This is a genomic window from Bradyrhizobium sp. LeoB3 (assembly GCF_055456055.1).
Window position 1 is genome coordinate 1 of record NZ_JBVBEF010000023.1, and the last position, 57,671, is coordinate 57,671.

Genomic DNA, 57,671 nt, shown 5'->3' on the forward strand with positions numbered 1-57,671 from the left:
CCAGCATTCACCTCTGAAGAATGCGCGAACTATCTCGAAAATTCAGGTTATCGAACCTAATGCCATCACGCTTTAGCCCACGACTTGTTGCTGCCCATGCATCGTTGTTCCAGGGCGCGCCAACGGGTCCGCATAAGGCACGGCCCGGTGACAGGTTCCGCGCGACACCCGAATCCATCAATCCGCGTGCGCAAGCGGCGCAATGGATTCCGGGCTCGATGCTAACGCATCGCCCCGGAATGACTGAGGGACGCAATGCGCAGTCCTCTCCTCCGCCGTCATGCCCGCGAAGGCGGGCATCCAGTAACCGGCGGCCCCTCTACTTAAACGCAGCCGGCTCTGGAATACTGGATCGTCCGCCGGAGCCTGTCATCGGGCGGCGCTTTGCGCCGACCCGGTGGCGGACGATGACAGCGGAGAGGCTGTTTGGCATCTGAATCAGAACTCTCCTCCCGTCGTCCCGGGCTTCGCGCCGTCGAATTCGTAGAACACCCGCTGGGTCGCGATCGCCGCGTTCGGTGCACGAGCGTGGCGCGCCACGTCGTCGGAGAACGGGTTGAGCTCCCGGCGCCGCGACCGAACAGTTGAAGTTCTCGCCAGTCGGTGCCGATGCGTCGATATTCAAGCAAGGGCAAGCCGGTCTTTGAGACGCGGCGTCATCCAATCGAGAAAAGTGCGCAGCTTGAGCGGCATCGGCTTGCGTGGGGGGTAGAGGATGTGCACCGGCAGCGGTTTCGGCTCGAATTCATCGAGGACGATCGCAAGCCTTCCCTCGCGCATCGCGGCATCCATCTTGTAGGACATGACCCGCGCCAAGCCGGCGCCGTTGATGGCGGCGAGCACCGCGGCTTCCGACGTGTTCACGCAGAGCCGCGACCTTATCGGCGCCACCCTGGGACGATTGCCGCACACAAATCTCCAGGCTGCAGGCGCGGCATGATCATCGATGGTGATGCAATCATGCTTGGCCAGCTCGCTGAGCTTTCTCGGCCGCCCGCGCGTCTTCAGGTAGGAGGGGCTGCCGCAAACGACGACCCGGATCGAGCCAATCCGCGTCGCAATCATGCTGCTCTCTGGCAGAGGACCAAGCCGGATCGCGACATCGATATTCTCATCGGTCACGTTGATGACGTTGTCGGTCAACATCAGCCGCAGGGAGATGTCCGGATAGGCGTTGAGAAATTCGATCACGTGCGGCAGCAAATGCGCGTGGCCGAGGCCCCATGGTGCCGTCACCGCCATCTCGCCCTTTGGCATGCGGTACTCGCCCGACACCTCTCGCTCGGCATCCTCCACCTGCTCGATGATGCGCTTGCAGGCGTCTATGTATGAGCGTCCGGCATCGGTCAGCGTCATCCGCCGCGACGTGCGTTGAAACAATTGAGCCTTGAGGTGGGCTTCGAGCTCCGCGACCTTCCGGCTGATGCTCGCGACCGGAGACTTGAGTCGGCGTGATGCGGCCGAGATGCTGCCGGTCTCTGCCACAGCGACAATGACCGACATCGCCTCCAGGCGATCCATTTGCCTTCCTTTCCAAACTTCCGAAAGCTCCTTCTCAATCATATGGGCTGCCCGGCGGTCGCACAATGCGGTACGCCGCAATCCATCGATGATCTGTGGCCCGGTTGCCGATGACTCCTTGACTGCCGAGCAGCACACGTCGCCGCATCACAAGTCACTCTGTAATCGGAGTCTGGTATGAAGGACCCTCGTTTGATCGACACGCTCGTTGCCGTGAGCCGCCGGCGTTTCTCGTTGGGCCTGCCATTGTTGACTGCCGGCGCAGCCCTTTCGCAGAACGCGTTCGCGGCGAACGCCGTGCCGGCCGGCAAGGCGCCGATCATCACGCACCACCGCACCAAGACGGTCGACGGCATCAATATCTTCTATCGCGAGGCAGGGCCGAAGGGGGCGCCGGTCGTGCTGCTGCTGCATGGTTTCCCGACCTCCTCGCACATGTTCCGCAACCTCATTCCGGAGCTTGCCGACCGCTATCACGTCATCGCCCCCGACTATCCGGGCTACGGGCAGAGCGATATGCCAGATCGGGCCAAGTTCGCCTACACCTTCGATCGTTTCGGCGAGCTGGTCGACGGCCTGCTTGATCAGTTGGGTGTCCGCAGCTTCGCCATGTACGTCATGGATTACGGTGCGCCCGTCGGCTGGCGGCTTGCGCTCAAGCATCCCGAACGCGTCACGGCGCTCATCGTGCAAAATGGCAATGCCTATGACGAGGGCTTGAAAGAGTTCTGGGACCCGATCAAGGCCTACTGGGCCGATCACTCGGAGGAACATCGCAAGGCGCTCTACAAGCTGGTCACGCCGGAAATCACCAAGTTCCAGTACACCGACGGCGTCAGTGACGTGACCCGCGTTTCGCCCGACAATTGGGTGCATGACCAGGCCCTGCTCGACCGACCCGGCAACGCCGAGATCCAGATGGACCTGTTCTACGACTACCGCACCAACCTGCCGCTCTATCCGCAGGTGCAAGCCTATTTCCGCAAGCATCAGCCGCCGACGCTGATCGTCTGGGGCAAGAACGACAAGATCTTTCCGGCCGATGGCGCCTATCCTTACAAACGCGACCTGCCGAAGGTCGAGTTTCATCTGATCGATACCGGGCACTTCGCGCTGGAGGATAAGGCCGACGAAATGGTGCCCCTTATCCGCGATTTCCTCAACCGCAAGATCGCTTCGTGAGTTGACTGCAAAGGGCGGATTGGTTTTGCGCCGGAGCTCGAAGAGCGAAGGCGGAATGCGTAATCTGCCATTCACCGGCGTCACACCGAAACGGTAGGTTACGCCTTGCAGCTTCGCGTGCTCAAGTAGCCGAGCGCGAGCTCGGCTAGCCCACCCTACGACTTGCGCGGCCAGTCCGCCGCTACTTCGTCACCATCCCGCCGGTCTCCGGATGCTGCAGCCATCCCAGCACAGCGTCGTGGAAGCGCGCCGGCGCCTGGATCTGCGGGGCGTGGCCGAGGTCGGGGAATTCGATCAGTTGCGCGTGCGGGAAACGCTTGGCCGCCTCCTTGCCGAGCACGGGATAATTGCCGAGCTTGGGGCGAATGTCCGGCGGTGCGAGGTCCTTGCCTATTGCGGTGGTGTCCTTGTCGCCGATCAGGAGCAGCACCGGCGCGGTGATGCGCTCGAACTCGTAGAACACCGGCTGGGTCGCGATCATGTCGTAAAGCCGCGCCGAACTCGATGCCACCACCTCGCGTCCGGGACCGCGATATAGGCCGGCCAGCATCTGCACCCAGGGTTCGTACGAGGCGTCCCAGGTGTTGGCATAATAGGTCGCGCGCTCATAGGCGCGAATGGTGTCGGCGGTGACGCGCTTCTCGCGCTCGTTCCAGCCGTCGAGGCTGAGCCACGGCACGCCCTTGGCCGCCCAGTCCTCCAGCCCGATCGGATCGACCAGCACGAGCTGATCGACGGCCGCCGGATACATCAGCGCATAGCGCATCGCGAGCATGCCGCCTGTCGAATGGCCCATGATCACCGAACGCTCGATGCCGAGTGACGCCAAGAGCGCGCGGGTGTTGCCCGCGAGCTGCTGGAAGGTGAATTGATAGCGCTCGGGCTTGCTGGATTTGCAGAACCCGATCTGGTCGGGCGCGATTACCCGATAGCCGGCCGCCGTCAGCGCCTTGATCGAGCCTTCCCAGGTGGCGGCACAGAAATTCTTTCCATGCAGCATCACGACGGTGCGGCCGTTCGGGTTCGACGGTTTGACGTCGAGATAGGCCATCTCCAGGTCCTGGCCCTGCGATGAGAAGCGATAGCGCTCAACCGGGAAGGGGTATTCGAAGCCCTGCAGCTCAGGCCCATAGGCCGGTCCCTCGTCGGCGGCGGAAGCCGGTGAACTCAGGCTCACAGCGGTGGTCAATGCGAGACCGAACAGAGCGGCGAAACGGATCATCGGGCAATCCTGCAGATTGGAGTATCACGCGGTCTCGGACTAACGCAGCACTGTGACGCTATCCAGAAGGCTTGCGATGATTTGTTTGTGATTGCGTCGAGATCAGCTATGTCACCTGATGCCACCCGCCGTCATTCCGGGGCGCGCCACCGGGTCCGCGCAAAGCGCGGCCCGATGGCAGGCTCCGCGCGAGCCCGGAATCCATCGGGCCACAGGCGCAGGCGGTGAAATGGATTCCGGGCTCATCGCTGCGCGATGCCCGGAATGACAGCGTGTGTTGAGGCGCGAGCTGCGACAAATCAACCCGACGGGCAAATCAGTCGAAAGTCTGTCCATCCCTCGCGCGAAAAACATTCCGCTTCCGTCGTCGGGCAAATCAGTGATTTAACTCCGCGCGTCTCACCCAAATGAGGGGCGGCTCGCGATCGTCACGAACGTTGCGGTGAGATGCGGTGGACGTGAAGCGTGTGACTGACGAGCACGCGCATCACGGACGGCGAAGTCGTGTGGTTCTGGCGCCCCGACGCTGGCGCTAAGTTTTGCAGGATGATCTCTTGCGAAGTGACGGTGGCAAGAAAGCCCGGTCACCGGGAAGAGCACGAAGTAAGCCGTAAACCATCGCGCAGGGAAAGCCGGAATGCTTCGGTTGAACCTGTGGTCCTACCCCCGTGCTTTTTGTTGCACGGGACCCCATGGGTGCAACCGGCACCCGGCTTTCCCTGCGCCCTCTGTTCAATGAGAGGGCGGAAAGTGACGCAAAGCTCGGGCAGTTCGTGCCGCGAGAATGCAGACTCACATCCTCTCCGCTGTTTGACAATTGAATCGTGATTCTCCCCACGTCGTCCCGGCCTCGAGCCGGGACCCATAGCTACAGGCCTTTGTTATGTGCTCCGCAGCAACTGCTTGCTTCCGCCCAACGACTCCCTGTGGTTATGGGTACCCCCGCCTTCACTGGGACGACGGCGGGCTGTCACTTGTCCGGTGGCGGTTGATCGTTCGCCGCGCCGCGGCTGGCCATCAGCCCCAGCGCGAGCCCGCCGATCGCCACGATCGGGACCAGCCGCTTCACGCCGATGGTGCGGACGAGTTGCAGGCCGGTTGCGATCATCGCAGGGTTGGTGAGGAGGGATTGGCGTGCCGCGCGGGCCATCTCCTCGGCGCGCAGCCGCATCTGCCGCTTGCGTGCGACGTAGAGTGCGGCGGCGATCAGCGCGACCACCACGAAGAGCGCGGCGCAGGCAAGGCAGGCCCAGATCGGGCCATAGGTCTGCTGCACCCAGACGAAGAATGCTGCACAGATGAAGCCGAGCGCAATGAGCGCAGTTGCGGCGATCACGACCGCAAGCGACGTCAGCCGCATGGCGTTGCCGGCCTGCTCCCTGACATCACTGACCAGTCGCTGCAGCATGGGAACGCGTCCGCCGCTACCTTCGCCAGGCCATGCCGATCAGGAAGCCGAGGCCGAGCGCCAGCCCGACGGTCGCCAGCGGCCGCTGGGTGATGACCTCCTCCAGCGTCTCCTCGACCGACGAATACGCGTCCTGTGCGGCGTCCATCATCGCGCTGCCGCGCTCCGAGACGTCGCCGACCGCGGATTCGGCGCGGTCGCGTGCCTGGTCGTAGCCGCGGCGTGCCTGCTTTCGGGCGCTGCCGGCGAACGAGTTGAGCGCCTCGGTGATCTGGTCGGTCAGCGCGGCGATGTCGTCCTTCACGTTGGCGACATCCTTCTGCAGGCGTTCATAGGTTGCTTTGTCTGTCATGTTCTTCAATCCGAAATCGCTTGTCGCCGACATCGAACAGCTCCCGAACCAATGTTGCTTCTTGGCAAAACGCCGCGCCGGGAACTAAGTTCCCGACTCGAATTCAGGCTCATTCCTCCGGCAGATGCGGCGAATTGACCGGCATCAGATGCTCCTTGAGGATCAGCGCGACGATCAGGAGCGGCGAGGCCAGGAACGCGCCCATCGGGCCCCACAGCCAGGTCCAGAACGCCAGTGCGATGAAAATCGCGAGCGCATTCAAGGCGAGTCTTCGGCCGACGATGGTCGGGGTGATGAAATGTCCCTCGAGAAAGGTCAGCACCGCAAAGCAGGCCGGCGCGATCAATCCGGCGCTGATGGTCGGGAAGCTGACGAGGCCGACCAGCACCAATACCACGAACATCGCGACCGGCCCGATGATCGGGATGAAGTTCAGCGTGGCGGCGAGTGCGCCAAGTCCGGCCGGGTTCGGCATGCCGGTGACGGTACAGATCAGCCCGGTCGCGATCCCGACGCCGACATTGATCATGGTCACCATGAGCAGGTAGTTGCCGAGATGCTGCTCGATCTCGTTGAGGATCCGCAGGGTGCGGAGCCGCCAATCGCGGTCGCCGAAGGCCATGACGAGCGCCCGCCGCAGATCCTTCCAGCTTGCGATGAACAGGATCAGGGTGGCGATGAACAGCAGGAATTCGGCAAAGGTCGGCGACAGGAATTCCAGCGTCGGCTGCACCCATTCGAACTTCGGCAATTGCAACGGGGCGAGCGTCTCGGAGCCGCCGATCATGCTCTGCAATTCCTGCCACAGCCCGAGCGGCCGGTCGAAGATGTGCATCTTCTCCTTCAGCGCCGTTGCGAGCTCCGGCAGCCGCGCGCTCCACTCGATCGCCGGAGCGGAAATCAATCCGATAATGAAGGTGCCGGCAGCACTGACACCGGCCACGATCAGCACCGCGGCGACCGCGCGGGGCACGCGGTAGCGCTCGAGGAAGCTTGCCGCCGGCGACAGCATGGTGCCGACAATAAAGGCCATCGTGATCGGCAGAAAGAATGCCTTGGCCAGGTAGAGCACCGCGACGATGGCGATGATCAGGAGCCCGACCAGCGACAGGGCGACGAGTTCGGTGCGGCGAATGACCGGCGGCAGCTCGGCGTGGCCATCGGGGGCGGGCGTGCCTTCGGCGCCATTGGACAGGAGACGCTCACTGGGAAGGACATGCACGCTGGTTCTCTCCCGCGACGGGCGCATATCAATTGTGACGCAAACTCCGGGCCGGCCGCCAGGTTCCATCGCGCGATCGTGAGCGCTTGTGTCCTTGACTGGTGCGCCTCTGCCACGGCCGCGCCGGAACCGCGAAGCGATGGCGCGCGTTTGGTTGGGGCAGAGCATCAGCGTGATGCGTATCCAATGGGGCAGCACATGACACCGTCATCCGCTCTATTCCGCCGATCGTCGCGCGCGGCTAACGCGCTTGTCTTCGCCGCCAGCCTGCTGGTGACGCCAATCGCGCTCTCAGCCTCGGCAGGTGCCCAGTCGCTGGGCTATGCCCCCATCCGGCAGAGCGCGTTTCCGTCCGATGCGGCGTTGACGCCCGAGGCAAGGGATGCGGAAGCCGGCGTGCTGCCGGAGCGGCTGCGCCGCGCGGTGGTGCCGTTCGCGACCAGCGAAGCGGCAGGCACCGTCATCATCGATACCGGCAACACCGCGCTCTACTATGTGCTCGGGCAGGGCCGCGCGATCCGCTACGGCGTCGGCGTCGGCCGCGAAGGCTTCACCTGGTCGGGCGTGCAGAGCATCAGCCGCAAGGCGGAATGGCCGGACTGGTATCCGCCGGCCGAGATGATCAAGCGCCAGCCCTATCTGCCGCGGTTCATCGCCGGCGGTCCCGGCAATCCGCTCGGCGCGCGTGCGATGTATCTCGGCTCGAGCGAATACCGCATCCACGGCACCAACGATCCCTCGACCATCGGTAAGTTCGTCTCTTCCGGCTGCATCCGGATGACCAATGAGGACGTCACCGATCTCTTTGGCCGCGTCAATGTCGGCACCAAGGTCGTGGTGCTGCCCAAGAACGCGCCGGTGCTCGCCCGCGGTTCGGATACCAGGACCACGATCAGCGTGCGCCCGGTGCCGCCGCGTCCGCAAGCCGCGGCGACCACGCTGCCATCGGGCCAACAGGCGATACGACTGAACGTGTCGTCGGTGAATTGAGGTGAGGATGCCCCCAATCCCGCGTTGGCGATGGATGTTCGGCGCGACGGCGCTCTCGCTTGCCGTCGCCGCGCCGGCGGCGCAGGCCCAGGATTTCTTCTCGCTCCTGTTCGGCGGCTTCGGCCGGCCTCCGATGATCCGGCCGCCCTTCGACGACGGCCCGCCCGTCGCGCAGCAACGGGTTTGGCGGCCGCGCTCGTATGACCGTAGCTACGACCACGCCGATAGCATCGGGGGACGAGCGTTTTGCGTGCGTACCTGTGACGGACGTTACTTCCCGCTGCCGGACTCCGACAATGCCAGCCGCGCGCAGAGCTGCAATAGTTTCTGCCCGGCGAGCGAGACCAAGCTGGTCTATGGCAGCAGCATCGACAGCGCCGAGACGGAGGACGGAAAGGCCTATTCGGAACTGCCGAACGCGTTCCGTTACCGAAACGAGCTCGTGGCGGGGTGCACCTGCAATGGCAAGGATCCCGGCGGGCTGGCGCAGATCAAGATCGAGGATGATCCCACGCTGCGCAAGGGTGACATCGTCGCCGGCGAGAACGGCCTGATGGTCGCGGGCCGTCCCGACAAGCGCGGCGCCTCGCTGCAGTTCTCGCCCGCGCCCGACCGCATCCGCGCCAAATATGGGCGCGTGCCGGTCATGGCGCGGGAGTAAGCAGAACTAAGCGGCGCGGATCTTGCCGAGGAAATCGGTGACCTGGTCGCCGAGCCCGCGGCTTTGCGTCTCCAGCGTCTCCGAGGCGAGGCGAACGTCCTCCGCGGCGCCGGCCGCGGAGTCCGCATCGGCCTTCACGCCGGTGATGTTCTCGGACACGTTCTTGGTGCCCTGGGCGGCGAATTGCGTGCTGCGCGTGATCTCCTGGGTCGCGGCGCCCTGTTCCTGGACGGCGGCGGCAATCGCGGTCGCGACCTCGTTGACCTCGCCGATGATGCTGCCGATGCCCTTGATGGCGTCGATGGCCTCGCCCGCGACCTTCTGGATGTCGGCGATCTGCTCGGAAATCTCCTCCGTCGCCTTCGCGGTCTGGCTCGCCAGCGACTTGACCTCGGAGGCGACCACGGCGAAGCCGCGTCCGGCCTCGCCGGCGCGGGCGGCCTCGATGGTGGCGTTCAGCGCCAGCAGGTTGGTCTGCGCCGCGATGGTGTTGATGAGGCCGATCACCTCGCCGATGCGGCCGGCGGATTTCGCCAGTCCCTGTACGGTCCCGTCGGTGTTGCGGGCCTGGCTGACCGCGCGGCTGGCGATACCGGCTGCATGCGCCGCCTGCTGGCTGATGTCGTTGATCGAGGCGCTCAATTCCTCGGAAGCCGCCGCGACCGTCTCCACGCTCATCGACGCCTCGCCGGACGCCTTTTCGGCGACCTCGACCCGTGCGTTGGTCTGGCGCGACACGGCGGAAAGGTTGGCCGACGTCGCCCGCATCTTGCCGGAGGCGTCGCCGAGCTGCTCGAGCGTCTGGCGCACCAGGTGCTCGAACTCGCCGACATGGTTCTCGATCGCCTGCTGGCGGGCGGCCGCGCCGGCGTTGCGCTCGCGCTCCTGCGCTTCGATGCGAAGCTTGTCCCTGGCCTGCTGCTTGAAGGTTTCGAGCGCACCGGCAAGCGCGCCGATCTCGTCCTTGCGCCCGTCATAGCCGCTATCGACGTCGAGGTCGCCGGAGGCGACTTTCAGCATGGCATCGCGGATGCTGTGCAACGGCGTGATGACGCGGCGGCCGATCGCGATCATGGCGCCGACGGTGAGCGCGATCGCGCCGGCGAGCAGCGCAAGCTGCGTAATCAGCGAGCGCTGCGCCAGGGCGTGTTGGGCTGCGGCGTGATCCTTTGCCGCATCGAGCGCTGCTTCAGCGACCGCCACCGCCGTCCCCATCCGGCCGACGGTGACCGGGCTCCACTGGTTCGCGGTCATCTCGGGCTTCTCGCCATTGGCCAGCGCCGCCACCAGCCGGTCGCGCAGACTTTGATACTCCGGCTCGAAATAGGCGGTCTTGGAGGCGGGGATCGCGGCCGCAAGCTTCGGTGGCAATTGCATGCCTGAGGTCGACACCTCGAGCGCCTTCCAGGCGGCATCGATGCCGCCGACGAATTTGGTGTAACGGAGGCGGGTTTCCGGCGCGATACGGCCTGCACCAAGTGCGTCCGATACCAGCGCGGAGGCTTCGCCGGCGGTGTTGCGCAACAGCCAGGCGGTCTGCTTGATGTTGAGCAATTGGTCGATCACGGCGTCCTGATGATTGACATCGGCGGCAAGCGTTCCCGACAATTTGTCGAGCACATCGAGCAGCGCCAGCGTCGTCGCCTGATACTCCTTCGCCAGTTCGGCGCGGCGCGCTTCCTTCGGCTTGGCCATCTCCTGCCAGAATTCCTTCTGCTCGGCCGTCAGCAGTGAGAACAGCCGTTCGAACTCCGCCACCAGGGTGGTCTGCTCGGGGAAGTTCATGGTCTTGAGCCGGGCGAGCCCGTTCGCCATCGCCAGCATTTCGGCATCGCGGAGATCGCGGAGGTACTTCTCGATTCCGCTGTCCAGCGGAGATGCGCCGATCAGAAGGCGGTTGGTGGAGGAACGATCGGTCCGCAGGCTGTGCATCGCCTTGAAAAGATTGGCTGAGACATCGGCAATCGTCGAAATCCGGCCCGCCACCTGCAGCCGGCCCCAGCTATCCCACGCATTCAGCGAGAAACCGACGATGATGCAAAATGCAGTGCTCAGGATAACGATTTTCAGCAACGCGGATACAGAAAGGCGATTCAGCATGTGGCTCCCCCAAAGCTGTCGCCATCTGGAACAAGAAGGGTAAAAATTTCCGGAAGCGCTATTGCCGTATATCTACGGAGCTTGCTGAAATAACTGAACTTTTCTGAAGGGAAGTCAGGTTCCCCACCCGGAACCTCGCGGGCATCTGGCAGTTAAGAGAAGACTAACACGCCATTCACGACGTCCCCGGGGGGCCGCATGCTCGTCAGCATACTCGTCACGTTTCTGGTCGTTATCCTCGTCCTTTACCTGATCAACCTGCTGCCGCTTGATGCGCGCGCCAAGCAGATCGCGCGTGTCGTCGTCATCATCCTGGGTGTGATCTCGCTGTTGAGATACATCTGAAAGGACATTGCGGTGTTCTGACAACACGACCAAGCAAAAGCCCCGGCGTTGGCCGGGGCTTTGCTGCGAGGAGAGCTATCGCAGGCTCCGGAACCAGTCGTCCACATCCTTGTGGATCTGGTCCTTGGCGAAGCCGTAGCGCTGCTGCAGCTTGCCTTCGAGCTGCTCGCGGCGGCCTTCGATCACGTTGAGATCGTCATCGGTGAGCTTGCCCCATTTCTCCTTGGCGGCGCCCTTGAACTGCTTCCAGTTGCCCTCGATCCGGTTCCAATCCATTGCCATCTCTCCGATGCTTCAGTTGAGATGGCGTTGAAACGGATTTGATGCCGCACGGGTTCCCTGAAATCGTGCGGCATCGTGACGTGCAACCTTGTGAGTCAGATCAGCTGGCGGCCTTCGCTTCGCGGCGGCGGGCAGTGAGGATGAATTCGGTGTAGCCGTTCGGCTGCTCGCGGCCCTTGAAGATCAGGTCGCAGGCGGCCTTGAAGGCGACGCCATCGAAGGAGGGCGCCATCGGCCTGTAGAGCGGATCGCCCTTGTTCTGGCCGTCGACGACCACAGCCATGCGCTTCAGCGACTCCATCACCTGATCCCTGGTGATGACGCCCTGGTGCAGCCAGTTCGCCAGATGCTGGCTCGAGATGCGCAAGGTGGCGCGGTCTTCCATCAGGCCGACGTCGTGAATGTCGGGTACCTTGGAGCAGCCGACGCCCTGGTCGATCCAGCGCACGACATAGCCCAGGATGCCCTGGCAGTTGTTGTCGATCTCCTGCTTCACGTCATCCGGCGCCCAGTTCGACTGCGACACCGGAATGGTGAGGATGTCGGAGAGCTTTGCGCGCGGGCCGCCCTTGGCCAGCTCCTGCTGGCGCGCGATCACGTTGACCTGGTGATAGTGCAGCGCGTGCAGCGTCGCGGCGGTCGGTGACGGCACCCAGGCGGTGGTGGCGCCGGCCTGCGGATGGCCGATCTTCTGCGCCAGCATGTCGGCCATCTTGTCGGGCGCGGCCCACATGCCCTTGCCGATCTGCGCATGGCCGGGCAGGCCGTCGACCAGGCCGATGTCGACATTCCAGTCCTCATAGGCCTTGATCCAGGGCTGCGCCTTCATGTCGTTCTTGCGGATCATCGGACCGGCTTCCATCGAGGTGTGGATCTCGTCGCCGGTGCGGTCGAGGAAGCCGGTGTTGATGAACATCACGCGCTTGGCCGCATTCTGGATGCAGGCCTTGAGGTTGACGGTGGTGCGGCGCTCCTCGTCCATGATGCCGACCTTGAGCGTGTTCTCCGGCAGCGAAAGCAGTTTCTCGACCTCGCCGAACAATTCGCAGGTCAGCGCGATCTCGTCGGGGCCGTGCATCTTCGGCTTGACGATATAGACCGACCCGGTGCGGCTGTTCTTGATCTTCGACTTGCCCTTGAGATCATGGATAGCGAGCAGGCCGGAGACAGCGGCATCGAGGATCCCTTCCGGGATTTCCTCGCCCTTTGCATCGAGCACGGCGTCGGTGAACATGTGATGGCCGACATTGCGCATCAGAAGCAGGCTGCGGCCGTGCAGCGTGAGATCCTTGCCGTCGGGCGTCTTGTAGACGCGGTCGGCATTGAGCGAGCGCGTCAACGTCTTGCCGCCCTTCTCGAAATCGGCCGATAGCGTGCCGGTCATCAGACCAAGCGTGTTGCGATAGACCAGCACCTTGTCCTCGGCATCGACAGCCGCGACGCTGTCTTCCATGTCGAGGATGGTGGAGACCGCCGCCTCCAGGATCATGTCGGCGACCCCGGCCGGATCGTCCTTGCCGATCGGATGATTGCGGTCGATCGTGACGTCGATGTGCAGGCCGTTGTTGACGAGCAGCACCGAGCTCGGCGCGGCGGCATCGCCCTGATAGCCCGCGAACTGCGCGGCTGACTTCAGTGCGGTGGTGCTGCCGTTCTTCAGCTTCACCGCGAGCTTGCCGCCGCTGACGCTGTAGGAGGTGACGTCAGTGTGGCTTCCGGTCGCGAGCGGCGCGGCCGAATCCAGGAACGCTTTGGCCTTCGCGATCACCTTGTCGCCGCGCGCCTTGTTGTAGCCCCGGCCAGCTTCGCTCGGGTCGTGCGGGATCGCGTCGGTGCCGTAGAAGGCGTCATAGAGGCTGCCCCAGCGCGCATTCGCCGCATTCAGCGCATAGCGCGCATTGGTCAGGGGCACCACGAGCTGCGGACCGCAGATCTTGCCGATCTCTTCGTCGACATTGGCGGTCTCGACCTGCCTGGTCGGCGGCTCCGGGAGCAGATAGCCGATTTCCTTCAGGAAAGCGGTATAGGCGTCGATGTCGAACGCCTTGCCCTTGTGCGCGCGGTGCCAATCGTCGATCTTGGCCTGCAGCGTGTCGCGGAAGGCAAGCAATTCGCGGTTTTTCGGGCCCAGTTTTGCGATGATGGCGGCAAGCCCGGCCCAGAAGGCGTCGGGCGCGATCCCGGTATTGGGGGTCGCCTCCTTGGCGATGAAATCGAACAGGACAGGGGCGATCTTCAATCCGTGGGCTTCGACACGCGTCATGTTGGGCTTTCCAAGAGAAATGGCGGCTACGTACTGTTTTCGGAACGAAAACAGCAAAAAACACGCCAAAAGGCGGGCGGTTCAACGCCCTTTTAACGCTAAAGCCGCGGCCATGAGAAGGCCCCCTGCGGGGGCTTGGTGTCCTACCAAAGGAGCGGGCCAGGCCGCCTAAAACATGATGCGATGGGATGGGTAGGCGTCGCGTCGCAGGTGCCGACCTCTCCCCGACGGGGAGAGGTCGATTTGCGCAGCAAATCGGGTGAGGGGCCGCAGCTCTAACGAGGGACCGTAACCCCTCACCCGGCGGCGCTTCGCGCCGACCTCTCCCGTTGGGAGAGGTGGGAGTTTGTGGTCACCACCGAATACAAGCAATAAAGCATCCCGCTCTAAATATTCGCCGCGAGGTCGGCGACTTCCTCGAACAGGATGCCGGTCTGGGCCAGCATCCGTTCGATCTCGTCGACGGCGTCGGCGACTGTCCGGCGCGAGGTATCGATCGTCAGTTCGTTGCCCGCCGGCGGCTCGTAGTCATTGGTGATGCCGGTGAAGGAGGGCAGGCCGCCGGCGCGGGCCTTGGCGTAATGGCCCTTGGGATCGCGGCTTTCGCAGATTTCCGCGGGCGTCGCGACATAGATCTCGCGGAACGCGCTGTCGGCGATGCGGCGCGCCGCAGCTCGGTCGGAGGCTGCGGGCGAGACCGCGGTGACGATCGCGATATGGCCGTTGCGCGCAAGATGCGTGGCGATCTCCGCGAGACGGCGGATATTTTCGCTGCGATCGGCGTGCGAGAAGCCGAGATCGCTGTTGAGGCCGGCCCGCAAGGTGTCGCCGTCGAGCAGGATCGGCGAGCCGCCGTTGGTGAACAGCCGCCGCTCCAGCGCGAGCGCCAATGTCGATTTGCCGGAGCCGGGCAACCCCGTGAACCAGAGCACGGCGCCGCCGTGACGATAGCGGGCCGAACGCTCGTCGGCGCGCAACGCCGACTCCACCGGCACGATGTCGACCGGCACGGCGCGCTGGCCGGCATCGACCGACAGCACGAGGCCGCCGCCGGCGATGCGCCCGTTCACCTCGATCACCAGCCGCCCGGTCCGCGGGCTTTCATGATAGGGATCGGCGGCAATCGGCTGCGCCAGCGAGATGTCGATCTCGCCGACATGGTTGCGTGCGATCGAGTTGGTTTCCTCGTTGGAGAGCGCGCCGGGATCGACCGCCTTGTCGATCGCGACCACGCTGGCGCGGGTCTCGCGGGTGCCGAGCCGGATCAGGATCTGGTCGCCCTTCGACAATGGCTTGTCGTGCAGCCAGAAGATCCGGGCATGGATGCGGCGGGTGTCGCGCGGGCTCGCGCCGACATGGCCGATGACGTCGCCGCGCTCGATGAACAACTCGCGGTCGAGCGTGATGCCGACCGAGCGGCCGGCCGTTTGCGGCCCTTGAAGCGGCGTGACCGGCCAGCTCTCGACCGTCTTGATCCTGGCGATCTTGCCGGCCGGCATGATCACGATCTCGTCGCCGGCCTTCAGGCTGCCGGATTCGATGCGGCCCGCGACGATGCGGCGGTCGTCGAATTTGTAGATCGCCTGCACCGGCAGTCGCAGCGGCAAGGTTTCCGCCGGCCGTGCCGGCTCCAGTTCGTCCAGCGCCTCGACGACACTCGGCCCCTTGTACCAGGCGATCCGCGCCGTGTGCTCGGCGACGCCATCGCCGTCGCGCGCGGAGATCGGGATCACCGCCGATGGCTTCACGCCAAGACCGGTCAGGTGCGCCGATATCTCGTCGCTGATTTCGCCGAAGCGCTCGGCACTGAAATCGACCCGATCCATCTTGTTGACGACGACCGCGACCTGCTTGATGCCGAGCAGATGCAGCAGATAGCCGTGCCGCCGGGTCTGGTCGCGCACGCCTTCGAGCGCGTCGATGATCAGCACGGCGCCGTCCGCCTGCGAGGCGCCGGTGATCATGTTGCGGAGGAATTCGGCGTGGCCGGGCGCGTCGATCAGCACCACGTCGCGCGAGCGGGTGCGGAAGCGGATCTGCGTGGTGTCGATGGTGATGCCCTGGTCGCGCTCGGTCTGCAGCGCATCCAACAGGAACGACCATTCGAACGGCATGCCGCGCCGCGCGCTGACGGCTTTCAGCATTTCGAGCTTGCCGTCGGGCAAGCTGCCGGTCTCGTGCAAGAGGCGGCCGACCAGGGTGGATTTGCCATGATCGACATGGCCGACGATAACGATACGGACTTGCGGACGCGTGGTGCCGTTCGGTGTCGCGGAGATCGCGCTGGGAAGAACCATGTTCATCGAAAACGCCTTAAGCTCACTTCTCAGAGATAACCGGCGACACGCAGCCGTTCGAACGCATCCTCGGTCTCGTGATCGAGGGCGCGGCCCGCGCGTTCCGGCACCTTGGTGTCTTCGAGCTCGGCCAGGATCTCATCGATGTTTGACGCGGTCGACGCGACGGGGAAGGTGATGTCGGCATCGCCAAGCGAACGATAGCGCTTGCCATCCTTCGCCAGATAAAGCGGGATAATCGGGATGTTCTCGCGTCTTGTGTAAGCCCAGATGTCGGCTTCGGTCCAATGCAGGATCGGGTGGATGCGCAAATGCGCGCCCTGCGGCGGGGAGGCGTTGAAATGATCCCAGAACTCCGGCGGCTGGTCGCGCACGTCCCATTCGCCCTCCAGGCCACGCGGCGAGAACACGCGCTCCTTGGCACGCGTCGCCTCTTCGTCGCGGCGGATGCCGGCGATCAATCCGTCAAAGCCGTGCTTGACCAGCGCGAGCTTCAGGCCCTCGGTCTTGCGTGCAGCGGAGCGCGCCGCGGGCGGCAGCGTGGGATCGACACTATCGATCGGCGGGCAGGGTTCGACGCGGAGGTCGAGATCCCATTCCTTCGCGTAGCGATCGCGGAAGGCATACATCTCCGGAAATTTCTTGCCGGTATCGACATGCATGGCAGGAAAGGGCACGCGGCCGAAGAAGGCCTTGCGCGCGAGCCAGATCATCACGTTGGAGTCCTTGCCGAGCGACCACAGCAGCGCGAGCTTCTTCAGCCGCGCGAACGCCTCGCGCAGAATGTAGATGCTTTGCGCCTCGAGTTCGTCGAGATGATCCATGGAAGGCGCTGTCGCGGGTTCTTCGACGAGGATTTTCCGCGGCACCTTTATTCCCTCTTTGGGCTCAGAAGCGCGCAAGCGTGCTTTGCCGGATTCATTGTCGAGAAGATGCATCTCTGTGCCTTGGCCTTTGGAGGCGAAAATTCTATAGTTGCGATGCAATAGAGAAGAAATAAATTTCTCTTTGCGGGCGCTTGCCGACACATATATAGAATAAAATTCCAGTCAACCCATAAGTTGGGGAAGCGAGTGGCGCATGCGGTTCTTGCCGGTGTTCCTGGATCTGCAAACGGGCGTGGTGCTGCTGGTCGGCGCGGGCGATCTCGTGCGCGCGAAGCTACGTCTGCTCGCGGCCGCCGGCGCGCGCGTCCGCTGGTTTGCGACCGACGGCAATCATGATGTGAGCGGCATCGATGCGACGCGCGTCGAACTCGCAACGGGCGATCCACTCGCCGCTGATCTCAGCGGCGTCATCGCGGTGCTCTGCGCGGGCGCCGGCGATGTCGGTGTTGCGCTGGCGGCGCGCGCGAGGGCTGTCGGCCTGCCCGTCAATGTGATGGACGATCTCGAGCATTCCACCTTCATTTTCCCGGCGATCGTCGATCGCGGCGATGTCGTGGTCGCCGTCGGCACCGGCGGCGCCTCGCCGGTGGTGGCGCGCCGCGTGCGCGAGCGGATCGAGGCGGTGCTGCCGGCCCGCATCGGCGATCTCGCATCCTTCATCGGCCAATTCCGCAAATCCATACATGCGCGCATCGGCGAATTCGCGCTGCGTCGCCGCTTCTGGGAGCGCATTGTCGAGGGTCCGATCGGCGCGCTGGTGCTCGCCGGCAAGAGGGAGGAAGCGGAGAAGGCGCTTCAGCAGATTTCCGATCCTTCCGCCTTTGCCGGCGCGACCGGGCTCGGCAAGGCAAAGGGCCATGTGACGCTGGTCGGTGCCGGACCTGGCGATCCGGATCTCCTCACCATCAAGGCGCTGCGCGCACTGCAGGACGCCGACGTCGTGTTCTACGACGAATTGGTGTCATCAGAGATTCTTGACCGCGTGCGCCGCGACGCCTCGCGCATTCCGGTCGGCCGCCGCGTCGGCAAGCCCGGCATCGGCCAGGATGCCATCAACAGACTGATGATCGAGGCCGCGAAATCGGGACAGCGCGCGGTGCGGCTGAAGGGCGGCGACCCCTTCATCTTTGGCCGGGGCGGCGAAGAGATCGAAGCGCTGCGCCAGGCAGGCGTCGCCTATTCGGTGATCCCCGGCATCACGGCGGGCTTAGGTGCCGCCGCGCAATTCGAGGCGCCGCTGACCTTCCGCCACGAGGCGCTGCGCATCACCTTCCTCACCGCGCACAAGGCGCGTGACGCCGAGACTATCGACTGGTCGGCGCTAACAGACAAGAAGATGACCGTCGTGGTCTATATGGGCATGACCGCCGCGCCGACGATCCGCGCCGGCCTGTTGGCCGCTGGCCGCTCGCCACAAACGCCGGTCGGCGTGTTCGCGCGGGTGACGCGGCCCGATGCCAAGGCTGCGGTCGGGACGCTCGAACATCTGCCGTCGCTGGTCGAGAAGATCGATGGCGGCCCCGCCATCCTCGTCATCGGCGACGTCGTCTCCCACTCTGCGCCCTGGCGCCATGCCAACCTCAACCAAGTGATCTCGGAACTTTTGGAAGCTGCCGAATGACCTCTCCGCTTGAACAGAAGAAAATCAGAATTACCGGGCCTTCGGTAGTGACCGCCAACCGTACTCATGACGGCGTGGTGATCTATCGCACCTCCCAGCATGGCTGGTCATCGCGCCTTGCGGATGCCGCCATCGTCCGCACATCCGACGATGCGCGGGCGCTGCTCGCCGAAGCGGTTGCCGATGACGTCGGCGCGATCGGTGCCTACATCGCGCCTGTCGCAATCAAGGACAATGGAGAGATTGCGCCCGGCAATCTCCGCGAACATATCCGGTCGGAAGGCCTCACCATCGAGCTTCCGGTTCCGGCTTAAGGTTCTCCCTCATGTACGCATATGACGAACTCGATCGCACGCTCCTTCACGAACGTGTCGAAGAATTCCGCGACCAGGTGAAGCGCCGGCTTTCCGGCGAACTCACCGAGGACGAATTCAAGATTCTGCGATTGCAGAACGGCGTGTACCTGCAGCTTCACGCCTATATGTTCCGCGTCGCGATCCCCTATGGCACGCTGTCAACAAAGCAATTGCGCGCGCTTGCCCATGTCGCGCGCCGCTACGACCGCGGCTACGGACATTTCACGACGCGGCAGAACATCCAGTTCAACTGGATCAAGCTCGCCGAGCTGCCGGACGCGCTCGCCGATCTTGCCGAGGTCGGCATCCACGCCATGCAGACCTCCGGCAACAACATGCGCAACGTCACCTCCGACCAGTGGGCGGGCGTTGCGCCCGGCGAGGTCGAGGATCCCCGCATCTGGTCGGAGCTGCTTCGGCAGCATACGACGTTGCATCCGGAATTCTCGTTCCTGCCGCGCAAGTTCAAGATCGCGATCACCGCGTCCGAGCACGATCGCGCCGCGATCAAGATCCACGACATCGGCCTGCGGCTGCACAAGAACGCCGATGGCGAGACCGGCTTCGAGGTGCTGGTCGGCGGCGGGCTGGGCCGCACGCCGTTCATCGCCAAGACCATCAAGCCGTTCGTGCACGGCCGCGACATCCTGAGCTATGTCGAGGCGATCCTGCGCGTCTACAACCAGTACGGCCGCCGCGACAACATCTACAAGGCGCGCATCAAGATCCTCGTGCACGAGCTCGGCATCGAGAAGTTCGGCAAGGAAGTCGAGGAAGAGTGGCAGCAATTGCGCGACAGCGCGCTGACGCTCGATGACGGCGCGATCGAGGAAGTGCGCTCGCGCTTTTCCTATCCGGCCTACGAGAAGCTGCCGCACATGCCCGATGAGCTGAAGCAGGCGGCGCATGATCCGCTGTTCGAGCGCTGGCGCAAGAACTCGGTGTTTCCGCACAAGGTGCAGGGCTATTCGATCGTGACGCTGTCGCTGAAGCCGGTCGGCGGTCCGCCCGGCGATGCCACCGCCGAGCAGATGGATGTGATCGCCGATCTCGCCGACCGCTATTCCTTCGGCGAGATCCGCGTCGGCCATGAGCAGAACCTGGCGCTGCCGCATGTCGCCAAGCGCGATCTGCCGGCGCTGTGGAAGGCGCTCGACAAGGCCGGGCTCGCGACGCCGAACGTGAACCTGGTCTCCGACATCATCGCCTGCCCAGGGCTCGACTACTGCTCTCTGGCGAATGCGCGCTCGATCCCGATCGCGCAGGAATTGACGCGGCGTTTTGCCAATCACGACACCGCAGGCCTGATCGGCCGGCTGCACATCAATATCTCCGGCTGCATCAACGCCTGCGGCCATCACCATGTCGGCCATATCGGCATCCTCGGTGTCGAGAAGAACGGCGAGGAATTTTATCAGATCACGATCGGCGGCCGCGCCGACGAGGGCGCCGCGCTCGGTACGCTGATCGGCCCTTCGGTGCCCTATGGCGAGGTCGCCGACGTGGTCGAGGACATCGTCGAGGCCTATCTGGCGCTGCGCTATTCCCCCGATGAACTCTTCATCGACACGGTCAAGCGGCTCGGCGTCGAACCTTTCAAGGAGCGGGTCTATGCCACTCGTTAAGAACGGAAAAATCGCAACCGACATCTACGCCCATGTCGCCGACGGCGCCGAGATCCCGGCTGATGGCGCAATCCTGGTGCAGGCGGCGCGCTTCCTTGACGATCCCGAGGCGCTGCTGCGCCGGCCCGGCAAGGTCGGCGTGGTCTGGCCGAACAACCGCGATCTCGACGAGCTCGTGCCCTATCTCGACCGGCTCGCCGCGGTCGCGCTGGTGTTTCCGTCGTTCCGCGACGGCCGCGCCTATAGCCAGGCGCGGCTGCTTCGTGAGCGCTATCGCTTCCAGGGCGAATTGCGCGCCACCGGCCAGGTGCTGCGCGACCAGTTCGTGTTCATGCTGCGCGCCGGCTTCGATGCGCTCGACGTGAAGAAGGAAAAGGATGCGGACGCCTTCGCGGAGACGGTGAAACGCTACACCGTATTCTACCAGCCGACCGGCGACGGCCGCACCACCGCGCTGAGCCGCCGCACGCAATTGCGTCATTCCGAAAGCGCCAGCCCATGAACGCGCTGGCGCCAGAGATGTCGATCGAGGCGCTGTCGGCGCTGCCGTCGGTACAGGAGCTCAATCGCGTCCTGCGCGCGGCGACGCCGTTCGAGGTCATCGAGTCCGCGCTGAAGACGGTCGGCCGCGAGCGCCTTGCGCTGGTCTCGTCCTTCGGCACGGAATCGGCGGCGCTGCTCAAGGTGATGGCCGATGTCGATCCGGCCATCCCCGTGATCTTCCTCGATACCGGGTGGCTGTTCGCGGAAACGCTTGCCTATCGCGACACGCTGATCGACACGCTTGGTCTGACCGATGTTCGCTCGATCAAGCCGCTCGAGGAGACGCTTCACCGCGACGATCCCGAGCGCGATCTCTGGTTCTCCGATCCCGACGCCTGCTGCCGCATCCGCAAGGTCGAGCCGCTGACGCGCGCGCTGGCGCCGTTCGCCGCCTGGCTCAACGGACGCAAGCGCTTTCAGGGCGGCGCCCGCGCCGACATCCCCGTGGTCGAGGAAGACGGCGTGCGCCTGAAATTCAATCCCTTCGCCAACGCGACACGCGAAGAGATCGAGGCGATCTACCGCGACGGCAAGCTGCCGCCGCATCCGCTGATTGCCTCCGGATATATGTCGGTCGGCTGCATGCCCTGCACCAGCCGCACCGCGCCCGATGAGGATGCGCGCGCCGGCCGCTGGCGTGGTCGTGCCAAGACAGAATGCGGCATTCATACGATGAAGACTTCTTAGGACAATGACGCTGCCACGCCGCAAACAATGAAATGCGGTTCCGTTGACTAAAGCGCTCTTCGCCGTGAGTTATGTTCCACGTGCTCCGGTGTTGCTTCATCCGATTTGAATGGAGATAGAGATGGTCCGTCGTATCCTGCCGTTCGTCGCGGGTTTGCTGTGGGCGGGTTCGGCTTTCGCCGCCGATTACTCGCTGCTCAACGTGTCCTACGATCCGACGCGTGAGCTCTATGCCGATTTCAACAAGGCGTTTGCCGCCGCCTATCAGAAGGAGACCGGCAAGAGCGTCGAGATCAAGCAGTCGCATGGCGGCTCCGGCTCGCAGGCGCGCGCCGTGATCGACGGCCTGCAGGCCGACGTGGTCACCCTCGCGCTCGCCTACGACGTCGACGCGGTCGCGGCCAAAGGCCTGATCGCGCCGGACTGGCAGAAGCGTCTGCCGCAGAATGCCGCACCCTACACCTCGACCATCGTGTTCCTGGTGCGCAAGGGCAATCCCAAAGGCATCAAGGATTGGGACGATCTGATCAAGCCAGGCGTTGCCGTCATCACGCCGAACCCGAAGACCTCGGGCGGCGCTCGCTGGAATTATCTCGCCGCCTGGGGCTATGCACAGAAGAAGTTCGGCTCGGCCGACAAGGCCAAGAAGTTCGTCGCCGATCTCTACCAGAACGTACCGGTGCTCGACACCGGCGCGCGTGGCTCGACCGTTACCTTTGTCGAGCGCGGCGTCGGCGACGTGCTGCTTGCCTGGGAAAACGAGGCGTTTCTGGCGCAGCGCGAGTTCGGCAAGGACAAGTTCGAGATCGTCTCGCCGCCGCTGTCGATCCTCGCCGAGCCGCCGCTCGCGGTCGTCGATGCGATCGCAGACAAGAAGGGCACCAAGGCGGTCGCCGAGGCCTATCTGAAATATTGGTATACCAGGGAAGGCCAGGAAATCGCCGCGCGTAATTCTTACCGTCCGCGCGATCCGGAGATTGCCAAGGAATACGAGAAATCCTTCGCCAAGGTTGAACTTTTCACCATTGACGACGTTTTCGGTGGTTGGACCAAGGCGCAGAAGGAGCACTTCGCCGAGGGCGGCATGTTCGACCAGATCTACAAGAATTGATCTGGCCGGGGCCCGTGGGGGCAGAAGCAGGGGGATAGGTGAGCACAGCGGTTGCACGGCGCAGTACTTTGCCGGGGTTCGGTCTCACCATGGGACTGACCCTGACATGGCTCTCCGTTATCGTCCTGATTCCGCTCGCCGGTCTCTTTCTCAAGACGTTTGAGCTGAGCTTCGATCAGTTCTGGGGCATCGTCACCAGCCGCCGCACCCTGAGCGCGCTGAAGATTTCGTTTGGGCTTTCGTTTGCCGCGGCTTGCGTCAATCTGGTGATGGGCACGGTCATCGTCTGGGCGCTGGTGCGCTACCGCTTTCCGGGACGGCGGCTGTTCGATGCGATCGTCGATATCCCCTTCGCGCTGCCGACCGCGGTTGCCGGCGTCGCGCTGACCCAGCTCTTTGCGCAGAAGGGCTGGTTAGGTGCGCCGCTTGCCGAGCTGGGCATCAAGGTCGCGTTCACGCCGATCGGCATTTTCCTTGCCATGGTCTTCATTGGCATTCCCTTCGTGGTGCGGACGGTACAGCCTGTGCTGATCGATCTCGATCCGGAGATCGAGGAGGCCGCGGCAAGCCTCGGCGCCAACCGCTGGCACACGGTCTTTCGCGTGATCCTGCCGAGCTTGATCCCGGCGCTCTTGACCGGCTTTGCGCTCGCCTTCGCCCGCGCCGTCGGCGAATATGGCTCGGTCATCTTCATCGCCGGCAATCTGCCGAATGTCTCCGAGATCGCGCCGTTGTTGATCGTGATCCGGCTCTCCGAATTTCGTTATGCGGATGCCACCGCGATCGCGGTGGTCATGCTGCTGGCTTCATTCATCATCATCTTCGCGGTCAATCGCCTGCAGCGCTGGGCGCAGACCCGCATTCCCACTCACTAGAGGGCCGGATCGATGTCGCTGCAATCGAACCTGGCTTCCTCCACCACGCAGTTGCGAGCCTATGCCCCGAAGACCGACCTCAATGTCGCCTCGCCGCCCTCGCAGCGGGAGAGGGTGCGCCCGCACACGGCGGCCTCGAAGCGGGATCTGCGCACCGAGCCCCGGCCGATCCGCTTCCTGATCGTCGGGCTGGCGCTGCTCTTCCTCACCGTATTCGTGGTGCTGCCGCTGGTCGTGGTGTTCGCGTCAGCGTTTTCGCGCGGTATCTCGGCCTATTTCGCGGCGCTCAGCGAGCCGGAGGCGCTCTCGGCGATCCAGTTGACGCTTCTGATCGCGGCGATCTCCGTCAGCCTCAACCTGATCTTCGGCGTGATCGCGGCCTGGGCGATCTCGAAATTCGATTTCGCCGGCAAGACTTTTCTGATCACGCTGATCGACCTGCCGTTCTCGGTCAGTCCCGTGATCTCGGGCCTGGTCTTCGTGCTCTTGTTCGGTGCACAGGGTTTCTTCGGGACCTGGCTGCAGGCGCACAACATCCACATCCTGTTCGCGGTGCCCGGCATTGCGCTCGCCACCATCTTCGTGACCTTCCCCTTCGTCGCGCGCGCGCTGATTCCATTGATGCAGGAGCAGGGCACGCAGGAGGAGGAAGCCGCGATCTCGCTGGGCGCGTCAGGGTTGCAGACCTTCTTCCGCGTCACCTTGCCCAATATCAAATGGGGCCTGCTCTACGGCGTCCTGCTGTGTAACGCGCGCGCGATGGGCGAGTTCGGCGCGGTGTCGGTGGTCTCGGGCCATATCCGGGGCCAGACCAATACCATGCCGCTGCTGGTCGAAATCCTTTATAATGAATATCAGTTCGTGGCGTCGTTCGCGATCGCGTCGCTGCTTGCGATGCTGGCGTTGATCACGCTGGTCGTGAAGACGATCCTCGAACGGCGTCTGGACGAAGGGCAGATTGTCAGTGACGATTGAAGTCAAGAATATCGTAAAGAAGTTCGGCGATTTCGCAGCGCTGGACACTGTCAGCCTGAAGGTCGGCGACGGCGAGCTGTTGGCGCTGCTGGGGCCGTCCGGCTCCGGCAAGACCACGCTGCTGCGGATCATTGCCGGCCTCGACTGGCCCGAGGCGGGCGAAGTCACGATCGACGGCGAGGATGCGCTGGCCCGCGGCGCCAGCGAGCGCCATGTCGGCTTCGTGTTCCAGCACTATGCGCTGTTCCGTCACATGACTGTGTTCGAGAACGTCGCCTTTGGCCTCCGCGTGCAGCCGCGCGCGATCCGCAAGGACGAGAAGGCGATCCGCGCCCGCGTCAAGGAACTGCTCGATCTGGTGCAGCTCGACTGGCTGTCCGACCGCTATCCGAGCCAGCTATCCGGTGGCCAGCGCCAGCGCATCGCGCTCGCCCGTGCGCTCGCGATCGAGCCGCGCATCCTGTTGCTCGACGAGCCCTTCGGCGCGCTCGATGCCAAGGTGCGCAAGGAGCTCAGGCAATGGCTGCGCTCGCTGCATCAGGAGATCCACGTCACCTCGATCTTCGTCACCCATGACCAGGAAGAGGCGCTCGAGGTCGCCAACCGCGTGGTCGTCATGGACAAAGGCCGCATCGAGCAGATCGGCACCCCTGGCGAGGTTTATGACAATCCGGCGACGGCCTTCGTCCACGGCTTCATCGGCGAATCCATCGTGCTGCCGGTCGATGTCAGCGACGGCGCGGTCCGGCTCGGCGGCAGGCCGCTCAACATCGCCGCCAATGGTGCGGCGCCCGGCGCCTCCAAATTGTTCGTGCGCCGCCATGACATGCAGATCGGCCCGGCGGGAGGCGGATCGCTGGAAGGGGCGGTGCGCCACGTCCGCTCCTTCGGCCCGATCCAGCGTGCCGAGGTCGCGCTTGCCGACAGCGAAGGCAAGACCGTGATCGAGATCGATGCGCCGCGCGACCGGGAACTGCAGGCCGGCGAAATCATCTCGCTGGAACCCCGCCGCTACCGTATTTTCGCGGCTCACGAATAGCTGCCGTAGCCCGGGTGAAGCGGAGCGCAACCCGGGATTCGCATCCACGCGCGAAGAGGCCCCGGATTACGCTTCGCTCCATCCGGGCTACAGGATCTCGCGGACCGCCATCGCCGCGGCAAAAAAACGCCCCCCGTTCACCATTCAGCCACGGTTGGTATGCAACAACGGCGGACCAACCTTGGGGGAATCCTTTCAGTGAAACGGACGACCGTCGCCCTCTTTGGGCTTCTGGTGCTGGGCGGCTGCGCGACAGACACTCCACTTCCGGAACAGCCGGCCATGTATGTCAACATGGCTGCACCCGGCGCCGTCCTGGACACCCAGGCCGCCGCGACCATGATCTCGCAATATCGCCAGAACAACGGCCTCGGCGCCGTGGTGGTGGATCCTGCGCTCGTCAAGCTCGCCGAGCAGCAGTCGCAGGCCATGGCGGCGCGCAACAAGATGGACCATGACGTGAAGGCCCCGCTCGGCAAACGGCTGGAAGGCTCCGGCTATCCGGCGACGGTCGCGGTCGAAAACGTGTCCGCCGGCTATCACACGCTGGCGGAAGCGTTTTCCGGCTGGCGCGATTCGCCGCCACACAAGGCCAATATGCTCAAGGGCGGTGTCACAAAATTGGGCATTGCCGCGAGCTATGCGCCGAACACCAAGTACAAGGTGTTCTGGACGCTCATTCTCGCGTCAACCTAACTCTGCGTGATCGTCACGCCGGATCAGGCCGATTGACGCGGTCGCGAACTGCGGCCACGCTGGGCGCCATTATACACCACTGATTGACGGTCACGATGGATACTTCAGATCCTCCGCCCGCCACGACGCCCGCGCAGGCGCAGCGCGTATTGGTCCTGCAGGGCGGCGGCGCCCTTGGCTCATATCAGGCCGGAGCATTTCAGGCGCTCTGTCGCGCCGGCTTCGAGCCTGACTGGGTTGCCGGAATCTCGATCGGCGCCGTCAATGCCGCGATCATCGCCGGCAACGAGCCGGACAAGCAGGTGCCGCGCTTAAAGGAATTCTGGGAGATGGTGTCGCGTCCGGTATCCTGGAATCCGATAGCGCCCGGCGACCGCGCCCGCACTTTGTTCAACGAGACCAGCGCCGCCATCATCGCGACATTCGGCGTGCCTGGCTTCTTTGCGCCGCGGATTCCGCCAGCGCCGTTCTGGCCCATGGGCAGCTCGCAGTCGCAAAGCTATTACGACACCGCGCCCCTGAAGAAGACGCTGGAGCGGCTGGTCGATTTCGACCGCATCAACGACCTCAAGACCCGGCTTTCGGTCGGTGCCGTCGGCGTGACCACCGGCAATTTCAGGTATTTCGACAATTACGAGTTCAAGAAGCTCGGCAAGAAGATCGGCCCCGAGCACATCATGGCCTCCGGCGCGCTGCCGCCGGGCTTTCCGGCGGTCCTGATCGAAGGCGAGCATTACTGGGATGGCGGTATCGCCTCCAACACCCCGCTCGACTTCGTGCTTGATGAGGAGACCCGCCGCGATCTCCTGATCTTCCAGGTCGATCTGTTTAGCGCCCGCGGGCCGTTGCCGAATTCGCTATTGGAGGCGGCCGAGCGTGAAAAGGATATCCGCTTTTCCAGCCGCACGCGGATGAACACCGACAAGAACAGGCAGATCCACAATGCGCGCATGGCGGTGCGTGATCTCATCGGCAAGCTGCCGGATTATCTGAAGAACGATCCCTCCGTTGAATTGCTGCGGCAGGCCTCCAAGGAGAACACCGTCACGGTGGTGCACCTGATCTACCGCAGCAAGAACTACGAGACGTCGTCGAAGGATTACGACTTCTCCCATGTCGCCATGGTCGAGCATTGGGAGGCGGGCGTCCGCGACGTTCATTTGTCGATGCGTCACAAAGAATGGCTAGAACGGCCGCAGTCCGGGGAAACCATGGTGACCTACGATCTCACGGGGGACGTCGATCCGTTCCCCGCAAAGAAGGAGTGAAGCAGATATGGCTACGTTGACAGGCAAGACCGCTGTCGTGACCGGCTCGACCAGCGGCATCGGATTGGCGATTGCGCGTAAATTCGCCAGCGCGGGGGCCAATGTCGTCATCAACGGCATGGGCGTGCCGGCCGATATCGAGCGCGAGCGCTCCGGCATCGAGACCGATTTCAAGGTCAAGGCCGCCTATTCGCCGGCCGACATGACCAAGCCCGCCGAGATCGCGGAAATGATCGCGCTCGGCGAAAAGACCTTCGGCTCGGTCGACATCCTCGTCAACAATGCCGGCATCCAGTTCGTCTCTCCGATCGAGGAATTTCCGATCGAGAAGTGGGATGCGATCATCGCGATCAACCTGTCGTCGGCGTTTCATGGCATCCGCGCCGCGGTGCCGGGGATGAAGAAGCGCGGCTGGGGCCGCATCATCAACACCGCCTCCGCGCATTCGCTGGTCGCCTCGCCCTTCAAGTCGGCCTATGTCTCGGCCAAGCACGGCATCGCGGGCCTCACCAAGACAGTGGCGCTCGAGCTTGCGACCTTCAAGATCACCTGCAACTGCATCAGCCCCGGCTATGTCTGGACGCCGCTGGTCGAGCACCAGATTCCGGAGACCATGAAGGCGCGCAATATGACCAAGGAGCAGGTCATCAAGGATGTGCTGCTCGAGGCCCAACCGACCAAGGAATTCGTCACCGCCGACCAGGTCGGCTCGCTCGCCTTGTTCCTGTGCAGCGACGACGCCGCGCAGATCACCGGCTCCAACTACTCCATCGATGGCGGCTGGACCGCGGAGTAGGGCGCTTTGGTTCGGCGCGTACCTGTATGCCCCGCGATGACGGGGCATACAGTATCCGGCGGCCTCTCGGCTCAAGCACAACCGCCTCTGGAATACTGGATCGTCAGGTCAAGCCGGACGATGACAGCGGACAGCTGTTTGAAATTTGAATCAGAACCCATCCCCGCGTCATTGCGAGCAGCTGGCCGGCTAGAGCATTTTCGGTCCTGATGGAATCAGAACCGGAGCTCTAGATTCTAGTTTTGACGCGTCTTCTTCACGCGAACCGGTGTCCACTTCGCTCGAAAACGCGCTAACCCGCGCCGACGGCTTTCTTGCGCCAGGCGAGATGGACGGCGCAGGTGCAACCGGGTGGGTGTGAGGTGACGTCGTTGGCGGGAGTGGCGACGGGTGCGGGTGCGGGCGCGGGCGTTGGCTGCTTCGCTTCCTGCGAGGGGATGTAGTTCAGCACGGGCGCGAGCCAGCGCTCGATCTCGGTGACGGTCATGTCCTTGCGCGCGGCATAGTCCTCGACTTGGTCGCGCTCGATCTTGCCGACGCCGAAATAGAAGCTTTCGGGATGGCTGAAATAGAGGCCGGAGACCGAGGAGCCCGGCCACATCGCAAAGCTCTCCGTCAGCTTCACGCCGGCCGTGTTCTCGGCGTCAAGCAGCGCGAACAGCGTCGCCTTTTCGGTGTGGTCGGGCTGCGCGGGATAGCCGGGCGCCGGGCGGATACCCTGGTATTTCTCCAGGATCAACTCGTCCGACGAGAACGTCTCGTCGGGCGCATAGCCCCAGAATTCCTTGCGCACGCGCTGGTGCATGCGCTCGGCGAAAGCTTCGGCGAGGCGATCGGCCAGCGCCTTGCACAGGATCGAGGAGTAATCGTCATTGGCGTTCTTGAAGCGGTCGGCGACCGCGTCCTCGCCGATGCCCGCGGTGACGACGAACCCGCCGATATAGTCAGGTACGCCCGACGATACTGGCGCGATGAAGTCCGACAGCGCGGCGTTGAAGCGGCCTTCGCGCTTCTCGAGCTGCTGGCGCAGCGTGTGGAAGGTCGCGATCTTCTTCTTGCGCGTCTCGTCGGCATAGACGGCGATGTCGTCGCCTTCGGCATTGGCGGGCCAGAAGCCGATGGTGGCGCGCGCCGTGAACCATTTCTCCGCGATGATGCGCTCAAGCATCTTCTGCGCATCATCATAGAGCGAGCGCGCGACCTCGCCGACCTTCGGATCGTCGAGGATGGCCGGGAAGCGCCCGGTCAATTCCCAGGTCTGGAAGAACGGCGTCCAGTCGATGTATTTTGCCAGTTCCGCCAGATCGTAGGCATCGAAGCTCTTGATGCCGAAGAAGGCCGGCTGCTTCGGCGGCGTCTTGGCGAAATCGATCTTGACGCCATTGGCGCGGGCATCCGCAAGCTTCAGCCGTTTCTTGTCCTGCTGCGCTCGGAAATGTGCCGCGGAGATCTTTGCGTATTCGGCGCGGATATCGGCGGCATAGGCCTCGCGCTTCTCGGGCGAGAGCAGCGAGGAGGCGACGCCGACCGCGCGACTGGCGTCATTGACGTGGACGACTGGTCCGCCCGGATAGTTCGGATCGATCTTCACGGCGGTATGGACGCGGCTGGTGGTGGCGCCGCCGATCAGGAGCGGCAGGTTCAGGCCCTCGCGCTCCAGCTCGCCGGCAAGAAAGCTCATCTCGTCGAGCGAGGGCGTGATCAGGCCGGAGAGGCCGATGATATCAGCGCCTTCGGCCTTTGCCGTCTCGATGATCTTTGCCGCCGGCACCATCACGCCGAGGTCGATGACCTCGAAATTGTTACATTGCAGCACGATGCCGACGATGTTCTTGCCGATGTCGTGGACGTCGCCCTTCACGGTGGCGAGCACGATCTTGCCAGCGGCATTGCGGCCGTCGCCGGCCACGCCATTGGCGAGGTTGCGGGCCTTTTCCTCCTCCATGAATGGCATCAGATAAGCGACAGCCTGCTTCATCACGCGCGCGGACTTCACCACCTGAGGCAGGAACATCTTGCCGTCGCCGAAGAGGTCGCCGACCACGTTCATGCCGGCCATCAAGGGACCCTCGATGACGTCGAGCGGACGGGAAGATGCCTGTCGGGCCTCCTCGGTATCCTGCTCGATGAATTCGGTGATGCCGTGCACCAGTGCGTGGCTGAGCCGCTTCTCGACCGGCCATTCGCGCCAGGCGAGATCGGCTTCCTTGCTCTGCCTCTCCTTGCCGCGGAATTTTTCGGCGAGCGCCAGCAGTCGCTCGGAAGCGCCGGGATCGCGGTTGAGGATGACGTCCTCGCACACCTGCCGCAGTTCGGGATCGATGTCGTCATAGACGATCATCTGCCCGGCATTGACGATGCCCATGTCCATGCCGGCCTTGATAGCGTGATACAGGAACACCGAATGCATCGCCTCGCGCACCGGCTCGTTGCCGCGGAACGAGAACGAGAGATTGGAGACGCCGCCGGAAATATGCGCGCCGGGCAGGTTCTGGCGGATCCAGCGCGTGGCCTCGATGAAATCGACGCCGTAATTGTTGTGCTCCTCGATCCCGGTCGCGATCGCGAAGATGTTCGGATCGAAGATGATGTCCTCGGCCGGGAAATCGAGCCGGTTCACCAGGATATTGTAAGCGCGCTTGCAGATCTCGGTTTTGCGGGCGAACGTGTCGGCTTGTCCCGTCTCGTCGAACGCCATCACCACGACGGCTGCGCCATGACGCTTGGCGATCGTGGCCTCGTGGATGAACTTCTCCTCGCCCTCCTTCATCGAGATCGAGTTCACCACCGGCTTGCCCTGGATGCATTTCAGCCCGGCCTCGATCACGGCGAATTTCGAGGAATCGACCATGACAGGCACGCGGGCGATATCGGGCTCGGCGGCGACGAGGTTGAGGAACGTCACCATCGCCTTCTCGGAATCGAGCAGGCCCTCGTCCATGTTGACGTCGATGATCTGTGCGCCATTCTCGACCTGGTCACGCGCCACCTGCAGCGCGGCCGTGTAGTCGCCCGCGGTGATCAATTTGCGGAAGCGCGCCGATCCCGTCACGTTGGTGCGTTCGCCGATGTTCACGAAAGGAATGGCGTCGGTCAGCGCGAACGGCTCGAGGCCTGACAGCCGGAGGCGCGGCGCGATCTCAGGAACAATGCGCGGCTTGTGCGGCGCAACCGCCGCGGCAATCGCGGCGATATGGTCCGGCGTGGTGCCGCAGCAGCCGCCGACGATGTTGACGAGGCCTGCTGCTGCGAACTCGCCGATCAGCCGCGCCATATAGTCCGGCGTCTCGTCGTACTGCCCGAATTCGTTGGGCAGGCCGGCATTGGGATAGGCGCAGACGAGCGTATCGGCGACGCGGCCGATGTCCGCGATGTGGCTGCGCAGGTCCTCCGCGCCGAGCGCGCAGTTGAAGCCGATGGTGATCGGCTTGGCATGCCGCACCGAATTCCAGAACGCTTCCGGCAACTGTCCCGAGAGCAGGCGGCCGGACTTGTCGGTGATGGTGCCCGAGATCATCACGGGCACATCGATGCCGCGCTCTTCCGTAATCTCGGAGATCGCATACAGCGCGGCCTTGGCATTGAGCGTGTCGAAGATGGTTTCGACCAGGAGAAGATCGGCGCCGCCATCGAGCAGGCCGTTGATCTGCTCGCCATAGGCCTTGCGCAGATCGTCGAACGTCACCGCGCGATAGCCGGGATTGGAGACGTCGGGCGAGATCGAGGCGGTGCGGTTGGTGGGCCCCAGGGCGCCTGCGACGAAGCGCGGCCTGCCGTCCTCGGCAGAGACCTTCTCGGCGGCGGCGCGCGCGAGCCTGGCGCCCTCGCGGTTGAGCTCATAGGCGAGGTCCGACATGTCGTAGTCGGCCTGCGCGATCGAGGTCGAGGAGAAGGTGTTGGTCGCGACGATGTCGGCGCCGGCGCGCAGATAGGCGGCGTGGATGTCCTCGATCGCCTGCGCTTGCGTCAGGATCAGGACGTCGTTGTTGCCCCTGATGTCGCGGTGGAAATCCTTGAAGCGCTCGCCACGGAAGGCGGCCTCGTCGAATTGCAGGCCCTGGATCATGGTGCCCATGGCGCCGTCAAGCACGAGGATGCGCTCGCGCGCGGCGGCGATGAGGGCGGTACGCTTGGGAGAGACGGGTACGGTCATTTGATCAGGCAGCTTTCTTCAAGCAGCTTTCTTCAAGCAGCTTTCTTGGCGCCGTTCGGACGGATGCCGAGCAGATGGCTGATCGCGAACACGAGATCGGCGCGGTTCATGGTGTAGAAATGGAAGGTGTCGACGCCGTGTTTTGCGAGCTTCTGCACCTGGCCGGCGGCAACGGTGGCCGCTACCAGTTTGCGGGTCTCGGCATCGTCATCGAGGCCTTCGAATTTCGCGGCAAACCAGTCCGGCACCGTGGTGCCGGCGCGGGTGACGAAATTGCGGGCCTGCTTGAAATTGTGCATCGGCATGATGCCCGGCACGATCGGGATCTCGATGCCGCGCGCCCGCACCCGGTCGAGGTAGCGGAAGTAGAGATCGTTGTCGAAGAACACCTGGGTGATCGCGCGCGTCGCGCCGGCATCGACCTTGGCCTTCAGCGTATCGATATCGGCATCGAAGTTCGCGCTCTCCGGATGTTTTTCCGGATAGGCCGAGACCGACACCTCGATATCGGGATGACGCTTCTTGATGCCGGCGACCAGCTCCGGCGAGCTCTGGTAGCCGTCCGGATGCGTGTAATAGGGCGTGCCGATGCCGCCCGGCGGGTCGCCGCGCAGCGCCACGATGTGGCGGACGCCGACCTCGTGATAGCGGTCGATAATCTCGTCGATCTCGCCGCGGGAGGCGCTGACGCAGGTCAGATGCGCGGCCGGCAACAGCCTGGTTTCATTCAGGATGCGCGCGATGGTCGAATGGGTGCGCTCGCGGGTCGATCCGCCGGCGCCATAGGTCACCGAGACGAAGGTGGGCGACAGCGGCGCAAGCCGGTTGATCGTGTCCCACAGGTTCCGCTCCATCTCCTCGGTCTTCGGCGGGAAGAACTCGAAGGAAATGGCGGGAGTCCTGAACGGCGGGGCAGCAACCTCGGTCATGGCTCTCACAAGCTCCACGGAACAATCGGCGACAGGCTGGGCGGTCGAGCAGGTAAGATAGGGCAAAGCGGGTCGCCCAAACAGCCCATCGATAATGGGATTTTGCCCACTTTTGATGAATATGCTGGCTCTCGATGGCAACCTGAATTCGTAATGGGCAAGAGTATGAGTTTCGCGGCTTATCGCGAAAATCCGGAAATTATAGCCATATTCTGTAGTTCATGGGAAAGTCAGTTCCCTCCTCCGGTGTGGGCAAAGGTGAATTATTGCGGATTAACGATATTTTGTCCCACTCTCGATCGGCTTCAGGTTCAGAGTGTCGCGGAGCTGATCTGCACGCGGAGGGGCTTTGTGGTTTCAATGTGTCGCCCTAGCTTGGTGCGATGATCCCGCTTTCCGTCCTGGACCTTTCGGTCGTCACCACAGCCACAAAGCCCGCCGCAGCGCTGCGCAACAGCATCGATCTGGCGCGCCACGTCGATGGGCTCGGCTATATCAGGTACTGGCTCGCCGAGCACCACAACCTTGCTTCCGTCGCGAGCCCCGCGCCGGATCTGATGATTGGGCAGATCGCTGCCGTCACCAGGAACATCCGCGTCGGCTCCGGCGGCGTGATGTTGCCCAACCACGCGCCGCTGGTGGTCGCCGAGCGCTTCAAGATGCTGGAGGCGCTGTTCCCCGGTCGCATCGATCTGGGCCTTGGGCGGGCGCCCGGCACCGACGGCGCCACCGCCTATGCGCTGCGGAGCCGGCTCGACCGCCGCGAGGGCGACGATTTCCTGGAGCGGCTGCATGAACTGACGCTGTGGGAGACGCGGGATTTCCCGCCCGGCCACCCCTTCAACAATGTGGTGGCGATGCCCGACGATGCGCCGCTGCCGCCGATCTGGCTGCTCGGCTCCAGCGGCTATTCGTCCGAGCTCGCCGCGCAGGTCGGCATGGGCTTCGGCTTCGCGCATCATTTCGCGACCCATGACGCGGTCGATGCGATGACCAACTACCGCGCGCATTTCAAGCCGTCGCCCTGGCGCCAGACGCCATATGCGATCCTCGCAGTGGCGGCGGTGGCGGCCGAGACCGATGAAGAGGCGGAAAAGCTGGCACTGTCGATGGACCTCAACCGCCTGCGCCGGGACCGCGGCCAGTATCTGCCGCTGCCCAGCGTCGAGGAGGCGCTGGCCTATCCCTATACGGACGCCGAGCGCGCTTCCATCACGCGGAACCGTGCGCGTTTCTTCGTCGGCAGCCCGGCGACGGTGATGGCAAAATTGCAGCCGCTGATCGCGGCGACCGAGGCGGATGAGCTGATGATCATCACCGCGGTGTACGACCACGAGGCGCGGAAGAAGTCATACAGCCTGCTGGCGGACGCGTTCGGGCGCGGGAAGAAAGCGGCGGCTTAGCGTCGTCCCGGCCTTGCCGCGCCGCGGCGAAGCCTTGGCGAAGCCGGGAGCCGGGACCCATAACCACCGATGCCGGTTGTTCCGCGCGCAAGCAGTTCCGGCGTCTTCTAACCACGGAGTCCTGTGGTTATGGGTCCCGGGTCAAGCCCGGGACGACGTTGGGAGAAAGGCGTGCGCCCCTCACTCGCGGGATCAATCCGCTTTTTCGCTGAACGTCGCGCGGAAGGGGTGGGCGGGATAGACGCCCACGATGCGGAATTCGCGGGAGAAGAATTTCAGCTCTTCCAGCGCAAAGGCCAGTCCGCGATCATACGGATGGCCGTCGACGTCGGCATAAAATTGCGTCGCGAAGAAATTGCCGTCGACCATGTAGCTTTCGAGCTTGGTCATGTTCACGCCGTTGGTGGCAAAGCCGCCGAGCGCCTTGTAGAGCGCGGCGGGTAAATTGCGCACCCGGAAAACAAATGTGGTGACCAGGGGGCCTGAATCCTGCTCGGCCCATTTGGCTTCGCGTGCCAGCACCACGAAGCGGGTGGTGTTGTGGGCTTCGTCCTCAATGTCCTCGGCGAGGATATCAAGGCCGTAAATGTCGGCGGCAAGGCGCGAGGCGATGGCGGCGACGCTCTTGTCGCCGCGTTCGGAGATGTCGCGCGCGCTGCCTGCGGTATCGCCGGCGACGATCGGCCTGACGCCGAGCTTGCGGATGATGCGCCGGCACTGGCCAAGCGCGTGCACATGGCTCTCCACGCTCCTGATGTCGCCGAGCTTCGTCCCCTTCACCGCCATCAACTGATGCCGGACCGGCAGGAACCATTCGCCGACGATGAACAGGCCCGAGGCCGGCAACAGATGGTGGATGTCGGCGACGCGGCCGGCGACCGAGTTCTCGATCGGGATCATGCCGAGATCGGCCTCGCCGGAAGAAATCGCCGACAGCGCGTCCTCGAAGGTCGCGCACGGCATCGGCTCTGCGTCGGGATAGGCCTCGACGATCGCGATGTGGGAATTGGCTCCGGGCTCGCCCTGAAAGGCGATTTTCAGCTTCTTGGTCATGGCGGGGGTTTTAGCAGCGGTTCAGGTTTTCGCCAGTATGCGCCGGGCGGTTTCGAGGTCGGCCGGGGTGTCGACGCCGCGCGGCACGGTGTCGACAATGGTGACGTCGATCCGCATCCCGGCCTCCAGCGCGCGGAGCTGCTCGAGTTTCTCCTGCTGTTCCAGGGGCGAGGGCGGCAGCCGCACGAAGCGCTCCAGCGCGGCGCGGCGATAGGCGTAGAGGCCGATATGATGGTAGCGCGGGCCGTCGCCGTACGGCGCGGTGGCACGGGTGAAATAGAGCGCGCGCAGCCGCCCTGCCGTGATCGGCGAGCCGACCGCCTTCACCACGTTCGGATTGAGGCTTTCCTCTTCGGTGTGGATCTCGGAGGCGAGGGTGGCGATATCGACTGCGGGGTCGTCCAGCGGTGGCAGCACGCCGCGGATCGTGTCCGGCGCGATGGTCGGGAAATCGCCCTGCAGGTTGACAACGATCTCGGCGTTGCCGGCAGGATCGAGCGTGGTCGCGGCCTCGAAGATGCGGTCGGAGCCGGAGGGGTGATCGGCCCGGGTCATCACCACCTCGCCGCCGGCCAATTTGACGGCCGCGGCGATCTCCGGCGTATCGGTCGCAACCGCGACCCGGCCGATGTTAGCCTCGATCGCCCGGCGCAATACGTGGACGATCATCGGCTGGCCGGCAATGTCGAGGAGCGGCTTGCCCGGCAGCCTCGTGGCCGCCATGCGGGCGGGAATCAGCACCAAATTCCGCGGGTCGGGCATCTATTCAAAACCCTGCCGGAGGCAGGAAACAGGGTGGGGACGGGACGAAAGTCGGCGCGTTTATACGGGTTGCCAGAGCGCAGGCAAACCGATATCTCCACTCTGCTCGGGGGAGGCGCGACGAGGGCTGATTCCGAGGCTCACCCCCGCGGCCGTTCGGCCTGCCTGAAGTCGACATTTTCGGCCTGGAGCCTGATCCGAAATGGACTCCTTCGAACTCAACAAGATTCTGGGTGCGATTCTCGGCACCTGCCTCATTATCCTGGTGACGAGCTTTGCCGCGCAGGCGGTGTTCACGCCCAAGCCGCTGGAGAAGCCCGGTTTCGAGATCGCCGTGAAAGAGGAGAGCAAGGGCGGACCGGCGGAAGCCGCCGCATCGTCCGAGCCGATCGAGAAACTGCTGCAGACCGCTTCTGTGGAAAAGGGCGCCGCGGCCGCCAAGAAGTGCGCGGCCTGCCACACCTTCGAGAAGGGCGGCCCGAACCGGGTCGGCCCGAATCTCTTTGGCATCGTCGGCGAGCCGAGGGGCGAGGGACGCGGATTCAACTTCTCGGCCGCGATGAAGGCCAAGGGCGGCACCTGGACCTTCGACGACCTCAACAAGTTCCTCACCAACCCGAAGGGTTTCATCCCGGGCACCGCGATGGGTTTCGCCGGTATTCCGAAGGACAGCGAGCGCGCAGACGTGATCGCCTACCTGAACTCGCTGTCGGATCATCCCCAGCCGCTGCCGACGGCGCAGAAATAGCATTTCCCTCATGGATTCAATCGGAACGGCCAGGCATTGCCTGGCCGTTTCCGTATGGGTCGCATCTTTGTCAGCGGGACGTTTCGCCGCAGACGTGATGGCCCCAGGCTTCCAAGATGAGGAAAAAGCAACATAATCCGCCGAAACCTTGCCCTATATTACGCACTTAGTGCGTAACCCCGGTTCACGACAGGAAGCTCCCTTTGGCCATTACCCGACGACACCTTCTGCAGACCGGCGCGGTGGCCGCGCTGACCCCCATCATGGGCGTGGCAGCCGGCATCCCGGCGATGTCGAGCGCGCAGGCGGACCCGGGAGGCAGCGAGCCAGCGTGGCGCCACGCGCTGTCGCTGTTCGGCGATATCAAATATCCGGCCGGCTTCCAGCGTTTCGACTACGTCAATCCGGATGCACCGAAAGGCGGCATCGCGCGGATTATCTCGCTCGGCACATTCGACAACTTCAACGTCGCGGTGATGGGCGTGAAAGGTTCGATCGCGCCGGCCGCGATCATGATCTACGAGACGCTGATGTCGCGCTCGCAGGACGAGATCGCGACCGAATACGGCCTGCTCGCCGAAAGCGCGGCCCATCCCGACGACTACAGCTGGGTGATCTACCGGCTGCGCAAGGAGGCACGCTGGCACGACGGCAAGCCGGTGACGCCGGAAGACGTCATCTTCTCGCTCGAGACGTTGAAGAAGCAAAGCCCGTTCTATTCGTCCTACTACCGGCACGTGGTAAAGGCCGAAAAGAGCGGCGAGCGCGACATCAAATTCACCTTCGACACTCCCGGCAATCGCGAACTGCCGCACATTGTCGGCGAACTGCTGGTGCTGCCGAAGCATTACTGGGAAGGCACGGACAGCCAGGGCCGCAAGCGCGACGTTTCCGCGACCACGCTGGAGAAGCCGCTCGGCTCGGGCGCTTACCGGATCGCCGATTTCGTCGCCGGCCGCTCGGTCCGGCTCGAGCGCGTGAAGGACTATTGGGGCGCCAAGTTGCCGGTCCAGATCGGCCAGAACAATTTCGACGAGCTGCGTTTCGAATTCTTCCGTGACAACGTCGTCGCGCTCGAAGCTTTCAAGGCCGACCAGGCGGACTGGATCACCGAGAATTCGGCGAAGCAGTGGGCGACCGCGTATGACTTCCCGGCCGTGACCGAGAAACGCGTCGTCAAGCAGGAGTTTCCGATCAACGATTCCGGCCGCATGCAGGGCTTCGTGCTCAACCTGCGCCGCGATCAATTCAAAGACGCCCGCCTCCGGCGCGCCTTCAACTTTGCGTTCGATTTCGAGGAGATGAACAAGCAGCTCTTCTATGGTCAGTACAAGCGCATCAACAGCTATTTCGAGGGTACCGAATTGGCCTCTTCCGGCTTGCCGCAGGGGCAGGAGCTCGAACTCCTCGAGACGGTGCGTGACAAGGTGCCGCCCGAAGTCTTCACGACGCCGTACACGAACCCGGTCGGCGGCAATCCCGAAGCGGTGCGCGCCAATTTGCGCGAGGCCACCAGGCTGTTGAAGGAAGCCGGCTTCGAGGTGCGCGAGCGCAAGCTGGTCGATCCGTCGGGCAAGCCGGTGAGCGTGGAGATCCTGGTGCAGGATCCTTCCTCGGAGCGGATCGCGCTGTTCTTCAAGCCGTCGCTGGAACGCATCGGCGTCACGACCTCGATCCGCGTCGTCGACGACGTGCAGTACGAGAACCGCATCCGCAGTTTCGATTTCGACATCATCACCGACCTCTGGGGCCAGTCGCTCTCGCCCGGCAATGAGCAGCGCGAATTCTGGGGGTCGCAGGCCGCGGATCAGCAGGGATCCAAGAATACCATCGGCATCAAGAACCCGGCAGTGGATGCGTTGATCGAGAAGGTCATCTTCGCCAAGGACCGCGCCAGCCTCGTCGCCGCGACCAAGGCGCTGGACCGGGTGCTGCTCTGGAATTTCTACGTGGTGCCGCAGTTCGGCTATCCCTACGCGCGCTATGCGCTCTGGGATCGCTTCGGCCATGCGGAACTGCCGAAATACGCGCGCTCCGGCCTGCCCTCGTTGTGGTGGTACGACGCGGAGAGGGCGAACCGGCTCGGCAAACGGTCTTGAGGGATTTTTCGCGCATGGCGCTATTCACCCGTCGGCACGCGCTCGGCTTCGGTATCGGTGCGCTATGCGCGACGCGGCTTCGTCCGGCAGCCGCCGATAATGGCGCCGACATGCACGGCATGTCGGCGTTCGGCGACTTGAAATATCCCGCCGACTTCCACCATTTCGACTATGTCAACGTGAATGCCCCCAAGGGCGGCACGTTCTCGCTGATCCCGTCGGTCCGCGCCTACAATCAGTCCTATTTCACGTTCAATTCGCTCAACGCCTACATCCTCAAGGGTGAGGGTGCGCAGGGCATGGACATGACGTTCACGGCGCTGATGGCGCGCGCCGGTGACGAGCCCGATGCGATATATGGGCTGGCCGCAAAGTCGGTGCGGATTTCGCCAGACAAACTCACCTACACCTTCACCATGCGCCCCGAGGCGCGCTTTCACGATGGCTCGAAGCTGACCGCTCATGACGTCGCGTTCTCGCTGAACACGTTGAAGGAAAAGGGGCACCCGCTGATCCTGGTTCAGCTCCGCGACTTCATCAAGGCCGAGGCGCTCGACGATGCCACCGTCGTCGTCAGCTTCGCGCCGAAGCGCGCGCGCGACGTGCCGCTTTATGTTGCAACCCTGCCGATCTTCTCGAAGGCCTATTACGCCAAGCGCGCGTTCGATGAATCGACGCTGGATACGCCGCTCGGGTCGGGGCCGTACAAGGTCGGCCGGTTCGAGGTCAACCGCTTCATCGAATATGATCGCGTCAAGGACTGGTGGGCGGCCGATCTTCCGGTCTGCCGCGGCAGCTACAATTTCGACACCGTCCGCTACGAATTCTATCGCGACCGCGACGTCGCCTTCGAGGGTTTCACGGGCAGGAATTATCTCTACCGGGAAGAGTTCACCGCGCGCATCTGGGCCACGCGCTATGATTTCCCTGCGATCAAGGAAGGCCGCGTCAAGCGCGAGTTGTTGCCGGACGAGACGCCGTCGGGCGCGCAGGGCTGGTTCATCAACTTGCGCCGCGACAAGTTCAAAGACCCGCGTGTGCGCGAGGCGCTGATCTACGCCTTCGATTTCGAGTGGACCAACAAGACCATCATGTACGGCGCCTATGCGCGCACCCATTCGCCGTTCCAGAATTCGGACATGATGGTCTCCGGCCCACCGTCGCCGGAAGAGCTGGCATTGCTCGAACCGTTCCGCGGCCAGGTGCCGGACGAGGTGTTCGGCAAGCCCTTCGTGCCGCCGGTGTCTGATGGTTCGGGGCAGGACAGGGCGCTATTGCGCAAGGCGGCGCAGCTGCTGAGCGACGCCGGCTGTGTCGTCAAGGACGGCAAGCGGTTGCTGCCGAACGGCGAGCCCTTCACCATCGAATTCCTCAATGACGAAGCCTCGATCCAGCCACATCACGGGCCCTACATCAAGAACCTCGCTACGCTCGGCATCGACGCCACCTTCCGGCTGATCGATGCCGTGCAGTATCGCGCGCGGCTGGAGGATTTCGATTTCGACATGACCATCCAGCGCTTCTCGATGTCGGCGACCCCGGGCGATGTCATGCGGGCGTTCTTTTCGTCGCAGGCCGCCAGCACCAAAGGCTCCTATAACCTCGCAGGCATTTCCAGCCCGGTGATCGATGCGCTGGTCGAGAAGATCATCGCCGCCGAGACCAGGGCGGAACTAACCACCGCCTGCCGCGCCTTCGACCGCGTGTTCCGTGCCGGGCGCTATTGGGTGCCGCAGTGGTACGCCAACACGCACAAGGTGGCCTATTGGGATCTGTTCGCCCATCCGCCGAAGCCGGCGCGCTATGCACAAGGCGTGGGAGCGCCGGATAACTGGTGGGCCGACCCGGCCAAGGCCGGTAACGCCGAACAGGCGAAGTAAGACATGAGCGCCTATATCGCCCGCCGCATTCTCCTGATGGTGCCGACGCTGCTCGGCATCCTCTTCGTGTCTTTCGTGGTCGTGCAGTTCGCGCCGGGCGGACCGGTCGAGCGTGTGCTGGCCCAGCTCTCCGGCGCCGATACCGGCGGCTCCTCGCGAGTCTCGGGGTCTTCCGGCGGCGATTTTGCCGCGCGTGCGCCGGGCGGCGCCTCGGCGGATGCGGTCAACTCGAAGTACCGCGGTGCGCAGGGCCTCGATCCGGCCTTCATCAAGAACCTCGAAAAGCAGTTCGGCTTCGACAAGCCGGCGCCCGAGCGCTTCCTGCTGATGGTGTGGAACTTCGCCCGCTTCGATTTCGGCAAGAGCTATTTCCGCGACGTCAGCGTGATCCAGCTGATCAAGGAAAAATTGCCGGTGTCGATGTCGCTCGGCATCTGGATGACGCTGCTGACCTACCTGATCTCGATTCCGCTTGGCATCCGCAAGGCCGTGCATGACGGCTCGCGGTTCGACACCTGGACCTCGGCGGTGGTCATCATCGGTTTTGCGATTCCCGGCTTCCTGTTTGCGATCCTGCTGATCATCCTGTTCGCCGGCGGCTCGTTCTTCAACCTGTTCCCGCTGCGCGGGCTGACCTCGGACGGCTGGTCGCAGTTCCCCTGGTACTGGAAAATCATCGACTATTTCTGGCACATCACGCTGCCCTTGATCTCGATGGCGCTCGGGGCGTTTGCCACCATGACGCTGCTGACCAAGAACTCGTTCCTGGATGAGATCCGCAAGCAGTATGTCATGACCGCGCGCGCCAAGGGCTGCAGTGAGCGGCAGGTGCTGTACGGCCACATCTTCCGTAATGCGATGCTGATCGTGATCGCGGGCTTTCCGAGCGCGTTCATCCACGCCTTCTTCTCCGGCTCGCTTTTGATCGAGACCATCTTCTCGCTCGACGGGCTCGGCCTGCTCGGCTTCGAGAGCGTGCTGAACCGCGACTATCCTGTCGTGTTCGGCACGCTGTTCATCTTTTCGCTGGTCGGTCTGGTCGTGAACCTGATCTCCGATCTCGCTTACATGTGGATCGATCCAAGGATCGATTTCGAGGCGAGGGAAGTCTGATGACGATGCTTGCGCCCCAGCCTGTCGAGACCACCACGCAATCGCCACTCGGCGAAGCGGTGCCGCCGAGCCGCCATCCCTTCGAGCCGTCGCCGCTCAACAAGCGCCGCTGGCAGAACTTCAAGGCCAACCGCCGGGGCTACTGGTCGTTCTGGATCTTCCTCACGCTGTTCGTGATCTCGCTGTTCGCCAATTTCATCGCCAATGATCGCCCGCTGATGGTCAGATATGACGGCCGGCTCTATTGGCCGGTGCTCTTCAATTACGCGGAGACGACGTTCGGCGGCGATTTCGAGACCACGGCGGATTACCGCGATCCCTATTTGCAGAAGCAGATCGCGGCCAAGGGCGGCACCATCATCTGGCCGCCAATCCGCTATTCCTACGATACCCACAATCTCGATCTGCCGACGCCGGCGCCGTCGAAGCCGACCTGGCTCCTGACCGAAGCGCAGTGCAAGGAGGTGGTCGAGAGGAAGCAGCTCAGCGGCTGCCGCGACCTTGAATACAACTGGCTTGGCACCGACGACCAGGGCCGCGACGTGGTGGCACGCCTGATCTATGGTTTCCGGATTTCGGTGCTGTTCGGCCTGACGCTGACCATCCTGTCCTCGATCATCGGCGTCGCCGCCGGCGGCGTGCAGGGCTATTTCGGCGGCTGGATCGATCTGACGTTCCAGCGCCTGATCGAGGTCTGGACCGCGATCCCCTCGCTCTATCTGCTGCTGATCATCTCGGCGGTGCTGCCACCGGGCTTCTTCATCCTGCTCGGCATCCTCCTCTTGTTCTCCTGGGTGTCGCTGGTCGGCCTGGTGCGCGCGGAATTTTTGCGCGGGCGCAATTTCGAGTACATCCAGGCGGCGCGCGCGCTCGGCGTCTCCAATGCGGTGATCATGTTCCGTCACCTGTTGCCGAACGCGATGGTGGCGACCATGACCTTCCTGCCGTTCATCGTCTCGTCCTCGGTGATGACGCTGACCGCGCTGGACTTCTTAGGGTTTGGCTTGCCGCCGGGCTCGCCTTCGCTCGGTGAATTGCTGGCGCAGGGCAAGGCCAATGTGCAGGCGCCGTGGCTCGGCTTCACCGGCTTCTTCTCGGTCGCGATCATGCTCTCGCTGCTGATCTTCATCGGCGAGGCCGCGCGTGACGCCTTCGACCCGCGCAAGACGTTCAGGTAGAGGGCCGCATCATGGACGCCATCAACCAGCCGCTGCTCGATGTCCGCGACCTCTCGGTCGCCTTCGGCCCGTCGATCGCGGTCGACCATGTTTCGTTCTCGATCAAGCGCGGCGAATGCGTCGCGCTGGTCGGCGAATCCGGCTCGGGCAAATCCGTCAGCGCATTGTCGGTCCTGAGGCTGTTACCCTATCCGGCCGCGTCACATCCTTCCGGCAGCGTCCGGTTCAAGGGGCGCGACCTTCTTACCGCCTCGGAGCGCGAGATGCGCGAGGTGCGGGGCAACGACATCTCGATCATCTTCCAAGAGCCGATGACCTCGCTCAATCCGCTGCACACCATCGAGTCGCAGATCGGCGAGATCCTGTCGCTGCACAGCGGCGTGCGCGGCGCGGCGGCGCGGGCGCGCACCATCGAGCTCCTGACGCAGGTCGGCATTCCCGAGCCGGAGACGCGGCTGCAGAGCTATCCGCATCAGCTCTCCGGCGGCCAGCGCCAGCGCGTGATGATCGCGATGGCGCTCGCCAACGAGCCCGACCTTCTGATCGCGGACGAGCCGACGACGGCGCTCGACGTCACCGTGCAGGCGCAGATCCTGGCGCTGCTGGCCGAAATCCGCACCCGGCTCGGCATGAGCATGCTGTTCATCACCCATGATCTCGGCATCGTCCGCCGCATCGCCGACACCGTCTGCGTCATGAATGGCGGCAAGATCGTCGAGCACGGTCCGGTCGAGCAGGTCTTCACCGCGCCGAAGCATCCTTACACCCGCGATCTCCTCGCCGCGGAGCCGAAGCCCGATCCGGCGCCGCCGCGCCCGGACCAGCCGGTGGTGATGTCGGCGGATAATCTGAAGGTCTGGTTCCCGATCAAGCGCGGATTGCTGCGCTCGACTGTCGGTCATATCAAGGCGGTCGACGGCGTCAGCATCGTCGTGCGCAAGGGCGAGACGCTCGGCGTGGTCGGCGAATCCGGCTCGGGCAAGACCACACTCGGTCTCGCGCTGCTGCGATTGATCTCCTCGGATGGGCCGATCGTATTCTTGGGAAGCAACATCCAGGGCCTGCGCTTCAAGCAGATGCGGCCGTTCCGCCGCGACATGCAGATCGTGTTCCAGGATCCGTTCGGCGCGCTGAGCCCGCGCATGTCGGTCGGCGACATCGTGGCCGAAGGGTTGACCGTTCATCAGCGCCAGTTGTCGGCCGAGGAGCGCGAGGCGCGGGTGATCAAGGCACTGACGGATGTCGGCCTCAAGCCGGAATGGCGCTTCCGCTATCCGCATGAATTTTCCGGCGGCCAGCGCCAGCGCATCTCGATCGCGCGCGCGGTGGTGCTGGAGCCGAATTTCGTGGTGCTCGACGAGCCGACCAGCGCGCTCGACATGCTGTTCCAGGCGCAGATGGTCGACCTCTTGCGCGAATTGCAGCGCAAGCGCGATCTCACCTACATGTTCATCTCGCACGATCTGCGCGTGGTGGCGTCGCTCGCCAGCCATCTGATCGTGATGAAATCCGGCAAGGTCGAGGAGGAGGGCCCGGCCTCCGAACTGTTCAAGAACCCGAAGAGCAACTACACCCGCGCCCTCTTCGCCGCCGCCTTCCGCCTGGAGACGGCAGGCAATGGTGCCGTGGCGACGTAACTCCATGCTGGCCTGTCTCGAGTCGCGTTGAGGGAGCCGCGGGCTCGGTTCACCTCTCCCCAGCGGGGCGAGGTCGATTTGCGCAAGCAAATCGGGTGAGGGGGCAGGTCCCTCGAGAGAGCGGAGCCCCTCACCCGGCGCTGCGCGCCGACCTCTCCCAATGGGAGAGGTGAAGGAGCGCCATCGTTAGTCCATAACCCGGGGTCCGCCGGTGGGACGTTGAAGCAGCTGTCCCGGGTTGCGCTGCGCTCCACCCGGGCTACGAGTTAAAGCCGCTTGATCGCGACCACGTCGCTGCCGGCGGCCTTGATGCGGGCGATGGCTTCCGTGGTGTGCTCGATCACGGTTGCCATGTGATGCGCATTGGCATGCACGATCGTGGTCGCATCGCGCACGATGGCGACATGGCCCTTCCAGAAGATCAGGTCGCCGCGTTGCAGTTTCTTTGCTTCCGCCGCGCTCAGCTCGCGCCCGAGGCCTTGCTGCTGCATGTCGCTGTCGCGCGGACAGCCGGTGCCGGCGGCGGTCAGCGCGACCTGCACCAGGCCGGAGCAATCGATACCGAGGCTGCTCTTACCGCCCCAGAGATAGGGCGTGCCGACGAAACGTTCGGCCACGGTGACGAAATCATCCTCGATCCCGTCGATGCTGTCGACATGGCGGCGCGGCAGATACCAGCCCTCGCGCGTCACCGCGAACGTGCTGTCCTCGCGCGCGACGTTCAGCCTGGCGCCGAGCGACAGCGTCTCGACCGGCGGTAGCTTGATCGAGGGACCGGGGAACGCAAAAGTCCGCAGCGCCGTCACCTTGTGGGTCGGCGCGGCGGAAGGTTTTGCCAGTGCGGCGTCGGGCAGCCAGCCGACATAGCCGTCGCTGCCAAGCTGGCCCCAGGCGAATCCCTCGCTGTTGCGGTCATAGATGGTGACGCGCTCGCCCTTCAGAGCCTGCGTCAGCAGCGTAGCGTCGGAGCGGGGGCCGTCGCGGAGCGGTGCGAGTGCGTGCGCGATCTCGAACTCCTCGCCCGCAACGAAGCGCTCAGCGCGCACCTTGCCTTCGAGATATTTGGCTGCGATGTCGCCGCGGGAAGGTGTCAGGCGCGGATCATCCATAGCGCTGGCTCAACAGTTTGTAGATCGCGCGCGCCGCCTGGCATTCGCCGCCCTCGGGCCGCGCCGGTTTCGCGCTGGGAGTCCAGCCGTAGATATCGACATGCAGCCAGCGTTTGGCGTGCTCGACGAAGCGCTGCAGGAACAGCGCGCACGTGATCGAACCGGCGAAGGTGCCCGACGGCGCGTTGGTGATGTCGGCGGTCTTCGAATCCAGCCAGGCATCGTAGGCAGGCCATAGCGGCATGCGCCATAATGGATCATGCTCCGCTCTCGCATGCGCCGCCACCTCCGCTGCCAGCGTATCGTCTTGCGTATAGAATGGCGGCAGGTCCGGCCCCAACGCCACGCGCGCGGCGCCGGTCAGCGTACCCAAATCGATCAGGAGATCCGGCTTCTCCTCATCGGCGAGCGCCAGCGCGTCGGCAAGCACCAGCCGTCCCTCGGCGTCGGTGTTGCCGATCTCGACGGTCAGCCCCTTGCGCGAGGTGAAGATGTCGAGCGGGCGGAAAGCGTTGCCCGCCACCGCATTCTCGACCGCGGGGATCAGCACGCGCAGCCGTATCTTGAGCTTCGCGTCCATCACCATCTGCGCCAGCGCCAGCACATTGGCGGCGCCGCCCATGTCCTTCTTCATGATGAGCATGCCGCTCGATGGTTTCAGATCGAGCCCGCCGGTGTCGAAGCAGACGCCCTTGCCGACCAGCGTCACCTTGGAGTGATCGGGCTTGCCCCAGGTGAAATCGATCAGCCGCGGCGCGCGGTTCGACGCCATGCCGACGGCGTGGATCAGCGGAAAATTCTGTCGCACCAGCTCGTCGCCAATGATGCAGTTGAAAGTGGCGCCGAACCGCGCCGCGACCTGCTCCGCCGCCTGCGCCAGCTCTTGCGGCCCCATATCGTTCGAGGGCGTGTTGATGAGGTCGCGCGCCAGGCATGCGGCCTCCACCATGCGCGCCAAGTCTGCCGCGTCGACGCCATCCGGCGGCACCAGCTGCACATCGGGCGCTTCCGCCTTGCGATAGCGGCCGAAACGGTAGTTGCCGAGCGCAAAGGCGAGTGCGGCGAGCCGCGTATCGTGCGGCGCATTGGCGAAGCGGTAGAGGCCTGATGGCAGCAATCCGGGCAGGCTGCCCGGCCGGAATGGATCGCGCGACCGGCTTGCCTCATCCTCAAGTCCGAACAGCACCTGTGCGAGCGAACCGTCGGGCGCCGGAAGCGCGAGATATTTGCCGGGCCTGGCCGCAAAGCCATTGGCCTGCGCGAACTGCCGCGCATGCGCGGGAAGCGTCTCGCGGATCTGCTCCCAGTTCGATTTGGTGACGAAGGTGATGGGAATGGCGTTCGACACGGATGCAGTTTCGAAGATGGATGGCATGCGACTCTCATCAATGGCAGGGGCGCAAACGGCAGGGGCGCTGCCTAATTAACCAGACGTTAGGGTTAACAGTCTATTGCTGGTGCATTCGGCTCGTTCTTTTCGCGCGAAATTGTGAGTTAAAGCGCCATGCGTCGACAGTCCAGTCTTGCCCGCGCGCTCGCGTCGGCTGCCCTTTCGGCGCTGCTGGCGGCAAGTCTTGGCGGCTGCCAGACGCTCTCCGACGTCGCGGGCTCCCTGACCACACGGACGAGGACTGCCGCAGCCGCGCCGGATGACCCGCGCCGCGCCGTCGAATTCTATGGCGAGCGCTATCGCGCCAATCCGAAGGATGTCGAAGCCGCGATCGGTTACAGTCAGGCGCTGCGTACTACCGGACAGCGGGCGCAGGCGGTCGCGATGCTGGAACAGGCCACCATCGCCAATCCCGGCAACCGGCCACTGCTCGCAGCCTACGGCCGGGCGCTTGCCGACAACGGCAATGCGCAGGCGGCGTTCGACGTGCTGAGCCGCGCGCACTCACCCGACAATCCCGATTGGCGCATCCTGTCGGTGCAGGGAACCACGCTCGACAGGCTTGGCCGGCATGACGAGGCGCGCCGCTATTATGCGAGCGCGCTGCGCCTCGCGCCGGACGAGCCATCCGTGCTGTCCAATCTCGGCCTGTCATACATGCTGAGCCGCGACCTGCCCAAGGCGGAAGAGAATCTGCGCCGTGCCTATGCCAGCAGCCGGGCCGACAGCCGGGTGCGGCAGAACTTTGCCCTGGTGGTCGGCTTGCAGGGCCGGTTCGCGGAAGCCGAGAATATCGTCAAGGCCGACCTGCCGGCGGACGAAGCCGCCGCCAATGTCGCCTACCTCCGCGACATGCTGAAGGGCCGGGACAATCCGCGAACCGCAGCGGCGAAACCGGTGCCGATCGTCGCGCGCGACGACTGATCCGTCTCCGGCGTTCCAGCTCCAGTTCTCTCGAGCATTTTCGGTTCTGATTGAATCAGAACCGAAGCTCTAGATTCTTTTTTTGACGCGTTTTCTTCACGCGAACCGGTATCCACTTCTTCGCTCGAAAATGCTCTCGCGGGGACGCGCGCAACCGGTTCAGTGCAGCTCGGTGATCCTGATGTAGCTCGGTCCGAGAATGACGATGAAGAGGCAGGGCAGGAAGAACAGGATCATCGGTACCGTCAGTTTCGGCGGCAGCGCGGCAGCTTTCTTCTCGGCCTCCGACATGCGCATATCGCGATTTTCCTGCGCCATCACGCGCAGGCTCTGGCCGAGCGGCGTGCCGTAGCGCTCGGACTGCTGCAGCGCCAGGCAGACCGACTTCACGCTCTCGAGCCCGGTGCGGGCGGCGAGGTTTTCATAGGCCGTCTTGCGGTCCTGCAGGTAGGAGAGCTCCGCCGTGGTGAGCGTGAACTCTTCGGACAGCGCGACCGATTGCCCGACGATCTCGGTTGCGACTCTCCTGAAAGCGACCTCGACCGACATGCCGGACTCGACGCAGATCAAGAGCAGGTCGAGAGCATCGGGGAAAGCGCGCCTGATCGAAAGCTGACGCTTGGTGATGGCGTTCTTCAGGAACAGCATGGGCGCCTGCAATCCGAGATACGCCGCGCCGAGGCAGATGCCGATATTCATCAGCATCGAGCCCTCCAGTTTCGCAATCACGAAAACATACAGTACGGCGCCGACCAGCATGGCGATCGGCGTCAGGGCACGGAAGAACAGAAAGGTGATGTAGGGTGCGTTGCCGCGATAGCCGGCCATGATGAGCTTGTCGCGAGCGCTCTCCTGCGCCACCCATTTGCTCAGGTTGAGGTCTTCCACGACCTTGGAGACGAATTGCCTCGGCGCCTGCCGCAGCGACGCTTTCTCCGATTTGGCCATCCGTTCGCGTTCGCGCTGGCGGATGCGCTCGCGTTCGCTCGCCACCGCCTTCATCCGCTTCTGCAGATTCTCGCCGGCGAACAACGGCATGATCAGCGAGTAGCAGGTTGCGCTCACGGCGATCGCCGCAAGCAGCATGGTCATGAACCTGACGTCGTGGAGCTTGCTGGCCAGAAGATCAATCATGCTTCACCCATCAGAAATCGAAATTAATCATCTTCTTCATCACGAAGACGCCGATGCTCATCCAGAGCACGCAGGCGACCAGCATCAGTTGACCGGTCGGATGGGTCCACAGCAGGGAGATGTAATCGGGTGCTGTGATATAGACGAGCGTCATGACGGTCGGGGGCAGTGCGCCGATGATGCTTGCGGAAGCCTTGGCTTCCATCGACATCGCCTTGATCTTCTCTTTCATCTTCTTGCGGTCGCGCAGCACGCGGGAGAGGTTGCCAAGCGCTTCCGAGAGATTGCCGCCGGATTTTTGCTGGATCGAGACCACGATACCGAAGAAGTTCGCTTCCGGCAGCGGCATGCTCTCGTAGAGGCGGGCGCAGGCATCGCCGAGCGGCATGCCGATGGTCTGTGTCTCGATGATCGCCTTGAACTCGCTCTTGAGCGGTTCAGGCGAGTCGCTGGCGACCACCTTGAGCGATTCAAACAACGGCAGGCCGGCCTTGATGCCGCGCACGATCACGTCGACGGCGTCGGGGAGCGCCTTGAGGAACGCTGCCTCACGGCGCTTTTTCAGGTAACCGAGCAGCCAGCGCGGCAGTCCGAAGCCGGCGGCGAAGGCAATGCCTACTGCGCCGAGCAGTCCGCCGCCGATCACGTAGGAGAGCGCAAAGCCGATCGCTGCAAGGACGGCGGAAATGATCCAGTACTTCTGAGGCGTCCAGTCGAGGCCGGCCTGGGTCAGGCGCTTGCTCAGCGGAAGCTTCGCCTCCTTCTGCCGTCGCGCGTCGAGCTCGCGCAAGGTCCCTTCGACCTGCTCGCGGCGCGAACGCTGGGTTCGTTCGGCCTGCCGAACGGTTGCGGGTTCGGAGCGGCCAATGGAGGCGCGGCGCGCTTCCGCCTGCTTCTCCCCCGACAGCAAAGGATAGAGGAAGACCCAGCCGAGGCCGCCGACGGCGGTTGCCGCGAGGAAGGCGAGGGCAAGCGATTGCAGGTTCATCATCGGCTTCCTTATGCCGGCGGCGGCGCTTCGGCGGCGTCGAGCGCGGCGGCCAGGCGATTCTCCTCGTTGTAGTAGCGGGCGCGCTCCCAGAATTTTGGCCGGCCGATGCCGGTCGAACGATGCCGGCCGATGATCTTGCCGTTGGCGTCTTCGCCGACGATGTCATACAGGAAGACGTCCTGCGTGATGATGGTGTCGCCTTCCATGCCCATCACCTCGGTGATGTGGGTGATGCGGCGGGAGCCGTCGCGCAGGCGCGCCGCCTGGATGATGACGTCGATCGAAGCGCAGATCATCTCTCGGATGGTGCGCGAGGGCAGCGCGAAGCCACCCATCGTGATCATGGATTCGCAGCGCGACAGCGCCTCGCGCGGGTTGTTGGCGTGCAGCGTGCCCATCGAGCCGTCGTGGCCGGTGTTCATCGCCTGCAACAGGTCGAACGCCTCCGGTCCGCGGACCTCGCCGACGATGATGCGCTCGGGGCGCATACGCAGGCAGTTGCGGACCAGTTCGCGCATCGTGACCTGGCCTTCGCCTTCGATGTTGGGCGGCCGGGTCTCCAGCCGGACCACATGCGGCTGCTGCAGTTGCAGCTCGGCGGCGTCCTCGCAGGTGATGATGCGCTCGTCGTGCTCGATATAGTTGGTCAGGCAGTTCAGCAGGGTGGTCTTGCCCGAACCGGTGCCGCCGGAAATCAAGACGTTGCAGCGGACGCGGCCGATGATCTGCAGGATGCTTGCGCCTTCCGGCGTGATCGCGCCGAACTTGACGAGCTGCTCCAGCGTCAGCTTGTCCTTCTTGAACTTACGAATGGTGAGCGCGGGCCCGTCGATCGCGAGCGGCGGCACGATGGCGTTGACGCGCGAACCGTCGGCGAGACGCGCGTCGCAGATCGGCGAAGACTCGTCGACGCGGCGGCCGACCTGGCTGACGATGCGCTGGCAGATGTTGAGAAGCTGCTGGTTGTCGCGGAAGCGGATGCCGGTGCGCTGGATCTTGCCGCCGACCTCGATGTAAACCGTGCCGGCGCCGTTGACCATGATGTCGGCGATGTCGTCGCGCGACAACAGCGGCTCGAGCGGACCGTAGCCGAGCACGTCGTTGCAGATGTCGTCGAGCAGGTCCTCCTGCTCGGCGATCGACATCACGATGTTCTTGATCGCGATGATCTCGTTGACGATGTCGCGAATTTCCTCGCGCGCGGAATCGCCGTCGAGCTTGGCGAGCTGGGCGAGATCGATCGCCTCGATCAGCGCGCCGAAGATGGTGGCCTTGACCTGGTAGTACGTGTCGGACCGGCGCGTGTCGACGGTCGGCGCCGGCGGCGGCTTGGGCGGGGCGATCGGGGGCGAAGGCGTGGTCGGAGGCGCCATCTCGCGCGCCGGCGCGGCTGCGGCCGACGGTTCCGGCGCGTGAGCAGCGGGCCTCAGTGCCCGCACTTCACGGTCATTTGCGCTACGCTTACCAAACACGACTCTACTCCAGAGCGGCTATTTCGCCCGCAGCTTCCCCAGCAGGGGCGACAGGAACGACCCTTTGGTTTTCTTGGTCTCGCCGCGGCCCGTCAGCCGCTGCGCGATTTGAAGGAACATCTCGATGGTGCGATGATTGGCGGAGATCTCCGCGATCATCTGGCCGTTATTGGCGGCCGAGCCGAAGATCTGCGGATCGAACGGAATCGTCGCGATCGGCTCGGCCTCGATCGCCTTGGCGAATTCGGCGGCGTTGATCTCGGGGCGCTTCGGCACGCCGACCTGGTTGAGGCAGTAGAGCGGCGCGCGGTCGTTCGGCCGCGAGGCCTTCAAGAGGTCGACCAGGTTCTTGGTGTTGCGAAGGTTGGCAAGGTCGGGGACTGCGACCACCAGGATGTCGTCGGCGGCGATCAGTGCCCGCTTGGTCCAGCCCGACCATTGGTGGGGGACGTCGAGCACGGTGCAGGGCATGGTGGTGCGAAGCGTGTCGAAGATCGCATCGAAGGCCTCGGCGCCGAAATCGTAGACGCGGTCGAGCGTGGCCGGCGCCGCCAGCAGGCTCAAGTGATCGGTGCATTTCGACAGCAGCCGGTCGATGAAGGCGGTGTCGACGCGGTCGGGCGAGAACACGGCCTCGGCGATTCCCTGCGGCGGATCCTGGTTGTAGTCGAGGCCGGCGGTGCCGAAGGCGAGATCGAGATCGGCGACGACGGAATCCAGCGCCAGGTCGCGCGCGATCGCCCAGGCGACGTTATGCGCCACCGTGGACGCGCCGACGCCGCCCTTGGCGCCGACCACGGCAAGGATGCGCCCGACCGCCTTGGCCTCCGGCGCCGAGAACAGGTTGCAGACCGAGCGCACCACGTCGATGGCGACAACAGGCGCGATCATGTAGTCGCTGACGCCGCGGCGGACCAACTCGCGATAGAGCGCGACATCGTTGAGGCGTCCGATCACGATCACGCGCGTGCCGGCGTCGCAGACCGCGGCAAGTTGGTCGAGACCGCCGAGGATGTCGCCATTGGCCGCGGTTTCCAGGATGATGACGTTTGGCGTCGGCGCCGAGCGATAGGCCTCGATGGCGGCGGCCATGCCGCCCATCTGGATCTTCAGATGCGCCTTGGCGAGCCTGCGGTCCTCGCCGGCCGACTGCACCGCGGCGGCGGTCTCCACCGTGTCGCAGAATGCCTGCACCGACACCCGCGGCGCCGGCGCGATATGCTCCTCCGTCGGCGGCGGGACGTCAGGCTGGGCGTCGGAATTCTGGCGCGCGTAGCTGATCATTTGCCCACATCGCTCAGCTTGGCCTTGTCGGCCTCGGGATAGGTCGTCGTCGTCGAGGTGCCCTTCCGGTATTTCGCGAAGGCGATGTCACGCCGCTCGGTGTATGGCGGCGTCTCCGCGCGCGGTTGCACGAGGTCACTCGGATTGTCGACCATGGCGGCGAGGTTGCGCTGGTAGGCACAGCCGAAATTGTAATAGGGCTTGTTGTCGAAATAGCTCTTGTTGTTGATCGACGGTCCAAGGTCCTCCGGCCAGGTGCCGCACGGGCCGGCCACCGCCGAGATCCGCGCATAGTTGATCCTGATGGCCGCGAAATGGCGCGGATCCTCGGGATGATACTGGCGCACGGCGACCGCGCGCGGCGGCACGCCGGCGGCGGCGAAGGTCGCCTGGATCTCACGCAGGGAATCGGCGGCGGCGCGCGCATTCGGCGTGCCGACCGGTGTGTCGATGCTGATCGCGCCCGTGCCTTCGCGCAGCCAGGTCTGCGCCAGCCCCATCACGTCGGCGCGCTGTTCGGCGGTGAGGCCGCCGCGGCCGCTGCCGGCGAACACCACGATGGAGCGGTCGGCTTCCTGGACTGCGATCGGATGGCGCAGGCGATAATCGTCGGGATAGCTCGCGAGCGGCGAATCATCCGTGTGCCGACAGGCACCGAGCGCCACGGCAATGCCGATCAGTGCCCCGAGACGGGCGAGGGCGCGGCTGCGATCGGCGGAACGTTTGGATGTCAGCTTGGGTGTCATCGTCCCGCCTCAGTCGGTAATGAAGCCGTAGGTGCCGCGGTAATTTCGCCCCGGCTCGGTACGGCCCGGCACGCCATAGATGCGGTTGATGCTGCCGAGGAAGTCGGCCTGCGGGTCCGAGGCGTTGGCAAAGCCGTCATCCGGTCGCGACAGGTCCTTCTGCGCCACCGCGCGCACGACATAGGGGGTCACCAGCACCATCAACTCGGTCTGGTTGTTGACGAAGTCGCGGCTGCGGAACAGCGTGCCGAGGATCGGCAGTTGGGCAAGACCCGGAAAGCCGTTGATGGCCTGCTTGGTCTGCTCCTGGATCAGGCCGGCCATCGCCATCGCGCCGCCGGAGGGGATTTCCAGGGTCGTTTCCGCGCGGCGGGTCTTGATTGAGGGAATGGTCAGCGTGTTCACCTGATTGGCGGTGACGGATTGCGAGAGCGTGATCGAATTGTCGTTCGACAGTTCGGACACTTCGGTCATCACCCGCAGGCTGATGCGGCCTTCGGTCAGCACGACCGGAGTGAAGTTCAAGGAGATGCCGAATTTCTTGAACTGGATCTGCGTGATACAGACATGGGTGACGGGGTCGCAGGAGTAGCCTGCGGGGATCGGGAATTCGCCGCCGGCGATGAAGGTGGCCGACTCGCCGGAAATGGCCGTCAGGTTCGGCTCGGCCAGCGTTCGCACCACGCCCGCGCTTTCCATCGCGCGCAGCGTTGCCGATACCGAGGGGCTGGCGCCGAACGCGGTTGTCGCCGTGTTGTTGGGCAGCAGCGGGCGACCAAAGGCGGTGAAGGGGTTGTCGTTCCTGAAACTCACCACCGCGGTGCCGTAGTTCAGGTTGGCGGTGAGGTCGATGCCGAGCTGCTTGATGATGTTGCGCGCGACCTCGGCGACGGTGACCTTGAGCATCACCTGGTCGCGGCCGCGGACCACGATCGAATTGACTACCTTTTCAGCGCCGCCGGCAAGCCGCGCGGCGAGATCGCCGGCCTGCTGCGCCTCGATCGGGCTCGAGGCCGTGCCGGTCAGCACCACGCCGTCGCCGACGCCGTCGATCTGGATGTCGGCATGCGGCAGCGCCTGGCGGAGCGCCGCGCGTACCCCATTGAGGTCGCGTTTAACGGCGATGTCATAGGCGGCGATCTGCGCGCCGGCAGAATCGAAGAACACGATGTTGGTCTGGCCGACCGCGGCGCCGATGATGTAGGCGCGCTGCGAGGAGCGGATCACGGCATTGGCGATCTTGGGATCGGCCACCAGCACGTCCTTGATGTCGCGCGGCAGGTCGATCACGACCGATTTGCCGACCCCGAGCGACAGGAAGCGCGCACTGGCTTGGCCGTCGGCCGCGGGCGGCGCCGCGACGCGGTAATCGCTCGCCACCACCGGCGTCAGGGCCGGGTTCAGTGTGAAGGCGACAGCGGCCGAAAACGACAGGGCGCGAACGACGAAAGCCCGCATCATCGATCGATTCCCCCAGCCCTTCATTCCCTGCGCCCTTTCGCTCACTTCTGTACCGTTTGCGGGCTGGCGATGCCGTACCGGATGACGTTGATGCTTTGGCCGCGCCGGCGTGTTTGATTGTCGGCGTTGGCCTCGACGATATTGACGTCGGCGATGCTGCGCAGCGCCAGCGTCAGCGTGCCGCTCTGGCGCGCACGCGCCAGCGTTTCCGCCTGTTCGGGCTTGAGCTCGAGCGTCACGGTCTTGCCGATCAGCGCGCTGGTACCGTCCTTCTCCTTCGGCGCCTGGTCGATCGCGAGCACGCGGACATTGCTCAGGATGATCTCCGAATTGACGATGTCTGCGCCCTGGCCGTCCGGGTTCTTCTCGCGCCGGGAGAGAATGACGTCGACCCGGTCGTTCGGCAGGATGAAGCCGCCGGCAGCGGTCTCCGGCGAGATTTCGGTCGAAATCGCGCGCATGCCGGACGGCAGGATCGCGGCCATGAAGCCGCTGCCATCGGCCTTCACCAGCTTCTGCTCGCGGATCGGCTCGCCGGCGATGAAGGGGGCGCGGGCAATCGAGCCGATGACGTCCTTCATGGCGTCGGCCTTGCCGTCGCGCCGCATATACGAGCCGCTCGCGCTCGAGGCTGGCCAGGTCTGCCACTGCAAATCGTCGGCCTTGACCGACTGGCCGAGGCCGATGTCAGACTTCGCGACGAGGATGTCGATGGTTGGCAGTTGCGCCGCGGGCTGGGATTTGGGAGCGGGCTGGTTATTGCTTCCGCTCGCCAGATACAGGGCCGCGAGGCCGGCAACGCCGGCGATAGCCAAGACCACAATGCGTGCGGTGTTCATTACGCTTCACTTTCCACAGGACGACGCGACGGTTCCGCCGCCGTGATCGGCAGTTGACCAGCTATTCGTCAAAGCATGGTTAATGAGGCGTATCTAAATCGCCTTAACGGGCAGTTACTTCCGCCCTTTCAACGCATTACGAAATGCGCGAAGTCGACCGCCTTCATCCACCCGGTCTCGGGATAGATCACGAGCGCGCCAAGCGCGAGCGCGATGCCGTAGGGAATGCCGGTCTCCTTGGCATGCAGCCGCAGCAGCCAGGCCTGGCCCAGCAGCGGGTAGGGCAGCGGCCATCGTCGGAACTGGAGCAGCAGCAGCGTCAGCGCGCCGCCGAACACGGACGCATAGAGCAGATAGGGCAGGAGATGATCGAAGCCGAACCAGAGCGCAGCGCCGGCTGCAACCTTGGCGTCCCCGCCGCCAATCCAGCCGAACGCAAAGCAGGCAAATCCAGCCGCGAGCACGGCGGCGCCGGCACCGGCATGCGAAAGCACCTCATAGAGCCCCATGCCGCTCGCAAACGCGAGCACGACGAAGCCCGCCACGAGCGCCAGCGACACACGGTTTGAAATCGTCATGCTGACAAGGTCGCTTGCAGCCGCGAACGCCATCAGTGCGGGAAACAGCAGCAGGCGAAGAATGTCGAGGATCATGTGATTACGCGAGCCCGAGCGGTCAGGATGAGTGGCGCCTCGAATCTAGCCGCGAGAGATGAATAATCGGCGAAGGCCGGCACGTCACCAGACTGCCGCAATGCGCCAGGCGAGCGTGACAACTGCCAGTGCCAGGGCGACGCAGACGATCTGTGCGGATGCGTCGTTCAGATGACCGGCGCGAAAGGAGGCCTTTGTCGCCGCAAGTCGTGGAACGGTTGATCTACGCATATTTTCGCGGTTCAACTCGACGAATAAGACAAAGGCCCCGGATCGCCGGGGCCTTTGTGCCGAAAAGAGCCGATTACTTCAGCCCGTTGTCCACTTGGACCAACTTGGCGTTGAGATCGGTGCCGATGACTCGAAGGGTGCCAATGATCACGACGGCA

At 64.1% G+C, this 57,671-nt stretch carries 49 protein-coding genes (1 of these 49 running past the window's edge); 24 read left to right on the forward strand and 25 right to left on the reverse strand.

The features are described 5' to 3' along the window. Positions 1 to 621: 621 nt before the first annotated feature. Entirely contained in the window at positions 622 to 1,521 is a 900-nt protein-coding gene (locus tag ACZXDY_RS17360) for a LysR family transcriptional regulator (RefSeq protein WP_464346339.1), read from the reverse strand. A 177-nt stretch (positions 1,522 to 1,698) separates the two neighbouring features. Between ACZXDY_RS17360 and ACZXDY_RS17365 the strand changes: the two genes are divergently transcribed. Further along, positions 1,699 to 2,703, forward strand: a complete 1,005-nt coding sequence (locus tag ACZXDY_RS17365; protein ID WP_464346340.1) for an alpha/beta fold hydrolase — start codon at positions 1,699 to 1,701, stop codon at positions 2,701 to 2,703. Between the two features lie 181 nt (positions 2,704 to 2,884). On the opposite strand, the gene ACZXDY_RS17370 is transcribed toward ACZXDY_RS17365, so the two are convergent. The 4 genes from ACZXDY_RS17370 to ACZXDY_RS17385 form a co-directional block, all read right to left on the reverse strand. Continuing rightward, entirely contained in the window at positions 2,885 to 3,925 is a 1,041-nt protein-coding gene (locus ACZXDY_RS17370) for an alpha/beta fold hydrolase (RefSeq protein ID WP_464346341.1), read from the reverse strand. Between the two features lie 970 nt (positions 3,926 to 4,895). Continuing rightward, positions 4,896 to 5,333, reverse strand: a complete 438-nt coding sequence (locus ACZXDY_RS17375; protein ID WP_456643568.1) for a phage holin family protein — start codon at positions 5,331 to 5,333, stop codon at positions 4,896 to 4,898. Positions 5,334 to 5,349: 16 nt separating this feature from the next. Beyond that, a complete protein-coding gene (locus ACZXDY_RS17380; RefSeq protein WP_464346342.1) occupies positions 5,350 to 5,718 on the reverse strand; it encodes an ElaB/YgaM/YqjD family protein in 369 nt (122 codons plus the stop codon). Between the two features lie 76 nt (positions 5,719 to 5,794). Beyond that, positions 5,795 to 6,907 carry an AI-2E family transporter gene (locus ACZXDY_RS17385; protein ID WP_464346343.1) on the reverse strand — a complete coding sequence of 371 codons (1,113 nt, stop codon included), beginning with the start codon at positions 6,905 to 6,907 and terminating at the stop codon, positions 5,795 to 5,797. 198 nt (positions 6,908 to 7,105) lie between these two features. Between ACZXDY_RS17385 and ACZXDY_RS17390 the strand changes: the two genes are divergently transcribed. Together ACZXDY_RS17390 and ACZXDY_RS17395 are read left to right on the forward strand one after the other, a co-directional pair. Further along, positions 7,106 to 7,897: a L,D-transpeptidase gene (locus ACZXDY_RS17390; protein WP_464346344.1), complete on the forward strand. Its 792-nt coding sequence runs from the start codon at positions 7,106 to 7,108 to the stop codon at positions 7,895 to 7,897. A 7-nt stretch (positions 7,898 to 7,904) separates the two neighbouring features. After that, positions 7,905 to 8,558 carry a DUF2865 domain-containing protein gene (locus ACZXDY_RS17395; RefSeq protein ID WP_464346345.1) on the forward strand — a complete coding sequence of 218 codons (654 nt, stop codon included), beginning with the start codon at positions 7,905 to 7,907 and terminating at the stop codon, positions 8,556 to 8,558. Between the two features lie 6 nt (positions 8,559 to 8,564). Here the strand turns inward: ACZXDY_RS17395 and ACZXDY_RS17400 are convergent, their stop codons facing one another. Then, the gene (locus tag ACZXDY_RS17400) at positions 8,565 to 10,658 is read right to left on the reverse strand and encodes a methyl-accepting chemotaxis protein (protein WP_464346346.1); all 2,094 of its coding nucleotides are present in this window, start codon (positions 10,656 to 10,658) and stop codon (positions 8,565 to 8,567) included. A gap of 198 nt (positions 10,659 to 10,856) precedes the next feature. Here ACZXDY_RS17400 and ACZXDY_RS17405 point away from each other — a divergent pair, with 198 nt between their 5' ends. Continuing rightward, positions 10,857 to 11,003, forward strand: coding sequence for a Thivi_2564 family membrane protein (locus ACZXDY_RS17405; protein ID WP_464346347.1), 147 nt, complete (start codon positions 10,857 to 10,859; stop codon positions 11,001 to 11,003). 75 nt (positions 11,004 to 11,078) lie between these two features. Here ACZXDY_RS17405 and ACZXDY_RS17410 read toward each other — a convergent pair whose 3' ends face one another. The 4 genes from ACZXDY_RS17410 to cysD all read right to left on the reverse strand — a co-directional run bounded on the left by ACZXDY_RS17410 (position 11,079) and on the right by cysD (position 16,669). Further along, a complete protein-coding gene (locus ACZXDY_RS17410) occupies positions 11,079 to 11,279 on the reverse strand; it encodes a CsbD family protein (RefSeq protein WP_027579253.1) in 201 nt (66 codons plus the stop codon). 106 nt (positions 11,280 to 11,385) lie between these two features. Beyond that, complete coding sequence (locus ACZXDY_RS17415; RefSeq protein WP_464346348.1) at positions 11,386 to 13,548, reverse strand: malate synthase G; 2,163 nt, start codon at positions 13,546 to 13,548, stop codon at positions 11,386 to 11,388. A 386-nt stretch (positions 13,549 to 13,934) separates the two neighbouring features. Further along, a complete protein-coding gene (gene cysC / locus ACZXDY_RS17420; protein WP_464346349.1) occupies positions 13,935 to 15,851 on the reverse strand; it encodes an adenylyl-sulfate kinase in 1,917 nt (638 codons plus the stop codon). A 23-nt stretch (positions 15,852 to 15,874) separates the two neighbouring features. Beyond that, on the reverse strand, positions 15,875 to 16,669 hold the full coding sequence (gene cysD, locus ACZXDY_RS17425) for a sulfate adenylyltransferase subunit CysD (RefSeq protein WP_027579256.1): 795 nt from the start codon (positions 16,667 to 16,669) through the stop codon (positions 15,875 to 15,877). A gap of 256 nt (positions 16,670 to 16,925) precedes the next feature. Here cysD and cysG point away from each other — a divergent pair, with 256 nt between their 5' ends. The 12 genes from cysG to ACZXDY_RS17485 all read left to right on the forward strand — a co-directional run bounded on the left by cysG (position 16,926) and on the right by ACZXDY_RS17485 (position 28,324). Beyond that, positions 16,926 to 18,353, forward strand: a complete 1,428-nt coding sequence (cysG, locus tag ACZXDY_RS17430) for a siroheme synthase CysG (RefSeq protein WP_464346350.1) — start codon at positions 16,926 to 16,928, stop codon at positions 18,351 to 18,353. Then, positions 18,350 to 18,667, forward strand: coding sequence for a DUF2849 domain-containing protein (locus tag ACZXDY_RS17435; RefSeq protein WP_464346351.1), 318 nt, complete (start codon positions 18,350 to 18,352; stop codon positions 18,665 to 18,667). Before cysG ends, ACZXDY_RS17435 begins: the two co-directional genes overlap by 4 nt. Positions 18,668 to 18,678: 11 nt before the next feature. After that, positions 18,679 to 20,334 carry a nitrite/sulfite reductase gene (locus ACZXDY_RS17440; protein WP_028165076.1) on the forward strand — a complete coding sequence of 552 codons (1,656 nt, stop codon included), beginning with the start codon at positions 18,679 to 18,681 and terminating at the stop codon, positions 20,332 to 20,334. Next, positions 20,321 to 20,836, forward strand: coding sequence for a DUF934 domain-containing protein (locus tag ACZXDY_RS17445; RefSeq protein ID WP_028165077.1), 516 nt, complete (start codon positions 20,321 to 20,323; stop codon positions 20,834 to 20,836). The genes ACZXDY_RS17440 and ACZXDY_RS17445 overlap by 14 nt, the downstream gene beginning before the upstream one ends. After that, positions 20,833 to 21,564: a phosphoadenylyl-sulfate reductase gene (locus ACZXDY_RS17450; RefSeq protein ID WP_028165078.1), complete on the forward strand. Its 732-nt coding sequence runs from the start codon at positions 20,833 to 20,835 to the stop codon at positions 21,562 to 21,564. Before ACZXDY_RS17445 ends, ACZXDY_RS17450 begins: the two co-directional genes overlap by 4 nt. A 109-nt stretch (positions 21,565 to 21,673) precedes the next feature. After that, positions 21,674 to 22,675: a sulfate ABC transporter substrate-binding protein gene (locus tag ACZXDY_RS17455; protein WP_464346352.1), complete on the forward strand. Its 1,002-nt coding sequence runs from the start codon at positions 21,674 to 21,676 to the stop codon at positions 22,673 to 22,675. Between the two features lie 38 nt (positions 22,676 to 22,713). Then, a complete protein-coding gene (cysT, locus tag ACZXDY_RS17460; protein ID WP_464346353.1) occupies positions 22,714 to 23,550 on the forward strand; it encodes a sulfate ABC transporter permease subunit CysT in 837 nt (278 codons plus the stop codon). A 12-nt stretch (positions 23,551 to 23,562) separates the two neighbouring features. Beyond that, positions 23,563 to 24,525, forward strand: coding sequence for a sulfate ABC transporter permease subunit CysW (gene cysW / locus ACZXDY_RS17465; RefSeq protein WP_464346354.1), 963 nt, complete (start codon positions 23,563 to 23,565; stop codon positions 24,523 to 24,525). Beyond that, entirely contained in the window at positions 24,515 to 25,564 is a 1,050-nt protein-coding gene (locus ACZXDY_RS17470; protein ID WP_464346355.1) for a sulfate/molybdate ABC transporter ATP-binding protein, read from the forward strand. Before cysW ends, ACZXDY_RS17470 begins: the two co-directional genes overlap by 11 nt. 198 nt (positions 25,565 to 25,762) lie before the next feature. Continuing rightward, positions 25,763 to 26,260, forward strand: coding sequence for a CAP domain-containing protein (locus ACZXDY_RS17475; RefSeq protein WP_027579266.1), 498 nt, complete (start codon positions 25,763 to 25,765; stop codon positions 26,258 to 26,260). A gap of 95 nt (positions 26,261 to 26,355) precedes the next feature. Further along, complete coding sequence (locus ACZXDY_RS17480) at positions 26,356 to 27,528, forward strand: DUF3734 domain-containing protein (RefSeq protein ID WP_464346356.1); 1,173 nt, start codon at positions 26,356 to 26,358, stop codon at positions 27,526 to 27,528. Between the two features lie 7 nt (positions 27,529 to 27,535). Next, positions 27,536 to 28,324, forward strand: a complete 789-nt coding sequence (locus ACZXDY_RS17485; protein ID WP_464346357.1) for a 3-hydroxybutyrate dehydrogenase — start codon at positions 27,536 to 27,538, stop codon at positions 28,322 to 28,324. Between the two features lie 292 nt (positions 28,325 to 28,616). Here the strand turns inward: ACZXDY_RS17485 and metH are convergent, their stop codons facing one another. Together metH and metF are read right to left on the reverse strand one after the other, a co-directional pair. After that, entirely contained in the window at positions 28,617 to 32,477 is a 3,861-nt protein-coding gene (metH, locus tag ACZXDY_RS17490; RefSeq protein WP_464346358.1) for a methionine synthase, read from the reverse strand. 32 nt (positions 32,478 to 32,509) lie between these two features. Beyond that, positions 32,510 to 33,406, reverse strand: a complete 897-nt coding sequence (metF, locus tag ACZXDY_RS17495) for a methylenetetrahydrofolate reductase [NAD(P)H] (protein WP_464346359.1) — start codon at positions 33,404 to 33,406, stop codon at positions 32,510 to 32,512. A gap of 383 nt (positions 33,407 to 33,789) precedes the next feature. Between metF and ACZXDY_RS17500 the strand changes: the two genes are divergently transcribed. Beyond that, a complete protein-coding gene (locus ACZXDY_RS17500) occupies positions 33,790 to 34,809 on the forward strand; it encodes an LLM class flavin-dependent oxidoreductase (protein WP_464346360.1) in 1,020 nt (339 codons plus the stop codon). Positions 34,810 to 35,001: 192 nt separating this feature from the next. Here the strand turns inward: ACZXDY_RS17500 and ACZXDY_RS17505 are convergent, their stop codons facing one another. Further along, positions 35,002 to 35,862 (reverse strand): prephenate dehydratase, encoded by an 861-nt coding sequence (locus ACZXDY_RS17505; protein ID WP_028165088.1) that lies wholly within the window; start codon positions 35,860 to 35,862, stop codon positions 35,002 to 35,004. Between the two features lie 21 nt (positions 35,863 to 35,883). After that, a complete protein-coding gene (locus ACZXDY_RS17510; protein WP_464346361.1) occupies positions 35,884 to 36,624 on the reverse strand; it encodes a 3-deoxy-manno-octulosonate cytidylyltransferase in 741 nt (246 codons plus the stop codon). Positions 36,625 to 36,826: 202 nt separating this feature from the next. Here ACZXDY_RS17510 and ACZXDY_RS17515 point away from each other — a divergent pair, with 202 nt between their 5' ends. From ACZXDY_RS17515 to ACZXDY_RS17540, 6 genes are all read left to right on the forward strand, one after another. Beyond that, on the forward strand, positions 36,827 to 37,372 hold the full coding sequence (locus ACZXDY_RS17515) for a c-type cytochrome (RefSeq protein WP_028165090.1): 546 nt from the start codon (positions 36,827 to 36,829) through the stop codon (positions 37,370 to 37,372). 290 nt (positions 37,373 to 37,662) lie between these two features. Then, positions 37,663 to 39,471 (forward strand): extracellular solute-binding protein, encoded by a 1,809-nt coding sequence (locus tag ACZXDY_RS17520; protein ID WP_464346379.1) that lies wholly within the window; start codon positions 37,663 to 37,665, stop codon positions 39,469 to 39,471. Between the two features lie 14 nt (positions 39,472 to 39,485). Further along, entirely contained in the window at positions 39,486 to 41,351 is a 1,866-nt protein-coding gene (locus ACZXDY_RS17525) for an extracellular solute-binding protein (protein WP_464346362.1), read from the forward strand. Between the two features lie 3 nt (positions 41,352 to 41,354). Beyond that, positions 41,355 to 42,464: a microcin C ABC transporter permease YejB gene (locus ACZXDY_RS17530; RefSeq protein WP_208824130.1), complete on the forward strand. Its 1,110-nt coding sequence runs from the start codon at positions 41,355 to 41,357 to the stop codon at positions 42,462 to 42,464. Then, complete coding sequence (locus ACZXDY_RS17535; protein ID WP_464346363.1) at positions 42,464 to 43,642, forward strand: ABC transporter permease; 1,179 nt, start codon at positions 42,464 to 42,466, stop codon at positions 43,640 to 43,642. Before ACZXDY_RS17530 ends, ACZXDY_RS17535 begins: the two co-directional genes overlap by 1 nt. Before the next feature lie 11 nt (positions 43,643 to 43,653). After that, positions 43,654 to 45,279 (forward strand): ABC transporter ATP-binding protein, encoded by a 1,626-nt coding sequence (locus ACZXDY_RS17540; RefSeq protein ID WP_464346364.1) that lies wholly within the window; start codon positions 43,654 to 43,656, stop codon positions 45,277 to 45,279. Between the two features lie 266 nt (positions 45,280 to 45,545). On the opposite strand, the gene ACZXDY_RS17545 is transcribed toward ACZXDY_RS17540, so the two are convergent. Both ACZXDY_RS17545 and ACZXDY_RS17550 read right to left on the reverse strand, forming a co-directional pair. After that, positions 45,546 to 46,388: a C40 family peptidase gene (locus ACZXDY_RS17545; RefSeq protein WP_464346365.1), complete on the reverse strand. Its 843-nt coding sequence runs from the start codon at positions 46,386 to 46,388 to the stop codon at positions 45,546 to 45,548. Further along, on the reverse strand, positions 46,381 to 47,763 hold the full coding sequence (locus tag ACZXDY_RS17550; RefSeq protein ID WP_464346366.1) for a leucyl aminopeptidase family protein: 1,383 nt from the start codon (positions 47,761 to 47,763) through the stop codon (positions 46,381 to 46,383). The genes ACZXDY_RS17545 and ACZXDY_RS17550 overlap by 8 nt, the downstream gene beginning before the upstream one ends. Before the next feature lie 129 nt (positions 47,764 to 47,892). On the opposite strand from ACZXDY_RS17550, the gene ACZXDY_RS17555 reads away from it, so the two are divergent. Next, entirely contained in the window at positions 47,893 to 48,702 is an 810-nt protein-coding gene (locus tag ACZXDY_RS17555) for a tetratricopeptide repeat protein (protein ID WP_028165098.1), read from the forward strand. Positions 48,703 to 48,861: 159 nt separating this feature from the next. Here ACZXDY_RS17555 and ACZXDY_RS17560 read toward each other — a convergent pair whose 3' ends face one another. From ACZXDY_RS17560 to ACZXDY_RS17600, 9 genes are all read right to left on the reverse strand, one after another. Further along, positions 48,862 to 49,836, reverse strand: coding sequence for a type II secretion system F family protein (locus tag ACZXDY_RS17560; protein ID WP_028165099.1), 975 nt, complete (start codon positions 49,834 to 49,836; stop codon positions 48,862 to 48,864). Positions 49,837 to 49,846: 10 nt separating this feature from the next. Beyond that, positions 49,847 to 50,824 (reverse strand): type II secretion system F family protein, encoded by a 978-nt coding sequence (locus ACZXDY_RS17565; RefSeq protein WP_028165100.1) that lies wholly within the window; start codon positions 50,822 to 50,824, stop codon positions 49,847 to 49,849. Between the two features lie 11 nt (positions 50,825 to 50,835). Further along, positions 50,836 to 52,299 carry a CpaF family protein gene (locus tag ACZXDY_RS17570; protein ID WP_464346367.1) on the reverse strand — a complete coding sequence of 488 codons (1,464 nt, stop codon included), beginning with the start codon at positions 52,297 to 52,299 and terminating at the stop codon, positions 50,836 to 50,838. Between the two features lie 18 nt (positions 52,300 to 52,317). Next, the gene (locus tag ACZXDY_RS17575) at positions 52,318 to 53,583 is read right to left on the reverse strand and encodes an AAA family ATPase (RefSeq protein ID WP_208824117.1); all 1,266 of its coding nucleotides are present in this window, start codon (positions 53,581 to 53,583) and stop codon (positions 52,318 to 52,320) included. Further along, positions 53,580 to 54,329, reverse strand: a complete 750-nt coding sequence (locus ACZXDY_RS17580) for a CpaD family pilus assembly protein (RefSeq protein WP_208824115.1) — start codon at positions 54,327 to 54,329, stop codon at positions 53,580 to 53,582. Before ACZXDY_RS17580 ends, ACZXDY_RS17575 begins: the two co-directional genes overlap by 4 nt. 9 nt (positions 54,330 to 54,338) lie before the next feature. Continuing rightward, on the reverse strand, positions 54,339 to 55,790 hold the full coding sequence (locus ACZXDY_RS17585; protein ID WP_433994518.1) for a type II and III secretion system protein family protein: 1,452 nt from the start codon (positions 55,788 to 55,790) through the stop codon (positions 54,339 to 54,341). Positions 55,791 to 55,831: 41 nt separating this feature from the next. Further along, a complete protein-coding gene (cpaB, locus tag ACZXDY_RS17590; protein WP_028165105.1) occupies positions 55,832 to 56,629 on the reverse strand; it encodes a Flp pilus assembly protein CpaB in 798 nt (265 codons plus the stop codon). 128 nt (positions 56,630 to 56,757) lie between these two features. Then, positions 56,758 to 57,282: an A24 family peptidase gene (locus tag ACZXDY_RS17595; RefSeq protein ID WP_464346368.1), complete on the reverse strand. Its 525-nt coding sequence runs from the start codon at positions 57,280 to 57,282 to the stop codon at positions 56,758 to 56,760. A gap of 304 nt (positions 57,283 to 57,586) precedes the next feature. Further along, positions 57,587 to 57,671, reverse strand: the 3' portion of a protein-coding gene (locus tag ACZXDY_RS17600; RefSeq protein WP_063623388.1) for a Flp family type IVb pilin. Its footprint extends 80 nt past the window's final position; 85 of the gene's 165 nt are visible here — the last part of the coding sequence; its start codon lies beyond the right edge, outside the window; its stop codon occupies positions 57,587 to 57,589.

Coding starts and splice junctions, on each gene's coding strand:
- ACZXDY_RS17360 (WP_464346339.1), bottom strand. CDS start 1,521: ATGGATCGCCTGGAGGCGATGTCGGTCATTGTCGCTGTGGCAGAGACC.
- ACZXDY_RS17365 (WP_464346340.1), top strand. CDS start 1,699: ATGAAGGACCCTCGTTTGATCGACACGCTCGTTGCCGTGAGCCGCCGG.
- ACZXDY_RS17370 (WP_464346341.1), bottom strand. CDS start 3,925: ATGATCCGTTTCGCCGCTCTGTTCGGTCTCGCATTGACCACCGCTGTG.
- ACZXDY_RS17375 (WP_456643568.1), bottom strand. CDS start 5,333: ATGCTGCAGCGACTGGTCAGTGATGTCAGGGAGCAGGCCGGCAACGCC.
- ACZXDY_RS17380 (WP_464346342.1), bottom strand. CDS start 5,718: ATGTCGGCGACAAGCGATTTCGGATTGAAGAACATGACAGACAAAGCA.
- ACZXDY_RS17390 (WP_464346344.1), top strand. CDS start 7,106: ATGACACCGTCATCCGCTCTATTCCGCCGATCGTCGCGCGCGGCTAAC.
- ACZXDY_RS17395 (WP_464346345.1), top strand. CDS start 7,905: ATGCCCCCAATCCCGCGTTGGCGATGGATGTTCGGCGCGACGGCGCTC.
- ACZXDY_RS17400 (WP_464346346.1), bottom strand. CDS start 10,658: ATGCTGAATCGCCTTTCTGTATCCGCGTTGCTGAAAATCGTTATCCTG.
- ACZXDY_RS17405 (WP_464346347.1), top strand. CDS start 10,857: ATGCTCGTCAGCATACTCGTCACGTTTCTGGTCGTTATCCTCGTCCTT.
- ACZXDY_RS17410 (WP_027579253.1), bottom strand. CDS start 11,279: ATGGATTGGAACCGGATCGAGGGCAACTGGAAGCAGTTCAAGGGCGCC.
- ACZXDY_RS17415 (WP_464346348.1), bottom strand. CDS start 13,548: ATGACGCGTGTCGAAGCCCACGGATTGAAGATCGCCCCTGTCCTGTTC.
- cysC (WP_464346349.1), bottom strand. CDS start 15,851: ATGAACATGGTTCTTCCCAGCGCGATCTCCGCGACACCGAACGGCACC.
- cysD (WP_027579256.1), bottom strand. CDS start 16,669: ATGGATCATCTCGACGAACTCGAGGCGCAAAGCATCTACATTCTGCGC.
- cysG (WP_464346350.1), top strand. CDS start 16,926: ATGCGGTTCTTGCCGGTGTTCCTGGATCTGCAAACGGGCGTGGTGCTG.
- ACZXDY_RS17435 (WP_464346351.1), top strand. CDS start 18,350: ATGACCTCTCCGCTTGAACAGAAGAAAATCAGAATTACCGGGCCTTCG.
- ACZXDY_RS17440 (WP_028165076.1), top strand. CDS start 18,679: ATGTACGCATATGACGAACTCGATCGCACGCTCCTTCACGAACGTGTC.
- ACZXDY_RS17445 (WP_028165077.1), top strand. CDS start 20,321: ATGCCACTCGTTAAGAACGGAAAAATCGCAACCGACATCTACGCCCAT.
- ACZXDY_RS17450 (WP_028165078.1), top strand. CDS start 20,833: ATGAACGCGCTGGCGCCAGAGATGTCGATCGAGGCGCTGTCGGCGCTG.
- ACZXDY_RS17455 (WP_464346352.1), top strand. CDS start 21,674: ATGGAGATAGAGATGGTCCGTCGTATCCTGCCGTTCGTCGCGGGTTTG.
- cysW (WP_464346354.1), top strand. CDS start 23,563: ATGTCGCTGCAATCGAACCTGGCTTCCTCCACCACGCAGTTGCGAGCC.
- ACZXDY_RS17480 (WP_464346356.1), top strand. CDS start 26,356: ATGGATACTTCAGATCCTCCGCCCGCCACGACGCCCGCGCAGGCGCAG.
- ACZXDY_RS17485 (WP_464346357.1), top strand. CDS start 27,536: ATGGCTACGTTGACAGGCAAGACCGCTGTCGTGACCGGCTCGACCAGC.
- metH (WP_464346358.1), bottom strand. CDS start 32,477: ATGACCGTACCCGTCTCTCCCAAGCGTACCGCCCTCATCGCCGCCGCG.
- metF (WP_464346359.1), bottom strand. CDS start 33,406: ATGACCGAGGTTGCTGCCCCGCCGTTCAGGACTCCCGCCATTTCCTTC.
- ACZXDY_RS17500 (WP_464346360.1), top strand. CDS start 33,790: ATGATCCCGCTTTCCGTCCTGGACCTTTCGGTCGTCACCACAGCCACA.
- ACZXDY_RS17505 (WP_028165088.1), bottom strand. CDS start 35,862: ATGACCAAGAAGCTGAAAATCGCCTTTCAGGGCGAGCCCGGAGCCAAT.
- ACZXDY_RS17510 (WP_464346361.1), bottom strand. CDS start 36,624: ATGCCCGACCCGCGGAATTTGGTGCTGATTCCCGCCCGCATGGCGGCC.
- ACZXDY_RS17515 (WP_028165090.1), top strand. CDS start 36,827: ATGGACTCCTTCGAACTCAACAAGATTCTGGGTGCGATTCTCGGCACC.
- ACZXDY_RS17520 (WP_464346379.1), top strand. CDS start 37,663: ATGTCGAGCGCGCAGGCGGACCCGGGAGGCAGCGAGCCAGCGTGGCGC.
- ACZXDY_RS17525 (WP_464346362.1), top strand. CDS start 39,486: ATGGCGCTATTCACCCGTCGGCACGCGCTCGGCTTCGGTATCGGTGCG.
- ACZXDY_RS17530 (WP_208824130.1), top strand. CDS start 41,355: ATGAGCGCCTATATCGCCCGCCGCATTCTCCTGATGGTGCCGACGCTG.
- ACZXDY_RS17535 (WP_464346363.1), top strand. CDS start 42,464: ATGACGATGCTTGCGCCCCAGCCTGTCGAGACCACCACGCAATCGCCA.
- ACZXDY_RS17540 (WP_464346364.1), top strand. CDS start 43,654: ATGGACGCCATCAACCAGCCGCTGCTCGATGTCCGCGACCTCTCGGTC.
- ACZXDY_RS17545 (WP_464346365.1), bottom strand. CDS start 46,388: ATGGATGATCCGCGCCTGACACCTTCCCGCGGCGACATCGCAGCCAAA.
- ACZXDY_RS17550 (WP_464346366.1), bottom strand. CDS start 47,763: ATGCCATCCATCTTCGAAACTGCATCCGTGTCGAACGCCATTCCCATC.
- ACZXDY_RS17555 (WP_028165098.1), top strand. CDS start 47,893: ATGCGTCGACAGTCCAGTCTTGCCCGCGCGCTCGCGTCGGCTGCCCTT.
- ACZXDY_RS17560 (WP_028165099.1), bottom strand. CDS start 49,836: ATGATTGATCTTCTGGCCAGCAAGCTCCACGACGTCAGGTTCATGACC.
- ACZXDY_RS17565 (WP_028165100.1), bottom strand. CDS start 50,824: ATGAACCTGCAATCGCTTGCCCTCGCCTTCCTCGCGGCAACCGCCGTC.
- ACZXDY_RS17575 (WP_208824117.1), bottom strand. CDS start 53,583: ATGATCAGCTACGCGCGCCAGAATTCCGACGCCCAGCCTGACGTCCCG.
- ACZXDY_RS17580 (WP_208824115.1), bottom strand. CDS start 54,329: ATGACACCCAAGCTGACATCCAAACGTTCCGCCGATCGCAGCCGCGCC.
- ACZXDY_RS17585 (WP_433994518.1), bottom strand. CDS start 55,790: ATGATGCGGGCTTTCGTCGTTCGCGCCCTGTCGTTTTCGGCCGCTGTC.
- cpaB (WP_028165105.1), bottom strand. CDS start 56,629: ATGAACACCGCACGCATTGTGGTCTTGGCTATCGCCGGCGTTGCCGGC.
- ACZXDY_RS17595 (WP_464346368.1), bottom strand. CDS start 57,282: ATGATCCTCGACATTCTTCGCCTGCTGCTGTTTCCCGCACTGATGGCG.